Source organism: Paenibacillus sp. LT-B23 (assembly GCF_059417685.1).
This window is the reverse complement of record NZ_JBSQBM010000012.1, coordinates 1-55,008: the sequence shown is the minus strand read 5'-3', so window position 1 is coordinate 55,008 and position 55,008 is coordinate 1. Positions and strand designations below refer to the sequence as shown.

The window sequence follows — 55,008 nt, the reverse complement described above, 5'->3', positions numbered from 1 at the left end:
CGGGTTGATATAAGCTTCCCCCGGAGCTTGACGGTAAGGGGCACGCAGCACGTCGGCTTCCGCTTCCAATTGCATAATTTTTTCTTCCATCCGGTGGAAGCCCAGCGAAGCAGACCCGCTTTCAATGGTATGCAGACTGTTAATCTGCGACAATTGCTTTTTCGCTTTAGCCATTTGTGCACGGGATACCAGCTCATTGCGCTTGTTGCGCATTTTGTAGAACTCATCTTTCATGTCGTGAAGCTGCTGCACCAATTCTTTGGCTTGAAGCTCGGCTTGTATGTGCAGGTCGCGGTATTCATCTTGTTTTTGTGTAAAATAGATCTTTTCGCCCAGCAGCTTGCGGGCTACTTCCTCCTGGCCGTTCCGCAATGCGGATTCTGCTTGTTGTTCACGCTCATTAGAAACTCTTACTGCTTCCTCCAAGCGCTGCTTCATGCGACGTTCATTTGCCATTTGCTTGGCAACCGTTACTTCTGCCTCGTGAATTTCCGCCTCCATATCGCGCAGATATTGGTTCAGCATAATAACCGGATCTTCCACTTTATCCAGCACTTCATTCACCGATGCTCTTGTCATATCCTTCACTCTTTTAAAAATTCCCATTATTTACGATCTCCCTTCTCGAATTGTTCTAATTTTTTACGTAACTCTGCCAGTTCTTTTTTCATTGCTTTTTTCTCGATATCTTCCATCATGGAATCCAGATCACCGTTGGGACCTGTGTTAAATTTGGATGAATAGCGGGCATCTTGGCCAAAAGATTGGCTTGGATTACTGTATGCTCCGCCCTGATTGTAGCCAGTTCCCGGTCCATACTGCGAACCAGTACTGTTCCCGCCATAATAGCGTGAGTCCTGTTGATTGTAAGGCCCGCTGTTGGGACCAAACCCTCCATCATAAGGAGATCTCGGCTCCTTGGAGATAACCAGCGCCGCAATCACATACAACATAAATGTGGTTCCTGCTGTTATAAAGAAACTGATCACAACCAGAATACGAATCCAAGTTGAGTCCATCCCTGTTGCATCAGAAAGACCGCCACATACACCTGTTAATACTCTATCCCGGTTTGATCGGTAAATTCGGGTCATAATCAACTTACTCCTTCCCGCTGTTGTTCAGCTTACTCTTCAGTCTCGCCCACTCTTGTTCGAGCAACGATCCACCGCCTTGGGCATCCAGCTGACTGCCTTCTCCCCGCCGCAAATCACGTAGACTCAGCGTTTCTGCTTCCATATCCGCTACTCGATCTTCCAAGCGGTTGAACATTCGGGGAACATTCCGTCCACCGTATGTACCTGCTCGTTCGTTCATCTGCTGCTGGAGTCTCAATGTTTGTACACGTGCCGCATAATACTGGCGCTTGCTATTTACCGTTTGATATTCCGTTTTTAAGGTATCTAGCTGTTGCTCCAACTCGCGTAGTGATTCACGGCTCTGCTCCCACAATTCTCTGTATTGTTCCTCTTTTTCCGCATACAACATTTTCTCCTGGAGGGCCAGCTTCGCAACATGCTCTTCATCAGCCTTTAAAGCCAGTAGCGCCTGTTCCTCCCGTTTAATCTGCATGGACACTGCGTGATCCAACTGTTGCTTCATCTGTCTTGTGTGCACTGCGTATTGCTGATGAAGCTTTTCCGCTTCTGCAATATCCTTGCGGGTGTTATACAAGAACTGGTCAATCAGTTGTATCGGATCTTGACTTTGTTCCAAATGCTCATTAAAGGTCGCTATGGTAATATCACGCATTCTACGAAAAACACTCATTTGCGTCTGCTCCTTTCACATTTCGTATTTTCATACTTTCGTTTCTGTAATTCACATTCACCCGCAAGTCCATCAATCTTAATAACGTCTTCTGCGGTCACTCAGTAGTGAAACACCGAATATGATTAACCCGATTGCCAGCAGTGGCCCCAAAAGCCAGGACAGTTTGCCGAGTAAAACGAGTACGCCAATTACAAGTACGATCCATCCGAATACCACATTTCCTCTTTTCACACCGTAGTAACCTAACATGATCATCGCTATCGGGATTAAGTAACCGATCAAGTGTCCTACAAAGTGACCGAAAAACGGAGTAAACTTACCGAGCAGCATAATCGAACCCAATACAATCAGTACAATAGCCAACCCATTCCCTTTGTTAACTCTCATCATCTCTCACCGCCTTTCACTGTGTCTTGCTTATGTCCTTATTGTACGCTGATCTGGAGTTCTCCAAAACGGACCCCAGACGGTTTTTGAACCTAGACCTAAGTCGGGGGTGCATACAGACCTGCGGCTATCACCCTCTATGTTGTTCTGTCGCACGGGCTGTTGGGTGTTACTCACCCGCTTGCTTGGAGCGTAGTGAAAGGACCATACAAGCCAGTAACACTATAGTTGCAACCATATAAGGCAAGTTAATATGAACATCAAACAGCAATCCTGCAATCAGTGGTCGATCACATTACCCAAACTTGTATAAGATGAGTTCATTCCAGCCACAACCCCCTGCTCATCCCCGGCCTGCCGTGACAAGGATGTGCTTACAGCCGGACGAAGGATGTCCATCGCCAGAAAAATGATAAAAGTCGTCAACATAATCATGGCATACTGTTCGGCAAACAGTGTCAGAAAAATGAATAATCCCGCAACAGCCAGACAGATATGAATCCCTGTACAGCGGCAATATTTTTACAACAAAGAAGAGGCGATGGAAAACTTCGCTGCCCGCAGCGGTTTAGTGGATGCACGAAAACTGTTCAGCGAATCGGAACTCATTCTTGTTCATGATGAAATGGTCAAATTCCTTATTAATCCGAATGACAAGTCTATGGAGCAGTTCGAACAGGTGCAGATCCTGATTGACCGCTTGGAAGATTTACTACCTGCATTAAAAGACCGAGATATCCATCTGGATTATGACACCGAATTTGCCCATGATTTTGACGGCAATCCTGATGTATTAGACGCTGCCGAATTGTCTCGCTAATTCATACAGGCTATCTATTTTCAGAAGGAAGAAGGGAAAACGATGCCGCAACCGCAAATATCCATTTGGGGAACCATCTTGACTTGCGTCGAAATCGGGCTGCATATTTATGCCCTGCAAGCGGAACACAATCAGGGTCTGGTGCTGGATGCCGATTTTGCCAAAGAAAAGCTTAGTGGGGAAGCACTGAAGCTGGGGCAACAACATGGAGATCATCTCTATTTTGATGATGTCAAAAGTGTGGTGCCTGCCTATGAATTAGCACAGCAAGGAGCCATCACTCACCCCAATTTGAGTGAATTGACTGCCAATCCCAAAAAGCTGGCTCAGGAAGGACACTATTATGCACCTGAATATTTTGGAGAATTTGAATCTCCGCGAGACGCAGCAGGACAAGAGTTAAGCCCAAGTCAGCGCTGGGATAATGGCATTTACCTAATAGAGAGGCAAGGCGTCCAGCAGGTTGCAGTGCATCAAACTATCGGAGATCAAGTCTTATCGGATATGGCCCTCCACCACGCTTCCGGTCAAGATGAATACTACTTTTACTCGCTAAATGACTGCGCCATTCCAGTATACGAATTGTCTGCTTCTCATCCTGGTGTATTGACCCAAGTCATCAATGAAGACAGCTTACTGCATACCCTGTGCGATCATCACCCCGAATATGTTGGAATGCATAATCTTCACTCGGAGGAATGGGGGCATATCCATGACCGTTCGGCTCCCCCCTTACTCTTCTTACAAGCACAACTCGATCAGGCCGCTCAGCATGAGTCGTTTCAACCAGAGACAGATGTCCCATTTGCATCTGCACATGTTCAGTCGAGCCACTCTGCAGTCCTACAGGCTAGGGAATCACCGGAAGAATTTTTTGAACCCAGCGAGGGGATGGAGTGGTGACAGCCAAACCCAAGCTGTGGCTTTCGCTGCTGTTCTTTAGTTTCGGTGCTATGTTCAACCTTTTTTTCACTAGCGCCTTACACAGCCTTTTGTCTGGAGATACGAGGACGTTGGCGTTTCCCTCTTTACATTACAGCCTCACCAGTTTGCTCCACAACAAGCCACAGTTCCTTCTGTTTCTCTGCTTTCAAGGTATTGTGATGGTGCTGTCTGTCCTGTTTTTTCTGGTGAATAGTCAGCCCTACCAAAGCGAGCTGAAGCAGGTTGCCCCGGGCATTGAAACACCTGTGCCAGTGGGACAACATCAGCACGGTTCCGCACGCTGGATGCGGGAAGACGAAATGCTCCACTTGTTTGAAAGCCACATCGTCGATCCTGAACATCCCTTCATTCGCCATTTGATCGATACCGGTTATGACGACCTTTCCTTTTTAAGCCAGAATGTGGAGGAGGAACCTACAAGTGCAGATGACCCATCCGAAAGGGATTCCGAAGAAACAGCCGACTGAGTTGGAGAAAATCATCAACGCTCCTCCTGCTTTTTTTTCTGGCGGAATTGTGCTTGGCCTGCAGCAAGCACGTAGCCGGGAACGCCTATACTATATCGGTGATGATGTCCACTCGCTTTGTATTGGAGCGACGCGAAGCGGAAAGTCCCGTACCATCGTACTGCAATCCATTGGCCTGCTCGGACTAGCTGGAGAGTCGATGGTCATCAGTGATCTGAAGGCCGAGCTTTACCACTATAGCCATGTTCTGTTGCAAAAGCTGGGTTATACCGTACTCACGTTGGACTTCCGACACCCCGAAAAAAGCCACCACTATAATCTGTTGCAGCCCGTCATTGACGCTACGCTTGCTGGCGATCAGGAACAAGCAGAGATGCTGGCCTGGGATATGACACAGGTGTTGGTCGGCAAAGCGCAAGGGGAGAAGATATGGACGAACGGCGAAATGTCGGTCATTGCTGCTTCTATTCTTAGCGTGGTATGGGACAATGTGAAGCGGCCCGAATACCAGAACCTGACCAACGTCTACTGGTTTCTTGCAGAAATGAACAAGCAAATTGGCAACAAGACGCCAATGCAGGAGTATGTCAAACGCTTGCCGCAGCATCATCCCGCCCGTGCGTTGCTCAGTATTTCAGATATCGCCCCTTCCCGTACCAAAGGTAGCTTCTACACCTCGGCACTTACCACACTCCGGCTGTTTACGTCCAAATCCATTTACGCCATCACCCATAAGAGCGACTTTTCCCTGGCTGATCTCGGTCATGAGAAACAGGCGTTTTTTATTATTTTGCCAGATGAAAAAACGACCTTCTATCCCGTTGCATCCCTCATGGTATCGCAGCTTTATGAACTGCTGACTGCCCAGGCTGATGCACGCGGCGGCCGACTGGAGCGAAGAGTTAACTTTATTCTGGACGAATTCGGGAACTTCACGCCGATTGCCGACTTTACGAACAAACTCACCGTTGGCGGCGGGCGCGGAATGCGCTTCAATCTATTTTTACAAAGTTTCGAGCAGCTCAAGGAAAAATACGACGACCATGCCGCCAGCACGATCAAGAGCAATTGTCAGACCTGGATTTACCTGCAGGCTGACGATCTGGAGACGCTGCGGGAAATCAGCGAAAAGCTCGGAACGTATACGACCTCCAGCTATCAAATCTCCGCTTCCCACGGCAAATACGCCACACCAAGCACCTCCCATTCACTCAATCTGCTGGAGCGTAAGCTGCTAACCGTGGATGAAGTGCGCCGCGTTTCGCGTCCTTACCAAATCGTTCTTTCTCGTTCCCATCCAGCCATGATGTTTGCCCCCGATCTGAGTCAATGGGCATTCAATCGTATGATGGGCCTTGGCGACAAGGAGCATAACCGCAAGGTTCGGGAAGAACGGGAACAACGGCGCCCCATCCTGACGGATACAAGAGAGGAGGTGAAACTTTGGAACATCTGGATTTATTACCAGAAGGACATCACACGCCAACTGGCCGAACAACGTCAGCAGGCAGCAGCCGCTTCCGGGGGCTTTATGCCGCCATCCTCAGACGAATAACGACCATGCGATCTTTTACGCTTAGCGTGTTCATATGCCTGAGCCTGTTTTTTATCGCCACTCCCGCTTACGCCGATGTGAAGGACAGCAAGCTCGTTACGGGTACGGAGAAGCTGATTGGCGATGTTACCACCTGGCTCATGATTCTGGCACCTATCGTGGCTGGCCTGCTCATTATTTACTTCTGCATTCGTCGTTCTACCGCTGATGAAATGGATACTAAAAAATGGAATAATCGAATTATCTTTGCTATTGTCTCTTGCATTGGGGCTGTTCTTGGTTCGGCTACCCTGAACATTATTATCGGGTACTACAAATAAAACGGGCTTGCTCCAAAAAGTAGGCTCGTTTTCAATTCACTCACATTTGGAGGTTATGGACAATGAAAAAATGGATGAAAGCAGCAAAGGAAAAAAGCATGTACACGGTGGTCATGGCTAAATCAGCGCTTTGCAATCGCCGCGGAGAAGGCTTCGTCGATTCGGCGGTTAAAATTTTGATTGCTGTCGTCATTGGCGCACTGTTGCTGGCTGGTCTGTACCTGCTGTTTAATGCCACCATTTTGCCCACCCTGACTCAGCGCATCAAAGACATGTTCAATTACAGGGGCTAAACCTAGCCTATTACCTTCAGCGGGGAGCGGTCATTATGCCGCTCCTTGCAGAAAGGAGAGGAACCATTGGAGAAAATTCTGCTGCTCCTTGTTATTGCGCTGCTTAACGGCTCCCTAGTCTATATTGACTCGCTGCTGAAAGAGATTATCCCCATTTCCTTGTACGCGGAAAAATATATGACCTTGACCACAGGAGCAAATCTGCTTGAAGACTTATACGACATTATATTTTCCTTCGGCGTAGCCTTGATGGTACTCAAGTTTTTAAAGAAAGGCTTTGAGATTTATGTATTGTGGACAGATGGTGATCCGGACGAGGAGCCATTGTTCCTGCTTACAAACTTTTTTAGAGCAATGGCCGTTGCTGTCTGCTTCCCAACCATCTATACCTGGCTGGGAAGTATCGTGGAAGACCTGACGAATCGCTTGCTAGGTGTCATTGGGCAATCCACACAATATGACTGGCAGATGTGGGTGAACGCCCTTGAATCAGCCGGGCTGGTTACGGCTGTATTCGGCCTGATCTTCATCGTCTGCTTTTTTATCCTCTACTTTCAGTTTCTCATGCGAGGACTGGAGATGTTTATCTTGCGAGTTGGCATTCCGCTGGCTTGTGCGGGGCTTCTCGACAATGACAAAGGCGTATTCCGCGCCTATGCTCAGAAATTCACACAATCTATGCTGGCTGTCGTCATCCAGATCGCGTTAGCCAAACTTGGCGTAGGGCTGATGCTGCAAAATCATGTATTTTGGGGAATGGCTTGTATGATGCTGGCTATTCGTACACCCAAGTTCCTTTCTGACTTTCTCATTACAACAGGCGGCGGAGGCGGTGTGGTCAATAATGTCTATCACAGCGTCAAACTGGTTGGTGTGGCCCGCAAGCTAAGCAAGGCGGGCTAACCACATGGTTACCCTAGAGGAATTAGCCCAGGCTGTTGTTCTTCTCATTCGGGTAGGCTGTACCTTCCGCTTCATCTACACGATGGTTCGCTTGTCTGGTGCGGATGAAGAATCCGGCAAATATAAAAAGCGCGCCCGTAATGTCGTCATCTTTTATGTCCTTGCCGAGAGCATTTGGCAAGTGAAGGAACTAATCCTGCTCTACTATCGCTAGCCAGTCCGTTCACTTACCTTTCCCAATCCTCTTCTTCACCACTATACGCAATGTTCTCTTTCACATCGGTACTATGGTCATCCATCCACTCCTGCGGCGCACGAGCATAAACGATTTCCTGCAAACGCTCAATCCGTCCACGTAGAGCCTGACAAATCGCCTGACAGCGGGCTTTGTCTACAAACAACGAGCCACGAAAAATGTCCTGGATCTCATCTTCAATCCCGTTTAGCAGAGACAAGTTCAGCCAATCAAAAGAAGTCACTAGCTTTATCTGCTCATTGTGATCCGTCTTGAAAGGCTTACAAGTTAGTCTACTGTCCGCACTAATCAATCCAATCGGTTTGGAAAACCAGAGTGACGATCCACTATCATAAATGGGTGCTGGCCCGATCCAGTCCAGCGTCTCCGCATGGCGGATTACGCCAAAATTGTTCTGATGCCGGTCTTCATTCGCAATCAAAAAATCCACCACCATCATCTGGTCAAGTGCCTCCACAATGCCCGGAATGCCTAGCGCCTGACAACTATTCACGTAGTGCTGATACACCGATACATGATTTGGCTTTTGCTGACTGTGCATTACGTACCAAGCCGTAATGAGTTCCGTTTGCGGAGTAACGAAATTTTCACAGACACTATAAGGGTAATCCTCCTGCTCCATCAGCGTATAAGGAATATGGGGAATCCCAAGCCGTTCCATGATTTTGCTGGCAATGACCTCATTGTACGGTTCTTGCTGAGTGGCCCCGCTTCCGCCCTTCACCAAACAGCGTTTACCATCGATAATGGCCCATTTCTTTTTCAGCCAACCATCGGAGGTATTGTCAGGTGACATCAGACTCATGGCATCTGACGAGCCTTTTCCAAACAAGATATTCCCGACATCTTCGGAAAAGGAATTATCAAAAAAGTTAATGCTGCTCCACGTTAATTGCGAGTCAGACGGAGAAATCCAATATTGATCGGACAAGCTGAGTCCGTAGCTTTTATCCAACAGCTTTTGTGTTGCAGACAAATTCAATTCAAGTAATGCTTCCTTAATTCCATCCCGACTGGCCGGAATCGCACGGCCCCTCCACCATTCATTTAATGCTGCGCGGTCTATCTTTCCCTTTTTCACAGGTATTCCTATCGGTACGTGTTTATCACTATAGACCTGTCCAATTGCTGAAATGGAGGCGGTAGCTTCATCCAGTTCGATCTCAGCTACAGGTTCATTTTTATGCATGAGTTTGTAGGATTTGTTCCAGAATTGAGCCAATATCATTTCCTCCATTTCTTGATTTTCTTATTTTCCATATATTCATTACTTCTATTATAGCAAGCCTGTGAAGATTTCGTCATACAGGCTTCAAAAATTTCCAGTTACATTTGGAAGGAGCAATACTCGTATGGCTCAAGAGACACAAACCTTATATATCCCGATGGGCGTCAAGCCGGAAGCAGAATGGTTCCCCGGCTTTGGGAAGCATCAATTATGGCAAAGCGCTATCGGCTCCTCATTAGCTGTTGCATTTGCTGTCCTCATTTGGTTACTGAAAGGCAGCGTCCCTTTCGCTGTCGTCACCTTTTTGAGCGGTGTATCCGCATCCGTCATGATGACCACAAAGGATCGGCACAACTTGTCGGTGCTGGATCAACTGCGCTTTATGGTGAAGTTTAAAAAAAGCCAAAAGCATTATCCTTATCGTGCATTACCGGAATGGGATGAATTTCCCTTATGAGTCTCGTAAGCGTGGAAGCTCTTCTTTTCATTATCTTGCTGGTATGCACCAGTATCTGTGATTTACGTACAAGGCAGATCCCGAATAGCCTACCGCTGGCCATTAGTATCGTGGGCCTCTTTCACGGTTCTCCTCTTGGCGCTTTTTTGGGCCTGCTCGTAACGGGCTTTCCCTACTTGCTGGCAGCGATTTTATCCGATGGAAAAATCGGTGGCGGTGACATCAAGCTGATGGCTGCTTGCGGCGTGGTACTCGGCCCACTCAATGGTACGCTGCAAAGCATTATCGGGTTGATGTTGGTGCTGTTATTTTCAATGGGCATTAGCTTCAGATTCGGCATTCAGGCTTTGAAGCAAACCTCATTGCCATTAGCTCCATTTCTGGCTTTGGGCGGTATCGCAGCCTTTTTTCTTTCATATTAAAGCGATTTCCATTTCGTATCAAGGAGGGTTCACTTTTGAAATCATGGTTCCGAAATCGTACGGTCGTGGGTATCACTTGTATAGTTTTCTCTCTCATCCTGACGTTAGGCATTGCCCCTCTGTTGAACCGGACAAACAGCGAACAGATCACCATCGTTCGTCTCTCTAAAGACGTTCCGAAAGGCGCAATTATTTCTGCCGATCAGGTCGAGTCGGTTCTGGTGGGAGCCTATCATCTACCCCAAGAGGTCTTAACCTTGCCTGAATCTGTCATTGGTCAGTACGCAGCCATAGACTTGAAAAAGAATGATTATATCCTGCCCTCCAAACTATCCAGCACTCCACTGGATGCCTATCTGAGCCGTTTGGATGGCCATAAACAGGCGATTTCTGTCACCATTAAAAGTCTTGCCGCCGGACTATCCGGTAAGCTCCAGCCGGGCGATATTGTAACCTTGATTGCTTCCGACTACGGTGAATTGCGTACTACTGCCGTCCTACCCGAACTGCAATATGTAGAAGTGCTGGCCGTCACGACCGATAGCGGAGTAGATGCCCAAACCAACGGCTCTTCTGAAAAAGAACAGGACGAGCAGGCACTACCCTCTACACTAACGCTTCTGGTTCTTCCAGAGCAGGCCAAGCTATTAGCCGATCTGGAAAACAAGAGCAAGCTCCATGCAGCGCTGGTCTATCATGGAGATGCCAACACTGCAAAGGCATTTACGGATCAACAAGATGCCTACATTGCTTCTAAAACAGCCGCAAGGGACGGGGAGGGTACGCATGAACAATAAACCCTTGATCGCGATTTGGGGGAGTCCCAACAGTGGCAAAACGATGACAACCATCAAGCTGGCCCAAGCCTTCGCCGCTCAAAAGAAAAATGTACTTGTCCTCTGCTCCGATGCTCTTTGCCCATCCGTCTCTACGATTGCGCCGCAAGGAGCGAATAACCATCATTCACTTGGAGAATTGCTCAGTCTTCCTGCATTAACCCAGGAAGACTTACTGCGTTACGCACTGCCGCTGGATGTGTCGCCACGTATTGCCCTGCTGGGCTATAAAAAAGGCGATAATGCTTTTACGTATGCCAGCTATAACCGAGAGCGGGCAGTAGACCTGTTAACGCTGGCCCGGCATTTGGCAGATGTCGTATTGGTGGATTGCAGCAGCTTCCTCTCTGCTGATCCGCTTTCCACCGTGGCGCTGGAGCTTGCCGATCATGTGATTCGTCTGCATAGTTGCGATTTAAAAAGTCTGATGTTTTACGCTTCCTATCTGCCGCTTGTATCCGATAGCCGATTTCGCCGCTCCTCTGCACTTTCCGTCTTATCCAACGTAAAGCCTGAGCAGGACAGCCGGGAGTACAGTCAGGTGTTTGGCAATATTGAGGTGATGTTGCCTCATGTGCAGCAGTTAGAGCAACAGGCAGCGGCGGCACAGCTACTGGATGATTGCTCCGGCAAAGAAGCTGCCGCGTATTCCAAAGCCATCCAACGCCTCATGGCACATCTTTCCCCTGGGGAGCTATCTGTCACTTCATCCACCCCCAAGAAGAAGCCTTCCCGGTTCTTATCCCGAATGAAAAGCCTACTGCAACAGCTATGGCCCAAAAGCCGAGGTGACAAGCAATGAACAATGCCGCACTCTTTTTTTCCGCTACCGAATCGAAGGTATTTACCGATGTGCTGCATGAAGTGCAAAGCTACCTGTCTGGCAAATATGCCACGCTCATGAGCGGCAAACCGGAAGAACAGAAGCAGCAGTTAATTTCGTATATGAGCCAATATTTGACGGATAACCGACTCCATGCACCGGGGCTTTCCTTTGACGAATTGGTAAATCGGCTTTATGCCGAGATGGTAGAGTATTCCTTTCTGACCCGTTATTTGTTTTCCAGAGATGTTGAAGAAATCAACATTAACGGCTACAACGATGTGAAAATCAGCTATACCGATGGACGTATTGTTCCTGCTGATGAACAGTTCACTTCAGTCGATCATGCGGTGGATGTCATTCGCCGGCTACTGCATCAGTCGGGGATGATCCTGGATTACTCGCAGCCTATCGTGCGCGGTCATTTGGCGAACAATATTCGTATTACCGTATTTGGCCCACCTGTCACGGACAAGGAAAAAGGGATCGCGGCTTCCATTCGAATTATTAACCCGCAAAAGCTGGCACGGGAGGACTTTATCCGAAGTGGAACAGCAACAGCGGAGATGCTCGATTTTCTGAGCCTTGGCTTGCGCTACGGCTTATCCATGTGCGTAACCGGAGCAACAGGCAGCGGAAAAACTACCTTGATGAGTTGGCTGCTGTCCACCATCCCCTATGACAAACGGATATTCACCATTGAGCAGGGCGCACGCGAGTTTGATCTTGTTGTCACAAACGAAACGGGCCATGTCATGAACAATGTAGTGCATACGGTCACACGTTCCAGTGAAGACCCCCGCCAGCACATTGACCAGGAAAAGCTGTTGGAGTTTGCTTTGACCGCTAACCCTGATGTCATCTGCGTAGGGGAAATGAAATCCGCTGAAGCCTTTGCCGCCCAGGAAGCTGCCCGTACCGGACATACCGTCATTACGACTACCCACGCGAACTCCTGCCTCTCTACGTACTACCGCATGGTGACGCTTTGTACGCAAAAATATGAAATGAACGATGCCACGCTGTACAACCTCGTTACCGAAGCCTTTCCTTTGGTGCTGTTCGTCAAAAAACTGGAGGACAACTCGCGGCGCATCATGGAAGTGACGGAGTGCTGCATTTTACCGGACGGCAAGCGTGAAATTATCCCACTCTATCGGTATGCGGTTCACGCCACAAAAGAGATCGCGGGGAAAACAGTCATTGAAGGCGGATATGAGAAAGTAAATGACATTTCTCCAGGGCTACAGAAGCGATTGCTCGAAAACGGCCTTCCCTTATCTCGGCTGAGAACATTACTTGGGAGTGAAAAAAGATGATATTGTTGCTGTTTCTGGCTTTTTTGGGCCTTTGTGCGGGGTTTCTGTTCCTGTTGAACTTACCTCCACGCCGATTGTTCAAAGACCTTGCTCAACTGCTCACCCATGTTAAACCTCGAAAACAAACCATCGGCAAACGCATTCAGGGTGTTCAGCATCCGAAAAAGCTAAAAGGTTGGCGGGCAATGGTACAGGAATCCAAAGCGATTCTCCAGCAAACAGGACAATCGAATAAGCTCGGACTTCTCACCGTCAGTTCTCTTATGCTGGCTATTGCGGGAGCGGTTTTAGCTATACTGCTAGGCAATATGTGGCTGGTTCCGGTGCTAACAGCGGGTTTCTCGCTCATGCCGTTCTGGATGGTACTGTTCACCTCCACGTTCTATAAGAAGCGTCTTCATAGCGAATTAGAGACGGCCCTTTCCATTATGACAACCTCCTATTTGCGGAGCGAAAATATATTAGCGGCAGTAGAGGAAAACGTTCCGTATTTGAATCCCCCTGTAGCTGATGTGTTCCAAACGTTTCTGGCAGAGTCCAAGCTGATTCATGCCAATTTGCGTTTGGCCCTGGAACAATTAAAAGGAAGAATCAATGACGGCGTATTCCATGAATGGTGCGATGCGCTTATAGCCTGCCAAGAAGACCGCACGCTGAAAACAACGCTGATGCCGATTGTGGCCAAGCTATCCGATATGCGTGTCGTGTCAGCCGAATTGGACTACCTCTTATATGAGCCGCTGAAAGAATTTATTACAATGGCCCTGCTGATGCTGGGCAACATCCCGTTGCTCTACTTTTTAAATCGGGATTGGTTTATCACCTTGACCACCAGCACACCAGGGCAAATCGTTTTAGCATTATGTGGCGTAACGCTGTTTGTCTCCTTTGCAGCCGTCATTCGTTTAACCCGCCCCTTGGAATATAAACGGTAAGGGAGTGATACCATGTCTGCACCCGAAACAGCTTACTTATTGGGAAAATTGATAGAGGCTTCCCCTCAAGAACAGGAACAAATCACCAAACTGCTGGTACAGCACGGAACCCTTTTATTTTGGGCAAAGTTAGAGGACTGGAATTTGCCCGCTGTATTATTGGAGCAATTGCAATCTGTGAAGCAGGTGTTACAAACTATTCAAAAAGGTAGGGATACCTGATGGATACACCACTTGATGAGATGATGATTGCCGATTACGTCAAATCCCTCCACAAGCTGACTGGCATTCCACTCCGAAAATTACAGCTCTATGGCATTCGGAATAATCTGCTCAATGCGGTTGAGCATCCTCATGCTTTGGAATTAACAACGAAGCAGCTTCGCAAGGTGGAGCAGCTCAATGCCTTCCTCCGATCTCATCGTGTTCTGCAATGGGAAGAGGAAAATGCCAAGCAGAAAATCTTGAATCCCGAATCCGCACACCGCTATTTTTTCGCTTATTTAAGTGGTGTAAAGGATCGGGAACAATTTATGGCTGCTTTCCTCGATATTAAAAATCAAGTCATTGAAACACGTATCATCTCAGAGGGAGGCGTTTCGGAAGCACTCGTGCATCCACGTAGCATATTAAAGTCCGCATTAAACTGCGATTGCTCCTCCATCATCTTGGCTCATAATCATCCGAGTGGTGTGCCAACCCCTTCCCTCGAAGACATGATGCTGACAGAGCGAATGATTGCCATCTTTGACCCGCTCCACATTAACGTGTTGGATCATATCATCATTGGCGGCACAACCTTTGCTTCACTGGCTAAAATGGGACAAATGCCTCGTGTAGCGGAAAATGCACCTTCTTATGAAATCATTACAGCAACCGCGCGTGAATCCCCTGCTACGTATGCAGTAGATGAGTTAGGACTGGAAATTGGAGATGAGCTTTCAGATGAAGAATGGGAGCGTTAAAGGAGATGTGAACATACATGACAGGATGGTTGGTTGGCTTCGACTTGTTTATAACAGTCGGGGCTTATTTGATTGTAGCTGCCTGGTTGAAGTTACCCACACTTGCATCTACCCGTGCCATCCTCAAGGTGGCCAAGATCGGCAAGCAGAAAGATTCCCCTGTTCAAGCACTTCTCTTTCGTCTATCCGCTTGGCTTGCAGGGGAATTAAAGCTTAGCGACTACTATAGACGAAAGACAGCCGCGACTTTGCGCTCAGCGGGTATTCAAATGACCTCTGAATCCTTTGTAGCTGGGGCCATTGTGAAGGCCGCACTTGTTTTCGGGAGTGGATTGCTGCTGCTGCCCCTTTTACCCCTTCTGTTTCCGATGTTTGTCTTTCTTGCTATTGCGATCTTTTTCAAAGAATCTCGAAGTGCCAACGAGATTGTACGAAAAAAGCGAGCGCAAATCGAACAGGAACTGCCCCGCTTTGTCGCGACCATTGCCCAAGAGTTAAAAGCGACACGAGATGTCCTCCGTATATTGGAGATTTATGCGAAACATGCGGGGGGTAGCCTGCAAAGCGAACTCTGGATTACGATAGCCGATATGAAAAGCGGCAATCAGGAAACAGCACTCTTACGGCTGGAAGCTCGCATTGGCAGCACCATGCTTTCGGATGTGGTGCGGGGACTACTGGCCGTCATGCGCGGCGATCAGGGTGTTGTCTACTTTGAGATGCTGGCCCACGATTTTAAACTCATGGAAATTCAGCGGCTGAAGCTCATCGCTATGAAGCGTCCGGGCAAAATCCGCAAGTATTCCTTCTACATGCTCGTCTGCTTTATGTTGATGTACATGGTCATTTTAGGCATGGAGATTATGAAAGCGATGGGTAAGCTGTTTTGAATACTGTTCATCCCATGAGAAAGGAGGCTTCTATGCCTATTCCATGCCTAGCTAACAAACGAGGCGAAGGATATATTGACGTTGTTGTACTTGTATTGGCCGTTGCACTCTGCATCGCGCTCGTTGTAAAAGTTGTCCCCGTATTTATCATCAAACACCAGTTGGATACCTATGCTGCAGAGTTAGTGCGGGAAGCAGAAATGTCAGGCAGAGTTGGAGTGGAAACCACAGGGCGGAATGCGGAACTACAGACTCAGACGGGACTCCATCCCACGCTCACCTGGAGTAGAACGGGGCAAATTCAGATCAATGAGGAAGTAATGGTCACGCTGCAAACAACCGTTAATATTGGATTATTCGGAGGCTTTGCATCATTTCCTATTGAGCTTACTGCCAAAGCCAGCGGAAGGAGCGAAGTATTTTGGAAATAAAACATATATGGAAAAATCGTTCTGGAAGTGGCTTTCCTATCATAATTGCGATTGTACTGGTCGTGTTACTGATTTCCTGTGCGGTATACGAGTACCTGCGGCTCAGTATTATTGCGGCTGGCGTGCGCGATGCAGTGCAGAGTGCCATTATTTCAGTGGCGACAGAAAACTACAGCAATGTATACCCTGGCCTTCGCCAAAGCTATTCTGGTGGCTTCAGCCGATCCTCAAGCGGGTGGTCAGCACAGATTTCTACAGGCGATATCTACTCGCAGCTTACAGAAACGCTCGGTCTAATCTCGGAAGGCAATCAATATAGCAAGCGAACAGACAACCAGCTTGAATTTGCGTTATCCGGGCTGACTATAACGATTGTGAATGCCCCTTTTGCCCCTGGTGATCCGAATACCATCCAGCAATTTACGTCCAAGGCAGTCGTTCACCTGAAAGTTCCCTTGTCCTTTGGTTGGAGCCATTTACCTCCGATGGAAGCAGACCTCCCCATTCAAGCTGTATACAGGCCTCGATTCAGGAAATAGATCGACGACTTTTTTATTTTTCAACATGTACGTTTCTATTGGTTTTTACAGAATTATACAGTATGATGGAAATAGAAGTGCTAGATCCCAAACATGAATGTTTCATATAAAGGAGTTGCACAAATATGAAGAAAAAATTCTGGCTTGTCAGTGGACTTGTAATTGCAATCGCCTTTGGAGGATGGTTGATATGGAAAGGAGCTTCTCCGCAAAGCGATCATGAAATCAAACCAGCTCCTGTTGTTGCGCCTGTAACTTCTACTGTTCCGAATGTGAAAGCGCCCGAAACCTCCTTCAGTGCAACACCAGCTATACCTTCTGAACAGTCTAGTCCTTCACCTGCCCCGGTTGTGGCTTCCGAAATCAAGCCTCAACCTGTGATTACCGAAAAGCCTGTGCTTCAGCCCGAAAAAGAGAAGAAGCAAGTAGAATTACCGATAACCAAACCAGAAAAAGCAGCAAAGCCCACCGAACCAGCGAAGCCTAAAGTGAAGGAAAAGGAAAAAACGCAAAAACCTTCTGCCCCTCCAACCTATGAGGAAAAAGAGGTCAAACCAAACAAGGAAACTGCCGCGAAACCAAAAGCTGGTGAGAAAAACAGCAAGGGACAGGTCTATGTCCCAGGCTTTGGGTGGATTGAAGACAGCGGGCCTAATCAAGAAGTTACTGTCGGCAAAGAAGGTGACGAATTAACTGGCAATAAAGTCGGAAGTATGGACTAAATTCTACTAAAACTAAGTCGAACGAGCGTGAGCTAATAGAGCTGAACGCTCGTTTTTTTATTGAAAGGAGACAAAAATGAAGCGATTAAACCTAAAAATAATCTTATGCTTCATAGTGATTTTAGTAATGCTGGTTCCTCTCATTAGCTATGCAGATGGTGGTGGTGAGGGGAACATTGATAATGGCGGCGGAGGAATGGGAAGCGGAACTGGGCAAAACTACTGGAACACGAACGACGAAGGTGTTCGCGTAACCATTATTCGAAATAGCGATCAGACTCCCATCACCACTCCTATAGACCTCACCAACAAATCCCCTTCAAATAACATTATTCATTTTGGAAAACATAGCAAGATTCATTATAGAAATGGTCATTCTTTATCTCCAGTAAATGGCGGGTATGTCTCCGTACACCCCCAAAAGAAGCTCCCACTCATTATTAAATCTGATAAGGGACAGGCTTCATTAGAGGAAATAAAATTTTACTTCACTGATGAACTGATTATTCAATACATTGCTGAATCCACAGGCATTGACTACGAAACATTAATAAACGGCAATTACAAACTCCTCTTAGAGCCTATTGCCTACATTACCTTTCAAGGCACTAAAATGGCTATGACTGCTCACGAAGCAGCCTTGTACGATCAAATCCTAAGTGGTGGTCTTCGCTCTAAAATGGTCAGCCTGACACACCAAAACTTACCACTGGCTATGTTCCTTGAAATACCTGATCTTGGCTTTCCAGCCTGGGATGGTTCAACCAGTAGCCGCGTCAGCAATGCTCAAATCATCAGCTCTCTTGGCTTGGGTGTTGTGCGATTCCATGATGCTCCGACTACATCGCCTCCTAACCAAACGACTGTTGAATACCGAACCAATACAAACGTTATCACTTCTGTACAGCTCTCCACTTCGGCACAAATAACACCCAAAGCACCTGCCCGTGTGACCTTTAGCATCATGGGCAGCAGTTACACTGTAACCAACATTGTCATTCCAGAAGGCGATAGCCAATTGGTATGGGTAAAGTGGCGCACACCAAGCAGGCCCCAAAACATTACCATTCATATCACAGCCTCTGATGGATGGTTAAGTGAGCAATTGATTACGGCTTCAATTGTAGACCTTGACCAAAATCCCCCGCCTGATCCCAAAGCAACAGATCGTAATTCCAGCTATAAGCAACCCCCTGTTCCTTCCTACTCTAGTCGAACATCCGCCTCTTGGGGGATATGGTCAGCTCGCTGGCATGAATATTGGGTTTGGAAATCAAACTGGAAGTGGTACTCCACCGGAAAAGACAGCGGATATTGGCAGGACAATGGCTCTTGGAAGGATGAGGGCTGGTGGGACTACGATTGGACAGGCTATACCGCCACACTCTCTGCATCCCAATTGATCACGCCTGATGCAAAATCCCCCTCTCGTTCCAGTCAAATGAAATCCGGGTATGGGATTGAAATAAACAGCTCGACTGCCCTTTACTCCAACGCTCCAAGCAGTCATATTACAGGCGCACAACACGCCCTTTCCTATTTTCCTGAATTTGCATATCAAAAATACTGGCGGCTACATGAGATAAAGTCCCCTGGCTATAACACAAACTTCTGGCTAAAGGCCAATGAATATTCCACCTATGAAAGCCGCGTTCACTTCACCCCAATCTGGTTTCCTGACGGTACGTATACTCCTATCACCATCATTCTGGATGCTTGGACGCCAGATGGGATGCTGACGCTCCAGCTTCAAAGCACCCTCACCATTTACGGCAATCTGTTTTCCGACTGGCACATTGCACCGCAGAAAACCAAATAGAAAGAAGGTGCTGCTTTTATGCTACTGCCGATTCTCATGCTGCTCCTCTGCCTTGTCGGCGGGGGAGCTGTTTTATTTTACTTGAAAACGAGCAAAACCAAATCAAAAGAACCATTAAATCAGAATACTCAAACAGCTCAACAATTCGTTAACGTGCAAGATATTCACGGTAATTTTCTCTACACGCAAGATGGTTGGCTACTTTGCTATTTACGTATTTTCCCTATCAGCCTTGATCTATTAAGCAGTTCAGAAAAGAAAATACTCATTCAAAAACTGACCGCCGAGTTATCCTCTATTCGCTTTCCGTTCAAATTTTTAGCCGTCAGCCGCCCCGTAGATATTTCTCCACTCATTTCCGAACTAGCTTCTGCGCTTCCTGTTGCTGATCCAAAACAAAAAGAACTACTACGGCAAGAGATTGCTGAAATGAACAACCTGGCTCTATCAGGCGAAGTCGTCGAACGGCAATTTTACTTGATTCTATGGCAACGTCAGGAGAGTGGTGAGCGTGACCTGCTCGAAAAAGCGAAGCGACTTGTGCAGCACTTTGAAGACGGACAAGTCCAGGCTCATGTTCTGAAACAGCATGAAATTGTCCAATTATGCAATCTGGTCAACAATCCTGCTTATACCCATCTGGAAGATACGAACTCCCATGCCACCATTCCCTTTTTGAGGGAGGTGTGAATCATGGAACCTGCTACTGCAAAATTACTGGCCAGACTGGCTGTCAAACTAGCAACAGATGAACAAGCTCGTAAAAGAATATGGATGCTGATTCTAATTCCTATCCTCATTTTTTTGCTCCTCGTTTCCTTCATCATGCAACTGCTTACTTCTCCGATTGAAACCCTCAAGCTCATGCTAGGTGCCAGTGAAGCACCTGTTGTAAACGAACTGCGGATGGATTACGGATACACACAAATGCTCCAGGAAACCGATTCGGGATATGAGGAGAGCCAGGGGCAGCAGTACGAAGGAGTGACTTTAAAAGATGGCAGCCGTGAAGTGGTGTATTTTAACCAACTGGATCAACGTTGGGCCAAAAAGCCTTACGGCCCCCGTGACACCATTGGCGTGTCTGGTTGTGGCCCTACTTCACTGGCTATGGTGGTTTCTACGCTGACTGATACAACCGTTGACCCCGTCAGCATGTCCAAATGGGCCTATGACAACGGGTATTTGGCCGAAGGCACTGGTAGTTACCACACTCTGATTCCGGATGGAGCCAAACATTTTGGATTACATGTGGAAGGAGCATCCGTCAAAGAACCGCAAAAAGTATTGGATGCCCTCTCTAGCGGAAAGCTGGTCATTGCCATTATGAGCAAAGGTCATTTCACCTCATCCGGTCATTTTCTGGTGCTGAGAGGTGTGACTGTGGACGGGGAAATTTTGGTTGCCGATTCAGCAAGCCGCAAGCGCAGCGGACAGTCTTGGGACTTCTCTGTTATTTTAAGCGAAGCTCGCAAGAACGCCGCGGCTGGCGGTCCCTTTTGGATCATCCATTAAAGGAGGCCCCATATGACAAAAAACGATAAAAATGACATGCACATGAATGCTTCCTTATTAAATGTCATTACCCCAATGGGATTGGAATTTTCCCGCAATGGTCTTATCATCGGTGAGCAGGCTGCAAAGCTATATGGCGTCATTCAGTATCCTCCCAAAGCAAATGTAGGTTGGCTCTCCACGCTTACTAATCTTCCTTCCAGCATGGTATCCATAGGATTTCAACCCATAGACAACAGCGTGCTCATATCCTCCATATCCAAATCCATTACGCAAAATCGCAGCACTGCGGACAGTGCTAAAGACCCACTAACCCGCCAACGTGCAGAGAAAGCCGCCGCAGATGGCGAGAATATCATGCTGCAAATCGACCAAAACGCAGAAACTGTGGGCCTAATGAATGTTGTTGTGATGCCCTTTGCTCATGATGAAAAGCTGTTCGCCCGCACTTGTCGGCGTATAGAGAATACCTTCAGCTTGATGCGCTGTAAAATCCGCATGTTAGCTCATTTACAAAAGGATGGGCTAATGCACCTATCCCCGATGTATCCCGCTCAAGAGACAATAGACCAGGTCTTGAACAGAATTATACCGATGAGTACCTTTGTTGGAGGTTTTCCTTTTGCCAGTAGCGGCTTTAATGATGGTACCGGATACTACTTGGCAAAAGACGCAAGTGGTGGACTGATTATCCTTGATCTTTGGAAACGCGGAGGAGATCGCACCAATTCTAACATTGTCGTAATGGGCGTTGCTGGCGTTGGTAAATCCACTGCCGTGAAGCATGTTGCGCTCAGTGAGTATATGAAAGGTACAAAAGTGATCTTTATCGACCCCGAATCTGAGTATAAGGAACTTTGCCAGCAACTAGGCGGTGACTGGATTAATGCTGGGGGCGGCTCAAACGGTAAGATTAATCCTTTGCAAATCCGTCCGGCTCCCCGTGATGATGAGGGCGAAGAGCATCCGCTCTATAAGGATGAAGGACATGGCGTGTCCGATATGGCCCTGCATCTCAAAAATCTGGAGATTTTCTTCAACCTGTACATCCCCGATTTGAACATGATGCAAAAGGCAGTTCTCAAGCAATGTCTCATCGAACTCTATAATCAGTTTCATATCCACTGGACAACAGACATCACTAAGCTGCAAAATATCGACTTCCCCACATTTACAGATTTATGTACCTTGATTCAGCAGAAGGAGCAGGCCCTGAATAATGAGGTATACAAAGAGTTAGCTCTGCTCCTCTACGACATTGCAAACGGCGGAGACTCTTTCTTATGGAACGGTCACAGTACGATCCAAACTCGTAGTCGCTGCATCTGCCTGGACACCCACTCTCTACAAAATACAAGTGATAATATCAAGCGCACCCAATACTTCAACCTGCTCTCCTGGTGCTGGGAGCAGATGTCACAAGATCGTACAGAACGGGTTTTGCTCATTTGCGACGAAACCTATCTTATGATTGACCCGCAAGTGCCGCAGAGCCTGGTTTTTCTACGCAACGTTGAGAAACGTGCCCGGAAATATGAAGCTGCTTTAGCAATCATCTCGCATAGTGTCGTGGACTTTCTAGCTCCAGAAATCAAAATGTATGGACAAGCCTTACTGGATATTCCGTGTGTGAAAATATTAATGGGAACCGACGGAAAAAATCTACAAGAGACACGAGAATTATACAATCTTACAGAAGCCGAAGAAGAACTCTTGGCCAGCAAACAACGGGAACATGCCTTGCTGATGATCGGCTCCAAACGGCTCCATGCTCATTTTGAAATACCAGATTACAAATTCACCTACATGGGTTCTGCTGGGGGACGATAATCATGGATAAACAGAAGCAACTTATTGAGTTGTTTACCTATATTGGCTTGGTTATAGCCGGAATTATTCTCTTGTTCATGAAAGAAGGTTAACCCATGATTTTATACTTGACCCGTGATGTTCGCAGTAACCTGCTTGATTTTCTGGAGAAAGAACAAGAACTGCCCATAAAAAAACTAACGGGCAGTTTTTCTCTGTTATCCTTTGTCATTCGGGATATGCGATATTTTGCCCATGTTCGCTATGTTGTACTGGATAGAGAAGCGATCATTGAATCCGATGAAGAATTGATTCAAGCCTTGCAGTCTTATCAGGCTATCTATGATATGCGTATTGTATTCATTGCGGAGGGATTACCAGCCAGCAGCTCTTTCACTGCTCAACTGATTCAAGGTGGTATATTGAATATGGTTACAGCGACAGAAATTAAGGAGATCCAGGAAGAAATAAGGGAGTGCTTTTCCGAGGATGGAATGCAGCGATTTAAACCGGACACGATTTCCTTGCTTGAGGAAAAGGAAGTGAACACTCTTTCTGATGAGGAAAAGTTGCAGTATCACTTCACCTGTACCAATTTAAGGATTGCTATTGCCGGTTGTGACCGCCGCGTAGGGGCAACAACAACTGCTATGAATTTGGTTTGCTGGATTAATGCACATGGCGGAAGTGCTTGTTACGTGGAGGCCAATTCAAATAATCACCTGGCCCACATTATTCATTTATTCGAGCCGGAGAAAGTAGGAAATGCTTATGTATTAGAAGACAATGACCTTTATATAACAAAGGAATTGAATCGAGATTACAATGTCATTGTCCTGGATTGCGGTGTTCTGCACGAGCGCCACATTCAGGAAGATTTTGCTTCAGCAGACATACGCTTGCTCTGTGGGTCTGCTATGCCGTATGAGTTGGCTGGATTTTATAAGGCTATAGAACGGTGTAAAAGTTTCCCTGTTCACCCTCTCGGACTATCTGTACCAGATGACATGAAACCATATTTAGTGCATAGCTTGAGTCAAGATATTCTTTTTAGCGAAATGTCCCATAACCTCTTTGACACAAAAACGAATACTCAGTTGTATCAACTATTACTCAAAGAGTATTTGTAGTGAGATATAACTTTTTTTGCAAGAGGATACGAAGGTTGCAATAAGATTTTGCCAGATCCCCTACAAAGTTCAGATCGGAATCAATCGTTAGCAGAGATCTGTGCGTCAGTCGAATTTGGGCAAATGCCCCCCTCGGATCAAACATACCGATATCCGGCTTCCCTACGGCTATTACTAGCTCCTATTCCGTTGTTTCATTTTTCGGGAATCACTCACTTTCTCTTGTACAGAGGAAGTTGCACACCCTGCCAGTACTACGAACACAGGTAGTAGCAACTTCCTCCATAGCTTGAAACTCTTCTTTCTTTGTTTTATAAGTGTTTATTTCAACCCTCTGCCAAATTGCTATTGCCAGCAGGAGGCCTACAATTCCCAGCATTATAGCTCCTTTATTGGACCATATTTCTTTAGCATCTGCCCTGCCCATGGTTGAAAAGATTGGTTTTTAATCATTCATACTTTTTGATTCCTATTATTGCTCATTGAACTCCACGATAAATTCTACGGATGTCACCTTCATGATGAAAATGTTCGGTGAAAATAAAGTATTAGACTGGAGTCATTAATTCAACGCGGTTTTTGAATTAAAGAATCTTTAGCTTTTGAAAAATAAGTTATAGACTGATCCATAAATAAAAGCAGCAGCGAATCCATACTTGATAAATAAAGTCTTAGACTGCTGCTGTTGTCGTTGAACTAACGTTTCCCGTTAGCTTACTCGCCCTTACTTTTAAAACTTCGATCGTAATCTGCACTACATCAACATCCGCTGTGATTAGGATTTATATTTAGCATTATTCCGCAACAGGATACTACTATTAATAACGACCACCAAACGCATTTGGACTAACAGCATCAATACGAGCAAAATCATCAGACGTAAGATGAATATCAAGTGCCTTGATATTATCCTCCAAATATTTACGGCGTTTCGTACCAGGAATCGGCAATGTGCCTCTTTCTACTGTCCATGCTATTGCTAGTTGAGGTACCGTACAGTTCTTTTCTTTGGCGATTGCCGCTAGTTTATCAACGATGTTAATATTCTTTTGAAAGTTCTCACCTTTGTAACGTGTAAAAAGATTGCGCATATCATCAGCTTGGAAGTTCTCATTCATATGACGTTCCCCCGTAATAAAGCCTCTGCTTAGAGGACTGTAAGCTACAAGTGTGATTCCTAATTCTTTTACGGTAGGTAGAGCTTCTTCTTCAATTTCCCGACTCCAAATGGAGTATTCCGATTGGACTGCGGAAATAGGGTGTACTTCATGCGCTTTACGAAGTGTAGATGCACTAATAACTGATCCATTTAGGCCATTAGAAAGACCAAGATAACGTACTTTACCTGCTTTAACTAAGTCAGCCATAGCACCAACTGTCTCCTCAATTGGAACATTAGGATCTACCGCATGTTGATAATACAGGTCGATATAATCGAGACCAAGACGTCGAAGGCTTTCATCAATAGCTTTCTTTACATAGTCCGGGTGTCCTCCGATGAATTCCCAATTTGGACCATACGAAAACTTGGTAGCGACAATTGCCTGTTCTCTTCGTCCCTTCAACGCTTTTCCTAATAGCTCCTCATTATGGCCGTTGCCATATGTATCAGCAGTATCAAGCAAAGTTACCCCGAGATCAAGCGCCCGATGAATGGTTTTAATGGACTCCACATCATCAATGGCGCCATATATGCCGGGGGACATTCCCATCATACCCAATCCGATAGAAGAAACGACGATATCGCTATGACCGAGTTTTTGCGTTTTCATTTTAGTTCCTCGCTTTTTATATGTTTTAGCTTCGAGTTACATCTTAGCATAAATACATTTACACAGTAAACACTTTTAATCATTTATGTATAATATGCAAAATATATTTGTGCCGAAAGCGAAATTCCGGTTATAATAAAAGTAAGGGGGGCTTTATGTGAATAGCCAGATATCAGATAAAAAAAACGAAACACGAGCTAAGCTTATGAATAAGTTGCTTCCTTATTTACGAAAAAATGGCCTTCAGTCCGTTCGGATGGACGAAATTTCTAGAGTAATGGAAATAAGCCGAGCGACTTTATATAAGTATTTCTCAACCAAGGAAGAAATTGTCGAGTTCATCGTAGATGGTTTTATTGAATACATGAAGGAACTGACTCACAACCCTTTGGATTCGGTTCAAAGTTTCGGTACTCGTTTTTTGCAAATATTTGAACAAACCATATCTCTAGTCGTTTATTTCTCGGATATTATCCTTCAGGACCTCGAAACCAGTTACCCGGATTTATTTGATCGCTTTAATGAAGCTATGAAGGAGCGAGAAGAGAAGATACTGGCTTTCTTTGAGGAAGGTAAACAAAAAGGGATTTTCAATAAACTTAACGGCAGGCTATTAATAAAGCAGGATGAAATTCTAAGAGGGATGTTCGATGTTAAATTTCTGATGACCAATCAATTCACGGTTCAACAAGTTTTATATGATTATTTTCAATTAAAGAGGATTCAGTTGTTTAAGCCCGAAAAGCTGACAGCAATTGATGATGAAGTGTTGATGCCGAAAATAGAACATTTAACTCAAAAAGTGACCAAAAACCTTTTTTAACATTTACTAACGCGATACCACAATGATAAGAGGCCCACCAAATTAAATTAATGGGGGTTCTTCACTAACCTGCCCGTTAGCTTAATGAGGTCGCCCGATTGGTCTGCGGCGGCCTCATGATGTGTTTTCTGCGCTAACGTTTCCCGTTAGTTGAGCGTTATATAATGATCTTCTCTGCTGAAGCATTAGTTAAATTCTCGATAGTAACTTTCATACAGCTTTCCACTGTATCTGTTAATGAATTTGTAGAGTAGAGAACTCCCCAAAAGCCCTTCTCCCCTATTATCTCGCTTATTTCTTCATCATGTTCAATCCATTTGAAGTTCTTCATGCAATCGTTCCAGTTCCGCCTCGGCTGCTGCTTGGAATGCCGGGATTGAGACCTTGTCGATGCCTCCGCTGCCTCCGTTTGCTCTCACCGATTCCCATGCCATTCCCAAGTTTGTTCGGTGATACACCTTGTCAATTAACGAATGAACTTTTCTTCCTGTGCCTTCTGCTTTCATGCGTCTCGTGTCCTCCGCTGCAAGTTCTGGGTCTTTCACATAGGGAACTTTCCGTTCCTTGCCGCCTACTCGCGAAACTCATTCCAGTTCCGGTCTCCATAAAGCGAGCCGCCTTCCCCCTTCTGCGTCACCTTTTGAGTGAGCAAAGGCCAACCGCACCATGGCGGCTGATCCGGACGTTTCTGTTGTTCGTCCGTCCTGAAGTAATACGCAGCTCTCCGACTTCTCGCCATGCGTTCGGTATGCACTTCGGGGTTTCCTTATAGCATCCGTTACTGAAACTGCCGCGCATTCTTTTGAAGCGGCGGGCGCGGCGCGACCGCTTCGACTTTGTTTAACCACTCGTCCTGCAAGTGCATTCGTTTCAGACACGACGAGATCTCCGTGGGTCACATCGTCATCTTCCGTACCATGCCGTCCGCACACACCTTGGTGCGATGGGTGGACTAGAACGCCTTCGTCTCCATAGTGCAGACTCGACCTTGCCCCATCTTTGGCCGACCGGTTCGCAATTCGGGTAGCCCCGTTTCACTACGGCCTGGTACTTCTCCTCAAGCCCTTCAGACTCTGCCTCGCGGCAGACGCCCTGCCCTCCGGCAAAAAAAAACTTGCCGGCCCACGAGACATTACTCCCGAGTTTGGATATGAGTCCCCTAGTCCGAGACTCAGCGGGACTTTAACCCACCTGATGATCGTGCTGCCACGCACGCAGTATGGCCCTCTCCGACTCCCTTCCCGCGGCTCGCCATTTCGCATTTTAGGCTGCTTATAGGGTTGCCGTTTACGGCGACTGGCCGCCGTGCGGGGGAGGGTCTCGCTAGTTCCAGACACAACTTTCACCACATGCCGATCCCTCTACACCGGAGAGTTCTTTCACGCTGCATTCCAAGTTCTTCGCGTGTTCCATGGTCTTCGCCTGCACCCCACGAGGCTCGACACTCCCTTGTCCCTTTCGGGTTTCAATTGACGATGCGGCAGGATTCACGGTTGTTACGGCCTGCGGTTTTGCGACTACGCTTTGCGCAGTTTTCACAAGGCTTCAGCCACCAGATTTCTCTGACGTCTGCCTGCTAGCTACGAGGCGGCTTGGTCCCTACCTCGGCTGAACTTTCATCACCTAGTTGTGCCTAGCTTGGCTAGGCGCGCTGGGGGCTATTTGACGCTTACTTTTCTGCGAAATGTAGGAGATCAGCTCAATCGCTTCAACGATTTTTTTGGATTGACTTTCGAGCGTTTTCGCGGCATCTGCCGAATCATTGACAGTCTCGTCCAGCCTTTTGATGGTTTCAATTGTTTCCGTGACAACCGTTTCACTGGCCTGCGCGAGTTCGGAGGCTTGCTTAGAGGATTCAGCGGCCTGCTCGTTGCGACTCGATGTGTGAATCAGCGTTTCTTTGATCTCCCAGATGGCATTGGAGGCCAACTGAATCTGGCTGAGCTGAGCGGCGGCTCGAATTATTGATTAGTCAATAACAAAAATCTAGGACAAAGATATTGATTGATCAATTACTTTTTAATAAAATAAATAAACCTTGGAAGATTATTTATTTTCGTTAAACGCAAAAAGCTCCGGCAGATCCAAAAAGCAAGAAATGTTGCACATCATGCCCATCGCGATAAAAACAGTTGCATTTCTCTCTGCATCGGATATGCCTGCTGCTTTAAACCATTCCAGGGCATACGTTCTGATGCGGGATAACCCCGCTTTGGCGGCAGCCCGGATCGCTTCTTCGATGATGCCAATGCCGATCACCTGTAAAGCAATCTCATTGGGATATAGGACCGATAATTCTTCATAGGCTTTGACCAAGTCGCTGCCCAGTTGCTCCGGACTCGATTCGACATTTATAAACGTTTGGAGGATTCGATCAAACGCCCGATTCAAAACGGCAATGAAAAGCTCCTCCTTCGTCGGAAAGAAACGAAATACATAAGGTTGAGAGATTCCGGCCTTTTCTGCGATAAGGGCAGTCGTCGTGTTATAATATCCGCGCTGGGCGAATACCTCCAAACCTGCCTCAAGGATGTCCTCCTTTCGATCCTGTCCTTTCGACCTGACCATAGCAAGACCCATTTCATTAGTAATTGATCAATCGCATTAGCTCCATCTTTCATTCCCAACGCAAGGGGTCCTCGTCCCCGGTGCCCCGTCACCGGGGACTGCGGCACCGACAAGACCTTTTACCTCGGCGATGCTAACCGGCAACTGCATCAGAATTTTATCGTTCTTTATCTTGTTCTTGGCATGCTGGCAAACCCATTTTGCACGTTATAGGCTAGATTCGAAATGTCTGCCCCCAAAGGCAGCCTGATCGTAAAAATTGAACCTCGATAAAGCTCGCTTTCTACCTCAATCGATCCTTCGCACAATTCGACGATGCGCTTCACCAGCGTTAATCCGAGTCCGTTGCCCGCCGTTGCGCGCGAAGCATCGCCTTGATAAAACTTGTCAAACATCCGCCGCATCGTCTCTTTGCTCATCCCGCTTCCTTGGTCCTCAAGCCGAAACACCGCCTCCCCTCCGAACTGCCGTAAGCCAATCTTTAGCGTCCCTCCGCTGTGCGAATGCTTGATCGCATTATCCAACAAATTAATCCACACCTGCTGAATCAAATCTTTATTGCTGCACATCTCGATCTCTTCGTCCAAATCAAGCTCCAAATTGAGGTTTCGGGCACTCCACTTCGGCTCCAGCATCAGAATTGCCAGCCTGACTTGCTCGTCCAAGCGGTAGGCGGACTTTTCGCTTACGATTTCAATATTTTCTACCTTCGACAAGTTGAGAATGCTGGTCGATAAGCCGACCAAACGATCGGATTCCTGGATAATGCTGTCCAGGTATTCCTGTTTGTCTTCCTCGCTGAGGCCACCCTTTTTCAGCAATTTGGCGAAGCCGCTGATAGAGGCAATGGGGGTCTTGAATTCATGGGAGAAGTTCCGCACGAAATCGCCGCGCAATGTCTCAATCCCTTTCAGTTCCTGCACCATTGTGTTAAAGCTAGCCGCCAGTGCATCCAGCTCAAACACAATGCTTCCCCTCGCCCTCACCTCGGCGGAAAAATCCCCTTTTGCCACCTTCCCGGTGGCTTCCATCATTTCCCGGATCGGCCTGACCGAGCGCCTGCTCAACAGCGCGGCAATCCCCACCCCCAGAAAGAGGCTGATATATAACAACACATACACCCCGCGAATGGGTTCCGGCTGATTCATGTCAAGCAGACCTGCCCGATAAAGCAAAAAAGCAAGCAAACCTGCAGAACCCATAGATAACACCATGACCACAAACACCAACGCAACCAAGGAAAACGCCAGACTGATTTTTTGTGAAAGAAACCTTTTCCTGCTCGGCATCCTGCTCATCCCTTTCACGCGCGCTTCACCATCTTGTATCCCAACCCGCGCACCGTCACGATTTCAAAATCAGAGTTGTCCCTGAATTTGTCGCGCAAACGATTGATATGGACATTCAGGGTGTGGCTATCGATCTCGGTTTCCAGTCCCCAAATTTCCTCCAATAAATGCAGACGGGTAAAAATTTTGTCGGTAGAGCTCATCAGCTTAAACAGCAGATGAAACTCCTTTTGGGGCAGACATGTTTGCTCCGATCCTCTTGTAACCGTTAAAGCGTTGTAATCCAAAATAGTATCTCCCAACACGAGTTTGTGCTCGCTGGCAATCTGCGCCCTTCGCAGCAGCGCCTTGATGCGGAACAGCAACTCCTGTCCGTCGAATGGCTTGGTCATGTAATCGTCCGTACCGGCAAGGAAGCCCTGGTGCTTGTCCGTCATTTCATACATAGCCGTGACCATCAGGATCGGAATATTGTCCCTGACGCTGCGCAATTCCTCGCATAATTGATAACCGTCCATCTCCGGCATCATCAGGTCCAGCACAATCAGGTCAAATCGCCGCTCCTCCATCCTGCTCAGCGCTTCAAGCCCGTTTTTAACCGGATGGGCATTAAAGCCTCCATGCTTGAGCACAGCACATAGCAGCTTTTGCGTATTGGCATCATCTTCGACCACAAGAATATCGAACACTGCGTATTCCTCCCTCCACCGCAACATGATTATACTCTTCCAAAGTAAACCGAACATCAACCCCGATTTGCCACATCGCTTGAGGTTCAGTTGATATTCAGCGATTAAAGTTCTGCTTATCCCATTATAAAGAGAGGTTATGAAATGACAACAAGCAAAACCGAAAAAATGGTCAGTGCCAACGCCATCCATCTTGAAAATGTCAGCAAAAACTTCGGCAATTACCCGGCCGTGCGCAATCTTTCATTGGAGGTGAACCGGGGAGAAGTTGTCGGATTCCTTGGCCTGAACGGCGCCGGCAAGACCACGACCATCAAAATGCTCCTGTCCCTGCTGAGACCATCTTCCGGCAGCATTTACATGTTGGGGAGCAAGGTTGACGCTGGCAATTATAAGCTATGGGAAAAGGTAGGCTATTTAGAGGAGGCAACTTTTTATCCGGAACTTACGGTTACGGAAAATCTGGACATTGCCCGCAGGATGCACCTGATCTCCGACCGCAATTTCATTGCTCGCGTCATCGAGCAGCTTGATCTGGGCGCTCATCAGGACAAGAAGGCCAGAACGCTTTCCCTCGGAAACAAACAACGGTTAGGATTGGCAAAGGCTATGATCCACAACCCGGAGGTATTGATACTGGACGAGCCGATCAACGGACTTGACCCGGCCAGTGTTGTCGAAATCCGGGAGCTGCTGCTCGACTTGTCGCGCAATCGCGGCGTCACCATCCTCATCTCCAGCCACCTGTTAGAGGAATTATCCAAGCTGGTGGACCGTATAAGCATCATGCACAAAGGGCAGCTCATCCAGGATATGAAGGTAAGCCAAATGGAGCAAGCCCTGAAAAAAAGCGTCATCTTGGACGGACGCAATCGCGTTGCCCTGATGCGTATTCTTACAGAGCATGGGTACAGCTATGAAGAAGCCGCGGACGGGCGCTTGGCCTTGGCAGAAGGCCGCGCGATCACACAGCCGGAGAAAATCGCAGAAATTTTAGTGCGAATGGGCCAGCCGCCGACTCATCTGAGCGTCGTGACGGAAGATCTGGAAGGTTATTTCTTGCGCATGATCCGTACAGAGGGGAGGAAGCAGGCATGAAGCTCCTTTCTCTCCTTCACAACGAAGCTCGTAAAATAGGGCGTTCTGTCGTCTTTTGGGTTATGCTCGGGGCCTTTACGGCATTGCCCCTGATGATTGCTATGTTCAACAGCTCCGCAGCGCACTGGGAAGACTACTTCGCAGAGCTGCTCGGCTCCATAGGTGCCTTGCTCGTCGTAGGATTTTCATTCACCTCCGCCTGGGTATTTGGAGTGGAGTACACTAACAATACCATCAAGGACATCCTTGTGAAGCCGGTCCCCAAGACCTATACGGTATTGGCCAAATTTATCGCCATCGCGATCTGGAATACAGGAATGGCTATTTTCACCTTTACGGTCATCGCAGGCGCGGGTTCCCTGATTGGCGTCGGCGGAGGATCCGTATCAGCCATCTTGCATGTTTTCTGGCCATTCATGGCCGCCTGCCTGCTGATCATGCTCGTCAGCACGACGAGCGCTTTCATCGCCAATCTCACCCGAGGCTACCTCGCACCGATCGGAGTCACCTTTGTCATCGTCATCGTCTCCAATGTAGTCGTGCAGTTGGGCTTCGGACCTTATTTCCCATGGACGATTCCAGTCCTGCTGCTAACCGGAGCCGAGCTCCACTGGAGCAGCATGGCGATACTGGCTGCCACAGGACTAGCAGGATTCGCCGGAACAGTGGCTTGGTGGCGATTTGCCGAGCATAAGTAACAGCCCTGCTTTGGAAAAGTATAGCCTCTCGGTATCCGCCGAGGCAGATGGGACAAGGGGGGTTCCTTGAACCATCGTGCACCCTCCTACATTGTAGGAGGATTTTTACATTCCTTACCTATTGCACGCTGGGAAACTGTAGATACTTTTCTTCAAAAAAAAGCTTGACGTTTTTCACTTCCGCCTAAATCACGAGAAAGGTTGTCGTTTTTCCCATTCTCTCGATTGGAGCGTGTTGTCGTGAATACTAACATTATTAGAGTTTCTTATTCAATCTCCCGTAATCGACGTATTCATATACAATTTTATAATGGCATCGTATCCTTCTACCTCATATTGCCTAGGGATGAGGATCACATCATAATTAATTTCTCACATCCTAGTATAGCCATGTGACTCTTTTGTCCGAATATATGATCATCTATATGGAAAATTTGCGTTGATAACAGTCACTACCTAAACAGTTAAAAACAACTACCCAGCACACTACTATGTAGTATGATAAAAATAAATCCGGTCGAAATAAGCCCTGGAAGAACATCGGCAGACTGCGGTAGGCATTGCTGTGGGCATTGCCCATGAATTTATAACCTATCACTCCAATGCGTAGCTGGTTCATTCGTAATCCTCCTTTACTTAATCCACTGCTGCGTGTACACGCATACATTTTCTCATCCCAGTTGTGCCCCGTCTAATCACTTCTTGCCGGACGACCAACTCTGCCTTGGTCAGACTACCGGCTCGACCATGCTGAGACCGCAGCAGACCGCCTTACATAGCCTCCCCAAAAAGAACGTCCCTTGCTGCCGGTTGGCAGAAGGGACGTTCTTCGTCTCATTACACAAGAATGGAATTAATGCCCCATCATCGCATCATTTAGCTGTCCATTTTATAGAGCTTAGCGAGCCCGCCCTCTGAAGTTTCGCGGTAACTACTGTTCATATCCAGGCCTGTCTCATACATGGTCTGTACAACCAAATCAAAGGATATCTTACGGGTACCAGACAAGAATTTGGCCAGACTCAGCGCATTGATCGCCCGCATCGCACCGACAGCATTCCGCTCAATGCAAGGAATCTGAACCAGTCCGTTAATCGGATCACAGGTTAATCCCAAGTGGTGCTCCATGGCAACCTCCGCCGCATACTCAATCTGATCGATCTCCATACCAGACAGTTCAGCCAGTGCAGCTGATGCCATCGAGCAAGCCGTGCCAACCTCTGCCTGGCAGCCGCACTGAGCGCCGCTGATGGAGGCGTTCTGCTTGACCAGATTGCCCATGAGCCCTCCGACGGCCAGAGCCCTGAGAATCTGTTCGTCCGGGACCCGCATCTTCTCCTGCATATAACGGAGCGAGGCAGGGACAACACCGCTGGCTCCGCAGGTCGGAGCCGTTACGACTGTGCCGGCGGCGGCATTCTGTTCGTTGACGGCGAAAGCGTATGCGCTGACGATCCGGTTCTCCCGTGTCTCCGGGCTCTCATCCACATGCCCCTGATGATAGAGATATTTCGCCTTGCGTTCGACATTAAGACCGCCTTCCAGAATACCTGTGACGGACAGCCCTTCGTCGATCGAATACTTCATCGCTTCCCAGATTCCTTGGAGGAATTCCCAGATCTGTTTGCCTTCACGCTGCTCGACGTAATCGCTTAGCCGGATATGATTCGCTTTACAAAAGGTACTGATCTCTGCAAAGCTGTTCTCCTGGTAAACATCAGGCCTATGCGTCTCCTCCCGCCCCTCAATCACGATATCCCCGCCGCCGATACTGATAGCACGCATGGATGCGGTTTGCCGCCCGCCTTTGTAAGCGAACAAGTCCATGGTATTGGGATGGGGCAGAACAAAATCTGCCTGCGGAACAAATTGAACCTCCGCCCTAACGGGTGACAGTGCTCTAATAATAGCTTTGTCCGTCATATGGCCTTTACCTGTTTTGGCAAGGGAACCATAAATCAACGCCTTAAATTGGTCTGCATCTTCATTTTCTGATTTGAAGATTCTGGCCGCTTTCTCCGGCCCCATGGTATGGGAGCTGGACGGTCCACTGCCAATCTTATAGAGTTCAGTCAACGATCTCATAGCACCCATACATCCTTTCCGACTATTGCCCACTCCTCTGAAAACGTTCCTTGATCTTCATCAGCCGCTCATGAATTCCCTCTTCATCAATGGCCATGTCATACAATTGGTGAGTAAGCTGGAGACCTTGATCCTCTGCAAGAGCTTGTTTCCACAGGTGCGACACAATCGAATGAGTAAGATGTCTCACCGAGCGGGGGGCCTGAATAATGCTTTCTGCCAGCTCCCATGCCCGTGGAAGAAGCTGTTCACGAGGCAGCACCTCACTGACCAGACCGAGCTCTAATGCATCTTGGGCAGTAATGTTCATTCCCGTGTATGCGTAGTATGCCGCTTTCTTGCTTCCCAGTATCTTTTGAAGTGCCAGAACCATTCCATCTCCAGGAGGAATACCGCCCAGGTAATGGGCATCGAAGAACGCTGTGTCTTCCGCGCAAATGGTAATATCACAAAGCGTCCCCAGCTGCCAATGTGAGCCTGTGCCATTGATCGCCCCAATCGTAGGGATGTCAAGGCAATGAATCATATTTTCAATCATTCTTAGTGACTCATGGTACATTTCCAGCTTCTGGCGATTCGGCCAATCCATGAATTTGGTGGTCCAGACTTCAGGATTGCCTATCTGCCACAACTCTCCTGTCCCTGTTAGGATCATGACCTCATTCTCAGGATCACGGCCAATATCTGACCATACATGACCATATGCTGCTTGGACCGGCCAATCGAATTGTAACGGTCCCCCGTTAGTATGCATACGCACTTCGAGAATACCGCCGCGGCGGGTCATGAGGAATAAGTCCTTGTACTTCTCCGAGTATTCTTCGAACCGTGTAGGTCCCGTCATCTTTCTATTGAACATCTTTGCCCATTAGGCGTCCCTGCATTTTCTTCAGCCGCTCCAGCGCCCCTTCTTCATCAATAGCCATGTCGTACATTTGGTGGGCAAGCTGGAAACCTTGATCACTGACCAGGGCCTGCTTCCATGGACGGGAGATAATGGAGTGAGACAGATGTCTCGTTGAACGCGGTGCCTGCATGATCATCTCCGCGAGCTCCCAAGCGCGTGGAAGAAGCTGCTCACGGGGCAAGACTTCACTGACGATACCCAGATCCAAGGCGGTTTGACCATTGATATTCTTGCCGGTGTATGCGTAGTAGGCTGCTTTTTTGAAACCGATCATGCTCTGCAGTGTAAGCAGCATTCCATCTCCTGGAGGCGTGCCTCCCAGATAATGCGGATCGAAAAAGTCAGCGTCTTCCGTACAAATGGTAATATCGCAGAGTGTTGCAAGTTCACAGTGCGTTCCCGGACCGTTGACCGCCCCGATGGTCGGGATGTCAATGCAGAAGATCAAATTCTCAAGCAGTCTCAATGATTCATGGTACTGTTCGAGCTTCTTTTGCTTCGGCCAATCCATAAATTTCGTATTCCAGACCTCCGGGTCCCCGATCACCCATTTATCCCCTGTACCTGATATAATCATAACTTCGTTCTCCGGGTCGCGGCCAATATCTGACCAGGCATGGGACCATGCGGTATGGGCTTCCCAGGAATGCTTGTACGGCCCTCCATCCGTGTGAAGCCGCACTTCGATGATTCCGTCACGGCGGGTCATTAACAGGAATTCCTTGTATTTCTCCGAGTACTCTTCAAATTTGGTAGGTCCAATCATACGTCTCTCTGTCATTTTAATTCCTCCTAAGTTTGGTTTAGAACTTATCTATTACTTTCAAGCCAATCTCTGGAAAAAGCAGCGTAAGCCGCAGCCCCTCTATGAAGCACCTCATCCGAGAACATCGTCTTTGGATGGTGTACAGGGTATCTGTAACCTTCTTCGGCATTGCCTGCGTTAAGGAACACTGTGGTACTTGGCACCGCCTGTGATACAAATGCGAAGTCTTCTGATCCCATTAATTTACCACCGGATACCAGTTGGGTTATACCGATGAAGGAATTCGCGCCAAAAGTGTTGGCAATCGTCGTTCTCATTTGCCGGTTCAGCCCGCTGTCCGTTTTCACCTCAGGACATCCCCTCGTATAGATCACTTCCACCTTGGCCTGGAAAGTTTCTCCGATCCCTGCGGAAATTTCACGGATACGGGTCTCCATTTTATCCCGCAATGCGGCGTTAAAGGTACGTACACTGCCTTTCATTCTGGCCATATCGGGAATCACGTTGTTTGTACTTCCGCCTTCCATCACGCCAATGGTAAGCACTGCATTATCAATCGGCGATATTTCCCGGCTAAGGATACCCTGCAGCGCCAGATGAAGATGAGCCGCTACATTTAAGGGGTCCACTGCGGCCTCGGGCATTGCGCCATGTGAGCCCCTTCCGCGGATGATGATTTCGAACCAATCTGAAGAAGCAGATATCGCTCCACCTTCCTCAGGCACTACAAATTGTCCGGTAGGAAGCGGCATTCCAGTCAATACGTGAAGCATCATGGCTGCATCCACCTTGGGATTGTCGAGAATCCCGCTCTCAAGCATCATTTTCGCCCCGTGCAGCGTCTCTTCACCCGGCTGAAACATAAGCTTAACCGTCCCGCGAATCTGCGCTTCATTGGCCTTTAGGATCTCCGCAGCTCCCAGCAGCATGGAAGTATGCATGTCATGACCGCAAGCATGCATGTTTCCATTCAACGATGCGTAAGACAGCTCCGTTTCTTCTTGAATGGGCAGCCCGTCCATATCCGCACGGATAAGAACCACCTTCCCGTCATGCTGTCCGCCAATGGTAACCATTAAACCTGATTCTCCTACTGAAGCGGGCTTAAGGCCCATCGACTCCAAGGCCTCTTTTACATATGCAGTTGTCTTGGGCAAACTTAGATCAAGTTCCGGAACCGCATGAAGGTGATGCCTGTACATGACCAATTTGTCCTGCAGTTGATGAGCCATACTCCAAAATTCTTCAGCTTCTTCACTCACAATGAACATCTCCCAAAGCACAAATTAAATGAACGTTAGAACAGAGTTACCATTCCCCCTTTTTATTTTAAGACTTTTTAAGAACATTTTTATCGTACTGGCATTTTTATTCACTGTCAAGAGATATTAAGACATTTTAAGAACATTGTTTTGGAGACTGCCGGAACATTGTAATATCACATTTATTGTGATATAACTCTTTTGATTGGACTGTTAATGAAAGGAATTTATTATGAAAATCAAGCTGGGTATTATCACGCCTGAGACCCATATGGACTATTTCCGCGCCATTGAAGAAGAAATGCGGACCTTATGCCAGTTCCGGTTTCTTACCATCAGCAATTTACGGGAAACAACAGACATCTATCTCAAAAACCTGGATTCGGTGGATGGATTTGTGATCAGCGGCAGGATGCTTTACGAGTCCATCGATAAGGAAAGCCTGGATGACAAGGTGCCTGTTCACATTTTGCAGGATGATGAGAACCTGCTGTACAGGGAGCTTTTCCGGCTGCTGGTTACAGAACATGGGCTGGATATCTCTCGGATCTATGTGGATTATGCGTATATCATCGAGTCTTTCAGCGAATTCCAGCAATACCTGACTCATGAGGGCAAACCCATTGACAGCGGAGATTTGCTCAAACGGGTGGAGACCATGCTGGAGAACCATATCACGCTGTGGGAAGATGAGAAAATAGACCTGTCCATCACGGCGTTCGGCCATTTTGTCCCGGAACTGCAAAAGCACGGAGTCAGATATATCTTAATCCGCCCCACCTTGGAGAACGTCAAAGAGACCATAAGCGAGATCATCAACGAAATTACCATCCTCAAGCTTAAGAACCAGAGGGCAGTTGTTGCATGCTTATCGGCCATAGCAGAGCAGCCACCCTCTGAAGAGCAGCTTCATGAGCTAAAAGTCCTTGTCGGCAGGTTTCTGCACAGCATGAATCTGGCAGACACGGCCCAAATTTCAGAAGGCTTTGTCAGACTGTACACTACCTACGGAAATTTCATGAGGATCACCTCTAACGCGCATAACTGCACCCTGCTGGAATATCTGGAAGAGCGCATAAGCGACAAGGTGAAGATTGGGTGGGGCTCGGGGCATGAATATTTTCAAGCGAACGTCAACGCTACCAAAGCTCACAGACAGGCGGAGGCCTTTACGGGCAGTTGCAGCTTTTTTATAGACGAGAACCAGAAGGTTGTCGGCCCCATGCGGAGCATGAATGTCATCCAGTTCTCCGAACAGGGGGACCCGGAAATCATTGCGTTAGCCAAAAGGATCGGAATCAACAACATCAATTTGCAAAAAATCATGTCCTATGCAGAAATCATGAGAACCAATAAATTATCCTCTGAGGATGTTGCCGAATGCCTGTCCATGACCGTCAGAGGTGCAAACCGTATCCTTAACAAAATTGAAGAAAGTAAGTACGTACAAACGGTATTTGAAAAACGGGACAACAGTAAAGGGCGGCCAAAAAAATACTACGAGCTGTTGTTTCTTGACAACGAAGGACGAAAATTAAGCAAATGATGACCATTGGCAAAAAGGCATGTTTTCAGTTTCGAAAACATGCCTTTTGTGTGCATATTTACTGGGTCAAATCACTCCCTGGCCGGACGACCAGCTCTGCACATGCTGCAGAAACCGCCGCGTTGCTGGTGAAGCATATTTCATCGAGTTGACCCGCGAGGCCAAGGGAACGGAAGCTGCGCTCTTTCAGCCCAAGCATGGCTACATGCTCATGCTGGAACCGGGTGACCAGCTCCGGGAGGATGCTGCTGCCCAGGCCTTTTTCCACCATGGCAATAATGGCGTAACCGTCCCCGGCCGAGAACTGATGCCCGCCTTTTTCAGCACCCGTCGCACATCCTAGTCCGAATCGGCCTTGGGAATGATGAAGTCCTCGTAAGTCGAATTTAATCAGTGGACTCAATTCCAAAAATATTGCATCTTCCTATATCCGACATCCCATATTTTTTCGTTCCCCTCGATAGTTATCGTGAGTTGACCACCTACTTCAATAGGAATTTTAAACATTGCCGGGAACAGCTCGGGATTAAGACGTTGATCTTCTCCAGAACTATTTAATACTTCTTGTCCATCAACGGAAACCCTAACGCTTCCCGAATAATCCGCTGGTTCATGCGTTCCATAATACAAAGAGAATATCATCTGCTCTTTATACTTATACGTAAACGTCTCTATATTCCTATTCCTACCTTCAACGCCATACATATTAAAGCGGGGTTTTATGTCTTGACCGCTTATTCTAAAGCTATTTACATTGTTACCAGTTGATATATTTCCGGAACTGTCTATCAATTCATTTATCGCCACAAAGGGACCTTCTTCTTTGGTTAACGCTTTATCCAAAATCCCAGATAATCCCCATCCCCCTAGAAACAAAACCATACAGGAAATGGAGGTTATTACAATATTGCGCCGAATATTGCTTGAACGAAAACCAAGCTTGTACGCCCCAAAACCGACTGCTGCGCCTAATGAATTCAGAAGTGCGTCGTTAATGTCGAAGCTGCCCAGAAACGATAGTGCCTGTATGGTTTCCATCACAATAATCGCCAGAAAGAACAATGTAATGAAGCGAATAAAGGAGATCCGATATAACAATGGGATGAATATACCAAAAGGGATAAAGGCTATAAGGTTTCCGAATCCCACCAAATCCATGAGGGTAGGATGCAGAAGGTCAGATATTGTTGGCAAATTAAAGGGATTGTCCGGCAAAAAAATAAAGGTGTAGCCCGTTGTGCGCTTACAGACAGGTGCAGGATTTGATAATGTGGATATCCCTGCCTGCACACAACGTAACATTTGGGTGGCCAATGCTGCAGGCGTGAATGCACAGGCAGTAGCTGAGCACGTTATGGCGCTGATCTTGTCTTATTTTAAAAACATACCGTTTCTGGATGCATTCATGAAAAACAGGATGGATGAACATCATTTGGACTATACCGGATATGAATTAGAAGGGAAAACCATTGGGATTATCGGTTTGGGCGCTATTGGAAAAAAAGTAGCTGAGCTTTGCCGAGTGTTTGATATGAGGGTGCTGGCTTATAAGAGAAATTCCGTTGCACAATCGGACGGTTTTGTGAAAATGACGGATTTTGATACTCTTGTAAGCACATCGGACATCGTCAGTGTACACTTGCCCTTGAATTCGCAAACCAAGCAGTTGATCAACAAAACGATATTTCAAAAAATGAAGAAAACCGCTTTGTTTATCAATACGGCCCGCGGCGGGATTGTCAACGAACGAGACTTGATTGATGCTCTAAAAAACGGGGATATTGCCGGCTCATGCTTAGATGTGTTTGAAACTGAGCCGCTTCCTTTGGACAGTGAGCTCCGGAATCTGGGGAATGTGATCCTTACGCCCCATACAGCAGGAATGCCTGATGGCCGGAAATTTCATAAGAAAAGATATGACTTTTTTGTCAATAATATAAAACGTGTAGAAAATGGTGAAGAGCCTGAAAGTAAGCTCAATGAGTTTTTACAATTTTGATGCAATAAAAAAAATGAGCTATCGGACGCAGACCCTTGCAACTGCGTGCTTTCCGATAATTCGGGCAGGGACGGATAATGCTGCCGTCAGGCTAATAGATACACATTCCCGCACCTGGTTTCCCATAGATAATGAAAAGGGTAAACCTATGTTGTAGCCCTCCGTTTATGTCATAATTCACCTATCATTCACTTCTAGACGATAAAAAGAGGATGAACATGAATAGCATTTTAACTCTGCTCCATTTAGCACAAAAGGTGACAAAGAAGCTGAAGCCAAGTTGATTACCCATTATGAGCCAGTTATCAATAAATACGCAAAATGAAATCATTCATGAAGATTGCAAACAACAGTTGACAATTACTTTTATACTGGCAGTTAGTTGCATTGATTTTTATCTTTACAACTAATTATTTGCAAAGCCATATGGAGTACACTTCATATGGCTTTGCATTTTCAAAAATATTTAATTTTAGCCAAATATTATCATTTTATTATATATATAGTTGCCTTTCTCATTCCATATTCCCATTTATAAGAAGCCATAACTTTGACTGCTTCTTGATCCTTTATACTTTCATATTATTCACTTCAAGTGTGCTCCTTTCTCTATGGTGAGAACGAGCGAATGAGTGCTGACAGCTCTCTCAAGATGCCTCAGACACACAGTATGCGTACATTTGAGGATACATTTAGTGTCTTTTACCTAAATAAATTCAGAATACTTGTACAACTTCTTTAATCTCTTCAATCTCTTCAAGAATTGCACGTTCAATTGCAGCCTTTAACGTAATTGTCGCACTTGGGCAACCGTTGCAAGCTCCCAAAAATCTTAATTTGGCTATACCGTTCTCAACCTCTACCAGTTCAGCGTCTCCACCGTCACGCAGTAAAAATGGACGTAGTTTGAGAAGCACTTCCGATACTTCATCGAATAAAATTTCATTTTCCTCCATTATGCCAGATCCTCTCATTGTTTTATCAACATTCAATTTATGCCCTTTCATTCTGGATCATCTAATTGATCCTTTGCTTTTTGTATAAGAGAGGCCTCTTGAGCTGAAAGTTCCATTAAAATCGTATAAATGGGATCTGTAGGTATCATCACACCACAACTTGCGCTTAATCCTAACATCATATTAAGGTAGAATTGAACTTTCTTTTTTTCGCGAGTAATTTGATCTAATTCTGAGATGTCTGAGTTTTTTTTCTTCATGAAAATACACCCCGTGCCTCTTAAAAAGTAAAATGCTTGATTGATTAAATTAATGAATCAACCAATGCTTCCTTCCATTTCAAATTGAATCAGCCTATTCATTTCAACGGCATATTCCATCGGCAATTCTTTGGTAAACGGCTCAATAAAGCCCATTACAATCATTTGTGTGGCGTCCTGTTCTGTAAGTCCGCGGCTCATTAAGTAAAATAATTGTTCCTCGGATACCTTAGATACTGTTGCCTCGTGCTCCAAAGTAATCTGATCGTTTTTAATTTCATTGTACGGAATCGTATCTGATGTTGACAGGTTGTCCAAAATCAACGTATCACACTTAATATTGGACTTAGATCCTGCGGAATCGCGGCTGAAGCTTGACAATCCCCGGTAGTTTACTTTGCCACCCTGCTTGCTGATGGATTTGGATATAATCGTAGATGTTGTCTCGGGAGCAAGGTGAATGACCTTTGCGCCGGCATCTTGATGCTGATCTTTACCGGCTACGGCAATAGACAGGATGGAACCCTTGGCTCCCCTTCCTTTCAATATTACAGCCGGATACTTCATGGTTACCTTGGAGCCGATGTTGCCATCCACCCATTCCATTGTGGCATTTTCCTCTGCCACAGCCCTTTGAGTTACCAAGTTGTAGATATTAGGCGCCCAATTCTGGATTGTCGTGTAACGGACACGGGAATCTTTCCGGCAAATAATTTCAATAACTCCGCTATGCAGAGAACTGGTACTATAAATAGGCGCTGTGCATCCTTCAACATAATGGATAAAACTACCCTCTTCGGCAATAATTAATGTCCGCTCGAATTGTCCCATATTTTCAGAATTAATACGAAAATACCCTTGTATAGGAACCTCACACTGAACACCCCTCGGGATGTATACAAAGCTGCCGCCTGACCAAACCGCACTGTTAAGCGCCGCAAATTTATTGTCGGCGGGAGGGATGATCGTTCCAAAATGTTGCTTGAACACTTCAGGATATTGCTTTAAAGCAGTATCCGTATCAAGGAAAACAACGCCCTGATCCTCCAGTTCCTTCCGCATACTGTGATAGACTACTTCCGACTCGTATTGAGCAGATACGCCTGCTAGAAACTTTTGCTCCGCTTCAGGAATCCCCAACTTGTCAAAAGTTGCTTTGATCTCGGAGGGAACCTCCTCCCAGGTCTTTCCTTGTTTTTCAGACGGGCGAACGTAATATTGGATGTTATCAAGATTTAGTTCAGACAAATCCGCTCCCCATTGAGGCATCGGCATTTTGTAGAATTGTTTCAAAGCTTTCAACCGAAAATCGAGCATCCACTCCGGCTCTTCCTTGATTCTGGATATTTCCCGGACGATCTCTTCAGTCAGACCTTTTCCAGATTGAAAAATAGACTGGTGCTTGTCGCGAAACCCATATTTATATTCACCCATATCCGGCGCTTTTTTAGCCATTGTTATCGCTCCTTTTAACTTTCATAAGACTCACTTTGATTGGCTCTGATTCCCTATGATCTGCCAAGCTTTTTCTCCACTACATCCTGCAGGCGGCTACGCACTCCCTCCAGCGGGATCTCCGAAATAACAGGAGCAAGGAATCCGAAAATAACAAGATATTCGGCTTCACTCCGTGAGATCCCGCGCGACATCAGATAATAGATTTGTTCCGCATTTACTTGCCCCACGGATGCAGCATGACCGGCGGTTACATCATCCTCATCTATCAGCAGGATTGGATTGGCATCACCGCGCGCATTTGGACTTAACATCAGTACACGTTCTGTTTGCTGACCATCACAATGGGTTGCACCTTTTTCAATTTTTGTAATCCCGTTGATAATAGCCGTAGCTTCTTCACGTATTACTGCTCGTGTGATCATTTGACTCGCCGAGCTTCTGCCAAAATGCTGGGCTTGCGTAGTATAACTCAATTTCTGGTCCCCAGAGCCTATCGCAATTACCTTGGCGTCAGAGATGGACCCGTTACCCTGGAGCAATGTTTTGGTATCACTGGCGGTATAGCCATTATTCATCTCGCCGATAATCCACTCTACACCACCATCCGCAAGCGCAACCGCACGCCGCTGGGTGAAATCCGTTGTTGCTGCAGCAAGCTGATGAACAGAAGCAACTTGCACCTTGGAGCCTGCCCCTGCAAACACCTCTACCACACCATTATGCAAAACCTTGATATCATCTCTGCTCGATATATAATGATCCACATAGCTGATCTTGCTGTTGTTACCAGCCACAATCAAGATGTGAGGAGCAAAAAGCGCTCCGCTCGTATCGCTATAAAAGATCGCTTGAATGGGAACTTCAACCTCTATACCATCTGGGACATATAGAAAAACGCCACCACTCCATAAAGCACTATGCACAGCAGACAATCTGTGCTCTTCCGGTTTTACAGCCCCGTCGAGATAACATTGAACCAATTCCTCATGTTCTCTCACCGCAGTATGCAGATCAGTTAAAATTACACCCTGTGCGGCTAAATCAGCCGACAATTCTGTGTACACTACATCCGAATTGATCTGAACGATGAGTCCGCCTTCCACCGAAGAGGCAACTAAACCTCGAACAATCTCCGGCGCATCTTCCAACCCTAACCATGCATTCTCAGCTTTGTAATCACCAATTTCGTAGATATCCCATTTTTCAAGTTTAATTTTTTCCACTTTAGGCAGCTCCAGCGTCCCTGTCAGCTCAAGTGCCCGAATCCGGCGTTCAAGCAACCAACGAGGTTCATCCTTAGCACTTGACCAAGCGCATAAAGCGTTCGCATTCATTGAAATTTTTGCTTGTATACCCACCTGCTTTTCCCCCTCTTCAGCTTTCAAACTTCCTCGCCTACCGTCTCATCCGTAATTCCAAGCTCCTCTTTTACCCAATCGTACCCTTCTGCCTCTAAACGATGGGCAAGCTCCGGGCCACCAGATTTGACAATCCGACCTTGCATCATGACATGCACAAAATCCGGGGTAATATAGTTCAGCAGGCGCTGATAATGGGTAATGATGATAAAACCTCTGTCTGGACTGCGCAACTCATTTACACCATTGGCTACAATACGCAGTGCATCAATATCAAGCCCGGAATCTACTTCATCCAAAATTACAAATTTGGGTTCAAGCAGCATCATTTGCAAAATCTCATTCCGTTTTTTTTCGCCACCGGAAAATCCCTCATTTAAATACCGATGGGCGAATTCTGGATTCATCTCCAGCCCCTTCATCTTGCTCTCCATTTCACGAACAAAACGGATTAAGGATATCTCCTCGCCTTCTTCACGCCGTGCATTAATGGCACTTCTGAGAAAGTCCGAGTTCGTTACGCCGGCAATTTCACTTGGGTATTGCATAGCAAGGAACAAGCCTGCCCGAGCACGCTCATCCACCTCCATCTCCAGAAGGTCTTCATTGTCCAATATCACCTTGCCGTCAGTAACCTCATATTTGGGATGCCCCATTAAAGCCGAAGCCAACGTACTTTTCCCCGTCCCATTAGGCCCCATAATCGCATGAATCTCTCCGCCATGAATTTCCAGCGTGAGCCCTTTTAAAATTTCTTTTCCTTCAATCTTTGCTCGTAATTCCTCAATCTTTAATGTCGTCATTTATCTTAAACTTCCCTTCGGAGTATTCTTCGGCACGCGCCACCAGATCACTCATGAATTTTCCAATAGTCTGCAGTTCAGCCTCTGTATAGGATTCAATGAATTGGTAAAACCTTTCTTCTTTTTCTTTGTGCATCTCTTTATGCAAATGATAAACATGTCTTCCCTTATCCGTTAAACTAAAGTAAATCTCCTTACGATTGTTGTTCAGTTGACTTCTCATGATAAAGCCCATTTCCAGCAACTTTGAACTAATATTTGTAATGCTCGCTTTGGATAAATCCATTTTTCTTACAATTCCAGTATGATTTATTGGTTCATGATCACCAATGCAATCAATAACGTGTACACTAGTAATATTATTGGAGAGCATGTCGATCTGATGCTTTCTGGCTTGCTCCCGAAACAAGTGAATTTCATGTTCAGTATACAATTCATTCAAATGCAGCATTCTAATATATTGCTCGTAAAGACGACCTTTAAAATGATTTTGAAATTCCAATTACACAATCTCTCCTCTCTTGTAGTAGTTACAGATCAACTTCATTTGCCAAACTAGTACCTTGACCGTGTCAAATCTTTGGATTTATTTCATGCATGCCGTGCACCAGGTCCGCTTGAAGTTTTTCCCAATCCCTAGATTTACTTTGGTCAAGGTACTAGATTATTATATTTTTGTTCAGTTCTGAACAAAAATATAATAACATGAATGATATTGATTATCAATATCATTATCAAATAGGGAGTGAGGATTAGGCTCGAGAAGATTTCCAATAGACGCCTACAAAGGTGGGGTGCGTAACTAATGCTGAAAACTACCTATAGACCTCCACCTTTGATTTTTTTTAGAGGTTGCCTTTTTTCGACTCTGATCCCCATTTAATTACAGAGAGGAGTTGGAAACTTATGACATTAAGGGTTGAGGCTAATGACTTCTTAGAAAGAGCATTCAGCAGTTATGTTAAAGCCTGTCTACAGCATGCTCAAAAAGATTATTTTGAAAAGCTGCGACGCGATTCAACTTATATTGTTCCTTTCGATGCTGTCACTTTTGAGATTAGTATCAATTTTCTAGTTGATCAGAGCAACTTGTCACAACATCAACATGTTCTTGTTTTTTCTCAAATTCCTGAACTATCACATCTCACATTAAAAGAACAAAAAATTGTGTATCATAAGTATTACGAAGATAAAACTGACAAAGAAATTGCTCGAATTTTAGGAATCAGCAAACAAGCAGTGTCTAAAATGAAATCAAACTTATTGGTGAAGCTTAAAAGAATTATGGAAAGGTAAAGGCTCGTTTGCTTGTCGCAGTCCTCCCGCTTTATCATACAGCGCTGATATTTTGCAATTGAATGATAAAAGGAGGACAAACATGAATAGTACTTCTACTCTACTCCATTTAGCGCAGAATGGTGACAAAGAGGCAGAAGCCACGTTGATCACTCGTTATGAGCCAGTTATAAATAAATACGCTAAACGAAATGGAAGTATGGACGAGGACTGCAAACAACAGTTGACGATTGCCTTTATCCTGGCAGTTCGGCGCTTTGATCTTAGTCGTTATAAATAAAAATGGACAGGTCATGTGGAGTAGGCTTCGCATGGCCTGTCCATTTTTATTTACATATTATCTACTTTTCCAATTGTATTTTCTGAAAAAGTAATGATAATAATTATCAATTTCATCTTTCCAAGTTAAAGTTAATCTGATATAATACTACCGAAATACCAAACATCCTACGTTTAATGAAGGAATGATGCTATTGTTAGCCCAGACTCAACGTTTAACCTTGGTGGAACAGGTGGCCTACCAGATCCAGGGGAAGATCGAAAATAGCGAATGGCAAGTAGGGATGCGTATTCCTCCAGAGCCCGAATTAATGGAACAGCTTCAAGTCAGCCGTAATACCTTGAGGGAAGCTATTCGGGCTTTAACGTATGCGGGTCTGCTGAAGACCAGACAAGGGGATGGGACCTATGTCTGCTCCTCAAGTGTTTTGGGGTCAGTGATTAAAAAAGTGATTCAGCATACCGATAAGCTTGAGAGCCTGGAGGTCCGATATGCATTGGAAAGAGAGGCTGCTGTCCTGGCTACGCTCAGGAGAGGCGAAGAAGATTTGGAGGCGATTCGGACATGCTTGGACCAATGCAGAAAAGCAGCCAGCCAGCATGATCTCAAAGCTTATGCTCACTGGGATGTCGAGTTTCACAAAATGGTGATTGCTGCTTCACATAACCAATTGATGGCGAATTTGTACAATCATATTTCCGAGGCACTGCAAAACATGCTTTTGGAAACGAAGGACTTCAAAAATGCGGCTTTTTATCTCGACTCTCATGATTTGCTTTATCAAGCCATTGCCAATCAGGATTGTCACCAAGCTGAGGTGGCTGTTCGTTTATACATTGAAAAGGCCCATACTAAACTGTGCTAAATGAAGCATTCAAATGTACGGACACGACTAGTCCCATGAATAAGAGGTTTGGAGCTTATCAACATACTGTGACGTTATTTTCTCCTATTACCGGCCATACAAAAAGCTGTTTTATTGGACTTCACCTGTGCGGTGATAGCAGACCTGCCCAAATTAGGTTTTCCTATTGCAGTAAACCAATTCGTATACAAGCTTCTATCCGAAAAAAAATGGTCCCTCGTTATAGGGGCTTCTATGGTGTTTCTGGCCATTTATGTATTGAATACCACTGTTTAAGTACATTGTGAATAATGGCTGACATATGTTGGGTGTTAATATAGAGACCGATGTACGAAAAAAGATGTTTGACTACCTGCAAAAGCTGTCCTTTTGCTTCTATGATATCCATAAAAACAGACACCTTATGATTCGAATTTCCAATGGCTTGAATGAAATAGGCGAGGTGGCACACTATGGTCCCGAGGACTGCAAGGCAAAATTGCATTTGAGGAAATCTCATTTGGGTACGAGGGCTTCGCTCTGGTTCACAACAATATTAACCTGATGATCCGTGTGCTGCCACACTTTTAAGAAGTTACACAAGGCAACATACGAATTGATGAAATGAACATCACCGATATTACCCTCTCCTGCCTTTACAGCAATATCGGGATTGTCCAACAGGATGTCTATTTATTTTCAAAAAGCATCCGTCAGAATATCGCTTATGACAATATCCAGGAATTCGCTCACTGGGCTTAACTAGAGGTTTTTATCCTTGTACAATCTGAAGGGAAGTATTAAGTGATCGGAGAACGTGGGGTAGATTGTCCGGGGGGCAAAAACAGCGACTGGCTATTTAGCGATGTTCCTTAAGAATTCTCCAGCCCTGATCCTGGACGAGACCACCTCTGCACTGGATACCGAAATTCAGCATTCTCTTGCAGAGCTTTCAGCGAGAAGAACAACTTTGATGTTTGCTCACCGTCTGGCAACCATAAAGAGAGCAGATCAAATTGTAGTCGTACCGTATATAGCGTTGAATAACAAGGAAAACAGGAACATTGCTTGCCGCAGTTGGACATTACAGTCATTTTATGACCCACAGTTTGGTGATGTACAATACATTCCCTCTTAAGGGTACTTCCTCCACATGGATGAAATTGACGATTATTAACTTAAAACGTAGGAGGATCCCTTATGAATTCACCAGAACAATTGTTAAAAAATCAGGATGGCATATCCAGTACCGGCATTCGCAAGCAAGCCACACTCTGGTTCATGATCGTAGGAATTATTTTTATCGCAGCGAATTTGCGTGCTCCTCTCACATCGGTGGGACCATTAGTCAGTCTTATTCGAGAGAACGTGCATATTTCAAATACCTTTGCAGGCTTGATTACCACAGTTCCACTAATTGCATTTGCATTGTTATCACCTTTTGTACCAAAATTAGGGCGTAAATATGGTGTAGAACGTATTATCCTGATTTCCCTTATTTTTTTGTGTATCGGTATTGCTGTTCGCTCGTTATCCGGAGCAGTGACCTTGTATGTTGGAACTGCAGTTCTGGGGTTTGCTATTACCATATGTAATGTATTACTACCTAGCCTGATTAAACGGGAATTTCCGCAGCAAATGGGTACTATGACAGGAGTTTATTCTGTTTCCATGAATTTATGCGGGGCGATTGCTTCCGGTATTAGTGTTCCCTTAGCTGTGGGGGCAGGCTTGAACTGGCAAGGAGCCTTGGGAATATGGGGGATACTTAGCGTCATCTCCGTTCTCTTTTGGGTACCGCAACTCAAGGCTCCAGCGAAACCAGCCGCTGTTGCCAACAACGCAGGTAACAACCATCAGGTCAATATATGGCGCTCTGCATTGGCTTGGCAGGTGACTCTTTTTATGGGAATACAGTCGGCCATTTTTTATGTGCTGGTGGCATGGCTGCCTGAAATACTAAAAGATCAGGGCATCAGTTCAAGTCAATCCGGCTGGTTTCTCTCGATTCTGATTATGGCTTCGCTCCCCTTTGCATTTATCGTTCCAGTTATGGCTGGTCGCATGTCTAGCCAACGATTGTTAGTGGTTATTACAACAATTCTACTTTTGATCGGAACACTTGGACTTCTTTATAGTAGTATCCATCTGCTTCTGTTTTGGGTTATTATTCTTGGAATTGGAGCGGGCTTTGCCTTTGGCTTGTCCATGATGTTTTTTGGCTTGCGTACCCAAAGTGCCCATCAGGCGGCTGAATTATCGGGCATGGCCCAATCCATCGGATATCTGCTAGCAGCAATTGGCCCAGCGCTGATTGGATACTTGCATGATGCCAGTCATAGTTGGAGCGTTCCGCTCCTAATATTGGTTGGTGCTTCTGCCCTACTCGGTATCGTTGGCCTAGGTGCGGCTAGAAATCAATTTGTTGGTTCTGGGAAGTAATTCCATGATATAAAAACCTTAAACACAAGATTCACAATCATTCTAACATGAAAGACAAGTATACAGGCAGGTACCTTGTTGTGCTTGTGCTGCGCCAGCTTCAAGCCAAGTAAGAAGGCTTCGCATCACTTGCAGAAAGGGAGCTCAGACAAATTAGAGAGCGTTGCTAGCCAGTATACGAATTTTCAGCCCAATTTAAAGCCCATTATAATGCAGGTTATTAGCATTTAATTACTCGTTATGAGCCAGTTATTATTAAGTACGCAAAACAAATGGAACCGACTTGCGACAGCAGATGACGATTGCCTAGATCATGGTAGTTCGTCGCTTAGATCTTAGAACCTACGAATAAAAAAGGGATTGGCTCTGTGTATCTTACTACACAGGGCCAGTTCTTGTTTTCACACAGTCTATTTTAATCTATTTCGAGAAAATTTTCAGGAAACAGTTGCCCTTTCCTCTCCTAATCCCCATTTATATAACAGGAAGCGATCATCGTATATTTACTTCCTTGATTACAATTTGATCATTGAAAACTTCATACTGCTTGTTTCAAGTACATTCCTTTCTCCTCTGCGAAAACAGAAGCGACGAAGCGGATACGCCATAAAAGCTCTTTCATTTGAGCTGAGCGACCATCTATTCGGCTGAAATCATCCTGTGGTGGGATGAATCGCCATAACCGGCGAAAGGGATTATGATACTTCTGCCCGGCCAGCGTCACTGCATTGGGGGCAGCTCGCTCGGATGAGGGGGAGCTTTGGGATGGCCAAAGCTATGATGCCGGTTAACCAGCGGCAGCTTGAAGCATCTAACTTTATCCTTTGGAGATGATCACATGTGGACTTTTTTCTACTATGCACATGGCCCGCCTTATGCTTCTACATACATCATGAAAGGAGAGCTTTTCTATGTCAGATGATGCTACTTTTGAAGCTAAGGAAACTAACTTGCTACTCACCATGTTCAAAGATTATCCAGATGTTGTTAGTATCCCGCAATTATGCGAAATGCTTGGTGGAATTAGTTCTAAAAGTGCGTACAAACTTTTACAAGCCAATCGAATCCTTCACTTTAAAATTGGACGAGCCTACAAGATACCAAAAGTCCATGTTATAGCCTACCTTCAATCATTGATACATGCTCAACAAATAAATTCAGAATATAACTTCACTGCTTTAAAGCATTGAACTATTAATTGTACTGTGTTATAGTTGAAGTGTCAATGGTAGGTTTATGGGCTGCTAACCAAAGGAGGATCAGGTATGATAGCAGGCCACCTACAAGAAAAGAAAGGGCTTTTCTATATCGTTCTCAATTGCAAGGATGAGAACGGCAAACGAAAGCCAAAATGGATTTCGACTGGCCTCCCCGTAAAGGGAAATAAAAAAAGAGCTGAAATCTTACTTCAAGAAGCCAGAAAGAATCATCACCTGCAGGAACAAGTACAAGCAGAGGAAGCACAAAAGCAGGCTATTACAGTAGCAGCTACCGCGCCCGCGGCTAACAGTAAAAGGCTGTTTGCAGACTTCATGCTGCAATGGCTGGAAATGATGAAGAACAGCATTGAGCTTATCACCTATATCTCCTATTCAAATGCTGTAAAAGGCCGTGTAGATCCTTATTTCCGTAAAAAGGGGATTATGCTTGAGGATTTGACTACAGAGGATATTCAGACCTTCTACACGCATGAAATGAATGTTCGAGGTGTAACTGCCAATACCGTAATTCATTACCATGCGAACATCCGTAAAGCCCTTCAGTATGCAGTAAAAATAAAGCTCATTGTAGCAAATCCTGCTGTTCTCGTGGAACGTCCTAAAAAGAACAACTACGTAGCAAGTTTTTACAATGTCGAGGAAATAAATCAACTTCTATCCGTTATTAGCGGCGAAAAAATAGAACTCGCTGTTATTCTCGGTTCTTTTTATGGTTTAAGACGAAGTGAAGTGGTGGGATTAAAATGGTCAGCTATAGACTTGGTCAATCGTACCATTACAATTAAGCATACGGTTACCTCAGGGACATTAGATGGAAAGTTTATTGAAATTGAAAGTGATCGTACGAAGAACAAGGCGAGTCGTCGCACATTACCACTGGTGGATACGTTCTATGATCTGCTAATCCGTATGAAGGAACAACAAGTGGCTAACCGCTCATCTTATGGTGACACCTACTGCTATGACTATTTGGAATATATTTATGTCGATGCGCTGGGGAGGAGAATTAAGCCTGGCTACATTACACAAAATTTCTCTATCCAGTTGGATAGACATCGTTTTAGGCATATCCGGTATCACGACCTCCGTCATAGCTGCGCAAGCCTGTTACTCGCCAGCGGAATAGGAATGAAGGAAGTTCAGGAGTGGCTTGGCCACAGTGACTACTCAACCACAGCAAATATTTATTCACACCTGGAATATAGCTCAAAAATCTCATCTGCCAAGGCAATGAGTGAACGAATTAAAATCTAAAGAAATGTATATGAAAAAAGGATTATAAAACTGCTTCAAAAAGCAATCTTATAACCCTTTTGATATACCGATGGCCGGACTCGAACCGGCAAGCCTCTCGGCACCGCATTTTGAGTGCGGCGTGTCTGCCAATTCCACCACATCGGCGCACTATATATCTCCTCTGCATCAATGTTCTCCCTTTGAGAAAAGGGAGAGAACTACAAGAGAGAACTCTTGAAACACTTTCTAAACAAATCAGTCATACCAAGGCTTTAGCGGTTATTTCTTCGACTTACGCTCACGATTTTGAGTCGAGCGCGTCTGCCATTCCGCCACGCCGGCATATATAATTATGGAGGCGCCACCCAGACTCGAACTGGGGATAAAGCTTTTGCAGAGCTTTGCCTTACCACTTGGCTATGGCGCCAAAGTATAACGAAGCGGACGACGGGAATCGAACCCGCGACCCTCGCCTTGGCAAGGCGATGCTCTACCGCTGAGCCACGTCCGCATTAAGATGGCTGGGGATATAGGATTTGAACCTATGCATGACGGAGTCAAAGTCCGTTGCCTTACCGCTTGGCTAATCCCCATTAAAGGTAAAGGGCGACCGATGGGGCTTGAACCCACGAATGCCGGAGTCACAGTCCGGTGCGTTAACCACTTCGCCACGATCGCCACAAAGACAAAAAAATTTGGCAGGGGCAGCAGGAATTGAACCCACACCAACGGTTTTGGAGACCGTTGTTCTACCTTTAAACTATGCCCCTATAAAACTGGTGGAGGATGATGGATTCGAACCACCGAACCCGTAAGGGAGCAGATTTACAGTCTGATGCGTTTGGCCACTTCGCTAATCCTCCAAAAATGGTGCCGGCGAGAGGACTTGAACCCCCAACCTACTGATTACAAGTCAGTTGCTCTACCAGTTGAGCTACACCGGCACATAAATTATTCAATTAAAAGTGGCTCGGGACGGAATCGAACCGCCGACACGAGGATTTTCAGTCCTCTGCTCTACCGACTGAGCTACCGAGCCTTATTCTAAGGCTCTTCGACAAATATTATATTACTAAAATGGCGGAACTGACGGGATTCGAACCCGCGATCTCCTGCGTGACAGGCAGGCATGTTAGGCCTCTACACCACAGTTCCAAGGGTATTTCCTAAGGGGAATTAATTGCGGGGACAGGATTTGAACCTGTGACCTTCGGGTTATGAGCCCGACGAGCTACCGAACTGCTCCACCCCGCGACAATAATAAGTATTCAATTTTCCAAGTGGTGGAGGCTGAGGGGCTCGAACCCCCGACCCTCTGCTTGTAAGGCAGATGCTCTCCCAGCTGAGCTAAGCCTCCACAACGCAACACTTCACATATTATACCATTACAAGCTTTTTATTTCAAGCTCTTTTATAGAGTAGTTAATGACCCGTAGGGGAATCGAACCCCTGTTACCTCCGTGAAAGGGAGGTGTCTTAACCGCTTGACCAACGGGCCTTACAATAAATAATATCTGGCGGAGAGAGAGGGATTCGAACCCTCGAGACGCTTTTGGCGCCTACACGATTTCCAATCGTGCTCCTTCGGCCAACTCGGACACCTCTCCATATGGCTCCCCGAACAGGACTCGAACCTGTGACAACTCGATTAACAGTCGAGTGCTCTACCAACTGAGCTATCAGGGAATAACAAACATTTGTTTCAAGGTTACACCCTGAAAACTGGATCCGAAACTCCATTGCGTCCTATCCTTAGGATAAGCCCTCGACCGATTAGTATTGGTCAGCTCCATG

Annotated in this window: 63 protein-coding genes, 15 tRNA genes and 2 pseudogenes (1 of these 80 only partly in view); 39 read left to right on the top strand and 41 right to left on the bottom strand. The window is 46.2% G+C overall.

All coding sequences use genetic code 11. The features are described 5' to 3' along the window. The 5 genes and pseudogenes from ACWXW9_RS16150 to ACWXW9_RS16130 form a co-directional block, all read right to left on the bottom strand. Nucleotides 1-606: the 5' portion of a PspA/IM30 family protein gene (locus ACWXW9_RS16150; RefSeq protein WP_494930227.1), read on the bottom strand. The gene continues 99 nt to the left of window position 1, outside the view; only the first 606 of its 705 coding nucleotides appear in the window; its start codon is at nt 604-606; its stop codon lies off the left edge, out of view. Next, nucleotides 606-1,094, bottom strand: coding sequence for a PspC domain-containing protein (locus ACWXW9_RS16145; protein WP_494930226.1), 489 nt, complete (start codon nt 1,092-1,094; stop codon nt 606-608). Before ACWXW9_RS16145 ends, ACWXW9_RS16150 begins: the two co-directional genes overlap by 1 nt. A 7-nt stretch (nt 1,095-1,101) precedes the next feature. Further along, a complete protein-coding gene (locus ACWXW9_RS16140; protein WP_494930225.1) occupies nt 1,102-1,770 on the bottom strand; it encodes a PspA/IM30 family protein in 669 nt (222 codons plus the stop codon). A 78-nt stretch (nt 1,771-1,848) separates the two neighbouring features. Next, nucleotides 1,849-2,160, bottom strand: a complete 312-nt coding sequence (locus tag ACWXW9_RS16135) for a LiaF transmembrane domain-containing protein (RefSeq protein ID WP_025686559.1) — start codon at nt 2,158-2,160, stop codon at nt 1,849-1,851. A gap of 169 nt (nt 2,161-2,329) precedes the next feature. Next, a pseudogene (locus tag ACWXW9_RS16130) lies at nt 2,330-2,661 on the bottom strand (MFS transporter); the annotation flags it as partial. Between the two features lie 40 nt (nt 2,662-2,701). On the opposite strand from ACWXW9_RS16130, the gene ACWXW9_RS16125 reads away from it, so the two are divergent. The 8 genes from ACWXW9_RS16125 to ACWXW9_RS16090 all read left to right on the top strand — a co-directional run bounded on the left by ACWXW9_RS16125 (nt 2,702) and on the right by ACWXW9_RS16090 (nt 7,677). Continuing rightward, nucleotides 2,702-2,980, top strand: a complete 279-nt coding sequence (locus tag ACWXW9_RS16125; protein WP_494930224.1) for a hypothetical protein — start codon at nt 2,702-2,704, stop codon at nt 2,978-2,980. 42 nt (nt 2,981-3,022) lie between these two features. After that, entirely contained in the window at nt 3,023-3,883 is an 861-nt protein-coding gene (locus ACWXW9_RS16120; RefSeq protein WP_494930223.1) for a hypothetical protein, read from the top strand. Continuing rightward, on the top strand, nt 3,880-4,392 hold the full coding sequence (locus ACWXW9_RS16115; protein ID WP_494930222.1) for a hypothetical protein: 513 nt from the start codon (nt 3,880-3,882) through the stop codon (nt 4,390-4,392). The genes ACWXW9_RS16120 and ACWXW9_RS16115 overlap by 4 nt, the downstream gene beginning before the upstream one ends. Next, nucleotides 4,352-5,947, top strand: a complete 1,596-nt coding sequence (locus tag ACWXW9_RS16110; protein WP_494930334.1) for a VirD4-like conjugal transfer protein, CD1115 family — start codon at nt 4,352-4,354, stop codon at nt 5,945-5,947. Before ACWXW9_RS16115 ends, ACWXW9_RS16110 begins: the two co-directional genes overlap by 41 nt. 5 nt (nt 5,948-5,952) lie before the next feature. Then, on the top strand, nt 5,953-6,267 hold the full coding sequence (locus tag ACWXW9_RS16105) for an Mbov_0395 family pilin-like conjugal transfer protein (RefSeq protein WP_494930221.1): 315 nt from the start codon (nt 5,953-5,955) through the stop codon (nt 6,265-6,267). 62 nt (nt 6,268-6,329) lie between these two features. Then, entirely contained in the window at nt 6,330-6,560 is a 231-nt protein-coding gene (locus ACWXW9_RS16100; protein ID WP_494930220.1) for a DUF6133 family protein, read from the top strand. 66 nt (nt 6,561-6,626) lie between these two features. Further along, complete coding sequence (locus tag ACWXW9_RS16095) at nt 6,627-7,463, top strand: conjugal transfer protein TrbL family protein (protein WP_494930219.1); 837 nt, start codon at nt 6,627-6,629, stop codon at nt 7,461-7,463. A 4-nt stretch (nt 7,464-7,467) separates the two neighbouring features. Further along, the gene (locus ACWXW9_RS16090; protein WP_494930218.1) at nt 7,468-7,677 is read left to right on the top strand and encodes a mercury transporter; all 210 of its coding nucleotides are present in this window, start codon (nt 7,468-7,470) and stop codon (nt 7,675-7,677) included. A gap of 13 nt (nt 7,678-7,690) precedes the next feature. On the opposite strand, the gene ACWXW9_RS16085 is transcribed toward ACWXW9_RS16090, so the two are convergent. After that, on the bottom strand, nt 7,691-8,941 hold the full coding sequence (locus ACWXW9_RS16085) for a HipA domain-containing protein (RefSeq protein ID WP_494930333.1): 1,251 nt from the start codon (nt 8,939-8,941) through the stop codon (nt 7,691-7,693). 130 nt (nt 8,942-9,071) lie between these two features. Between ACWXW9_RS16085 and ACWXW9_RS16080 the strand changes: the two genes are divergently transcribed. The 17 genes from ACWXW9_RS16080 (at nt 9,072) to ACWXW9_RS16000 (ending at nt 23,559) form a co-directional block, all read left to right on the top strand. Continuing rightward, nucleotides 9,072-9,404, top strand: coding sequence for a hypothetical protein (locus ACWXW9_RS16080; protein ID WP_494930217.1), 333 nt, complete (start codon nt 9,072-9,074; stop codon nt 9,402-9,404). Then, complete coding sequence (locus ACWXW9_RS16075; protein ID WP_494930216.1) at nt 9,401-9,826, top strand: prepilin peptidase; 426 nt, start codon at nt 9,401-9,403, stop codon at nt 9,824-9,826. The genes ACWXW9_RS16080 and ACWXW9_RS16075 overlap by 4 nt, the downstream gene beginning before the upstream one ends. 35 nt (nt 9,827-9,861) lie before the next feature. Further along, on the top strand, nt 9,862-10,623 hold the full coding sequence (cpaB, locus tag ACWXW9_RS16070; protein WP_494930215.1) for a Flp pilus assembly protein CpaB: 762 nt from the start codon (nt 9,862-9,864) through the stop codon (nt 10,621-10,623). Further along, nucleotides 10,613-11,464 carry a ParA family protein gene (locus ACWXW9_RS16065; RefSeq protein ID WP_494930214.1) on the top strand — a complete coding sequence of 284 codons (852 nt, stop codon included), beginning with the start codon at nt 10,613-10,615 and terminating at the stop codon, nt 11,462-11,464. The genes cpaB and ACWXW9_RS16065 overlap by 11 nt, the downstream gene beginning before the upstream one ends. Next, the gene (locus ACWXW9_RS16060) at nt 11,461-12,804 is read left to right on the top strand and encodes an ATPase, T2SS/T4P/T4SS family (protein ID WP_494930213.1); all 1,344 of its coding nucleotides are present in this window, start codon (nt 11,461-11,463) and stop codon (nt 12,802-12,804) included. Before ACWXW9_RS16065 ends, ACWXW9_RS16060 begins: the two co-directional genes overlap by 4 nt. Continuing rightward, complete coding sequence (locus ACWXW9_RS16055; RefSeq protein ID WP_494930212.1) at nt 12,801-13,739, top strand: hypothetical protein; 939 nt, start codon at nt 12,801-12,803, stop codon at nt 13,737-13,739. The genes ACWXW9_RS16060 and ACWXW9_RS16055 overlap by 4 nt, the downstream gene beginning before the upstream one ends. A 12-nt stretch (nt 13,740-13,751) precedes the next feature. Continuing rightward, nucleotides 13,752-13,961 carry a hypothetical protein gene (locus ACWXW9_RS16050; protein WP_494930211.1) on the top strand — a complete coding sequence of 70 codons (210 nt, stop codon included), beginning with the start codon at nt 13,752-13,754 and terminating at the stop codon, nt 13,959-13,961. Further along, a complete protein-coding gene (locus tag ACWXW9_RS16045) occupies nt 13,961-14,704 on the top strand; it encodes a JAB domain-containing protein (RefSeq protein ID WP_494930210.1) in 744 nt (247 codons plus the stop codon). Before ACWXW9_RS16050 ends, ACWXW9_RS16045 begins: the two co-directional genes overlap by 1 nt. A 17-nt stretch (nt 14,705-14,721) precedes the next feature. After that, nucleotides 14,722-15,594 (top strand): type II secretion system F family protein, encoded by an 873-nt coding sequence (locus tag ACWXW9_RS16040; protein ID WP_494930209.1) that lies wholly within the window; start codon nt 14,722-14,724, stop codon nt 15,592-15,594. 32 nt (nt 15,595-15,626) lie between these two features. Continuing rightward, nucleotides 15,627-16,025 (top strand): DUF4320 family protein, encoded by a 399-nt coding sequence (locus ACWXW9_RS16035; protein WP_494930208.1) that lies wholly within the window; start codon nt 15,627-15,629, stop codon nt 16,023-16,025. Then, nucleotides 16,016-16,564: a hypothetical protein gene (locus ACWXW9_RS16030; RefSeq protein ID WP_494930207.1), complete on the top strand. Its 549-nt coding sequence runs from the start codon at nt 16,016-16,018 to the stop codon at nt 16,562-16,564. Before ACWXW9_RS16035 ends, ACWXW9_RS16030 begins: the two co-directional genes overlap by 10 nt. Nucleotides 16,565-16,689: 125 nt before the next feature. Then, nucleotides 16,690-17,286: a DUF6550 family protein gene (locus tag ACWXW9_RS16025; RefSeq protein ID WP_494930206.1), complete on the top strand. Its 597-nt coding sequence runs from the start codon at nt 16,690-16,692 to the stop codon at nt 17,284-17,286. Between the two features lie 115 nt (nt 17,287-17,401). Then, nucleotides 17,402-19,105 carry a DUF8193 domain-containing protein gene (locus ACWXW9_RS16020; RefSeq protein WP_494930205.1) on the top strand — a complete coding sequence of 568 codons (1,704 nt, stop codon included), beginning with the start codon at nt 17,402-17,404 and terminating at the stop codon, nt 19,103-19,105. Nucleotides 19,106-19,123: 18 nt separating this feature from the next. After that, nucleotides 19,124-19,795 (top strand): TraC-like domain-containing protein, encoded by a 672-nt coding sequence (locus ACWXW9_RS16015; protein WP_494930204.1) that lies wholly within the window; start codon nt 19,124-19,126, stop codon nt 19,793-19,795. Nucleotides 19,796-19,798: 3 nt separating this feature from the next. Beyond that, on the top strand, nt 19,799-20,620 hold the full coding sequence (locus tag ACWXW9_RS16010; RefSeq protein WP_494930203.1) for a C39 family peptidase: 822 nt from the start codon (nt 19,799-19,801) through the stop codon (nt 20,618-20,620). Between the two features lie 12 nt (nt 20,621-20,632). After that, on the top strand, nt 20,633-22,450 hold the full coding sequence (locus ACWXW9_RS16005; protein ID WP_494930202.1) for a VirB4 family type IV secretion system protein: 1,818 nt from the start codon (nt 20,633-20,635) through the stop codon (nt 22,448-22,450). Between the two features lie 95 nt (nt 22,451-22,545). After that, nucleotides 22,546-23,559 carry a hypothetical protein gene (locus ACWXW9_RS16000; RefSeq protein ID WP_494930201.1) on the top strand — a complete coding sequence of 338 codons (1,014 nt, stop codon included), beginning with the start codon at nt 22,546-22,548 and terminating at the stop codon, nt 23,557-23,559. Between the two features lie 208 nt (nt 23,560-23,767). Here ACWXW9_RS16000 and ACWXW9_RS15995 read toward each other — a convergent pair whose 3' ends face one another. Both ACWXW9_RS15995 and ACWXW9_RS15990 read right to left on the bottom strand, forming a co-directional pair. Then, nucleotides 23,768-23,986: a hypothetical protein gene (locus tag ACWXW9_RS15995; protein ID WP_494930200.1), complete on the bottom strand. Its 219-nt coding sequence runs from the start codon at nt 23,984-23,986 to the stop codon at nt 23,768-23,770. Nucleotides 23,987-24,377: 391 nt separating this feature from the next. Further along, complete coding sequence (locus ACWXW9_RS15990) at nt 24,378-25,331, bottom strand: aldo/keto reductase (protein ID WP_494930199.1); 954 nt, start codon at nt 25,329-25,331, stop codon at nt 24,378-24,380. A 157-nt stretch (nt 25,332-25,488) separates the two neighbouring features. On the opposite strand from ACWXW9_RS15990, the gene ACWXW9_RS15985 reads away from it, so the two are divergent. Continuing rightward, nucleotides 25,489-26,154: a TetR/AcrR family transcriptional regulator gene (locus ACWXW9_RS15985; RefSeq protein WP_494930198.1), complete on the top strand. Its 666-nt coding sequence runs from the start codon at nt 25,489-25,491 to the stop codon at nt 26,152-26,154. A gap of 157 nt (nt 26,155-26,311) precedes the next feature. On the opposite strand, the gene ACWXW9_RS15980 is transcribed toward ACWXW9_RS15985, so the two are convergent. Genes ACWXW9_RS15980 through ACWXW9_RS15970 form a run of 3 tightly spaced genes read right to left on the bottom strand, consistent with a single transcriptional unit; the run spans nt 26,312 to nt 27,032 of the window. Beyond that, nucleotides 26,312-26,485, bottom strand: a complete 174-nt coding sequence (locus ACWXW9_RS15980) for a hypothetical protein (RefSeq protein ID WP_494930197.1) — start codon at nt 26,483-26,485, stop codon at nt 26,312-26,314. Further along, nucleotides 26,463-26,699, bottom strand: coding sequence for a hypothetical protein (locus ACWXW9_RS15975; protein ID WP_494930196.1), 237 nt, complete (start codon nt 26,697-26,699; stop codon nt 26,463-26,465). Before ACWXW9_RS15975 ends, ACWXW9_RS15980 begins: the two co-directional genes overlap by 23 nt. A gap of 39 nt (nt 26,700-26,738) precedes the next feature. Further along, on the bottom strand, nt 26,739-27,032 hold the full coding sequence (locus tag ACWXW9_RS15970) for a hypothetical protein (protein ID WP_494930195.1): 294 nt from the start codon (nt 27,030-27,032) through the stop codon (nt 26,739-26,741). Nucleotides 27,033-27,792: 760 nt separating this feature from the next. Between ACWXW9_RS15970 and ACWXW9_RS15965 the strand changes: the two genes are divergently transcribed. Next, nucleotides 27,793-28,122, top strand: coding sequence for a hypothetical protein (locus tag ACWXW9_RS15965; RefSeq protein ID WP_494930194.1), 330 nt, complete (start codon nt 27,793-27,795; stop codon nt 28,120-28,122). Nucleotides 28,123-28,200: 78 nt separating this feature from the next. On the opposite strand, the gene ACWXW9_RS15960 is transcribed toward ACWXW9_RS15965, so the two are convergent. The 3 genes from ACWXW9_RS15960 to ACWXW9_RS15950 form a co-directional block, all read right to left on the bottom strand. Then, a complete protein-coding gene (locus ACWXW9_RS15960; protein ID WP_014278036.1) occupies nt 28,201-28,722 on the bottom strand; it encodes a TetR/AcrR family transcriptional regulator in 522 nt (173 codons plus the stop codon). Between the two features lie 167 nt (nt 28,723-28,889). After that, on the bottom strand, nt 28,890-30,011 hold the full coding sequence (locus ACWXW9_RS15955) for a HAMP domain-containing sensor histidine kinase (protein ID WP_494930193.1): 1,122 nt from the start codon (nt 30,009-30,011) through the stop codon (nt 28,890-28,892). 14 nt (nt 30,012-30,025) lie between these two features. Continuing rightward, nucleotides 30,026-30,700, bottom strand: a complete 675-nt coding sequence (locus ACWXW9_RS15950) for a response regulator transcription factor (RefSeq protein WP_494930332.1) — start codon at nt 30,698-30,700, stop codon at nt 30,026-30,028. 144 nt (nt 30,701-30,844) lie between these two features. Here ACWXW9_RS15950 and ACWXW9_RS15945 point away from each other — a divergent pair, with 144 nt between their 5' ends. After that, on the top strand, nt 30,845-31,798 hold the full coding sequence (locus ACWXW9_RS15945) for an ABC transporter ATP-binding protein (protein ID WP_494930192.1): 954 nt from the start codon (nt 30,845-30,847) through the stop codon (nt 31,796-31,798). Further along, nucleotides 31,795-32,496, top strand: a complete 702-nt coding sequence (locus ACWXW9_RS15940; protein ID WP_494930191.1) for an ABC transporter permease — start codon at nt 31,795-31,797, stop codon at nt 32,494-32,496. The genes ACWXW9_RS15945 and ACWXW9_RS15940 overlap by 4 nt, the downstream gene beginning before the upstream one ends. 876 nt (nt 32,497-33,372) lie before the next feature. On the opposite strand, the gene ACWXW9_RS15935 is transcribed toward ACWXW9_RS15940, so the two are convergent. Genes ACWXW9_RS15935 through ACWXW9_RS15920 form a run of 4 tightly spaced genes read right to left on the bottom strand, consistent with a single transcriptional unit; the run spans nt 33,373 to nt 37,525 of the window. Further along, a complete protein-coding gene (locus ACWXW9_RS15935; protein ID WP_494930190.1) occupies nt 33,373-34,590 on the bottom strand; it encodes an L-serine ammonia-lyase, iron-sulfur-dependent, subunit alpha in 1,218 nt (405 codons plus the stop codon). 13 nt (nt 34,591-34,603) lie between these two features. After that, nucleotides 34,604-35,440, bottom strand: coding sequence for an enoyl-CoA hydratase/isomerase family protein (locus ACWXW9_RS15930; RefSeq protein ID WP_494930189.1), 837 nt, complete (start codon nt 35,438-35,440; stop codon nt 34,604-34,606). Next, nucleotides 35,430-36,269, bottom strand: a complete 840-nt coding sequence (locus tag ACWXW9_RS15925; RefSeq protein WP_014278044.1) for an enoyl-CoA hydratase/isomerase family protein — start codon at nt 36,267-36,269, stop codon at nt 35,430-35,432. The genes ACWXW9_RS15930 and ACWXW9_RS15925 overlap by 11 nt, the downstream gene beginning before the upstream one ends. Nucleotides 36,270-36,298: 29 nt before the next feature. Further along, entirely contained in the window at nt 36,299-37,525 is a 1,227-nt protein-coding gene (locus ACWXW9_RS15920) for a M20 metallopeptidase family protein (protein ID WP_494930331.1), read from the bottom strand. A gap of 223 nt (nt 37,526-37,748) precedes the next feature. On the opposite strand from ACWXW9_RS15920, the gene ACWXW9_RS15915 reads away from it, so the two are divergent. Then, nucleotides 37,749-39,062 (top strand): transcriptional regulator, encoded by a 1,314-nt coding sequence (locus tag ACWXW9_RS15915; protein ID WP_494930188.1) that lies wholly within the window; start codon nt 37,749-37,751, stop codon nt 39,060-39,062. Nucleotides 39,063-39,120: 58 nt separating this feature from the next. Here the strand turns inward: ACWXW9_RS15915 and ACWXW9_RS15910 are convergent, their stop codons facing one another. Further along, nucleotides 39,121-39,471, bottom strand: a complete 351-nt coding sequence (locus tag ACWXW9_RS15910) for a hypothetical protein (RefSeq protein ID WP_494930187.1) — start codon at nt 39,469-39,471, stop codon at nt 39,121-39,123. Next, a complete protein-coding gene (locus tag ACWXW9_RS15905) occupies nt 39,462-40,352 on the bottom strand; it encodes a VanZ family protein (RefSeq protein ID WP_494930186.1) in 891 nt (296 codons plus the stop codon). Before ACWXW9_RS15905 ends, ACWXW9_RS15910 begins: the two co-directional genes overlap by 10 nt. Here ACWXW9_RS15905 and ACWXW9_RS15900 point away from each other — a divergent pair. After that, a complete protein-coding gene (locus ACWXW9_RS15900; protein WP_494930185.1) occupies nt 40,333-41,061 on the top strand; it encodes an NAD(P)-dependent oxidoreductase in 729 nt (242 codons plus the stop codon). The two genes, ACWXW9_RS15905 and ACWXW9_RS15900, sit on opposite strands and share 20 nt — an antisense overlap. A 280-nt stretch (nt 41,062-41,341) precedes the next feature. Then, entirely contained in the window at nt 41,342-41,386 is a 45-nt protein-coding gene (locus tag ACWXW9_RS15895; RefSeq protein ID WP_494930330.1) for a hypothetical protein, read from the top strand. A 391-nt stretch (nt 41,387-41,777) separates the two neighbouring features. Here the strand turns inward: ACWXW9_RS15895 and ACWXW9_RS15890 are convergent, their stop codons facing one another. The 6 genes from ACWXW9_RS15890 to ACWXW9_RS15865 are packed head-to-tail and all read right to left on the bottom strand — an operon-like array spanning nt 41,778 to nt 46,398. Next, on the bottom strand, nt 41,778-42,017 hold the full coding sequence (locus ACWXW9_RS15890; RefSeq protein WP_494930329.1) for a NifU family protein: 240 nt from the start codon (nt 42,015-42,017) through the stop codon (nt 41,778-41,780). A gap of 47 nt (nt 42,018-42,064) precedes the next feature. After that, nucleotides 42,065-42,277: a hypothetical protein gene (locus tag ACWXW9_RS15885; protein ID WP_494930184.1), complete on the bottom strand. Its 213-nt coding sequence runs from the start codon at nt 42,275-42,277 to the stop codon at nt 42,065-42,067. Between the two features lie 57 nt (nt 42,278-42,334). Next, complete coding sequence (gene sufB / locus ACWXW9_RS15880) at nt 42,335-43,732, bottom strand: Fe-S cluster assembly protein SufB (RefSeq protein WP_494930183.1); 1,398 nt, start codon at nt 43,730-43,732, stop codon at nt 42,335-42,337. A 53-nt stretch (nt 43,733-43,785) separates the two neighbouring features. Then, nucleotides 43,786-45,093 carry a Fe-S cluster assembly protein SufD gene (gene sufD / locus ACWXW9_RS15875; protein ID WP_494930182.1) on the bottom strand — a complete coding sequence of 436 codons (1,308 nt, stop codon included), beginning with the start codon at nt 45,091-45,093 and terminating at the stop codon, nt 43,786-43,788. 23 nt (nt 45,094-45,116) lie between these two features. Beyond that, nucleotides 45,117-45,896, bottom strand: a complete 780-nt coding sequence (gene sufC, locus ACWXW9_RS15870; RefSeq protein ID WP_494930181.1) for a Fe-S cluster assembly ATPase SufC — start codon at nt 45,894-45,896, stop codon at nt 45,117-45,119. Further along, nucleotides 45,877-46,398, bottom strand: a complete 522-nt coding sequence (locus ACWXW9_RS15865) for a MarR family transcriptional regulator (RefSeq protein ID WP_494930180.1) — start codon at nt 46,396-46,398, stop codon at nt 45,877-45,879. The genes sufC and ACWXW9_RS15865 overlap by 20 nt, the downstream gene beginning before the upstream one ends. A gap of 404 nt (nt 46,399-46,802) precedes the next feature. On the opposite strand from ACWXW9_RS15865, the gene ACWXW9_RS15860 reads away from it, so the two are divergent. The 7 genes and pseudogenes from ACWXW9_RS15860 (at nt 46,803) to ACWXW9_RS15830 (ending at nt 53,232) form a co-directional block, all read left to right on the top strand. Continuing rightward, nucleotides 46,803-47,192 carry a sigma-70 family RNA polymerase sigma factor gene (locus ACWXW9_RS15860; protein ID WP_494930178.1) on the top strand — a complete coding sequence of 130 codons (390 nt, stop codon included), beginning with the start codon at nt 46,803-46,805 and terminating at the stop codon, nt 47,190-47,192. Nucleotides 47,193-47,274: 82 nt separating this feature from the next. Further along, a complete protein-coding gene (locus ACWXW9_RS15855; protein WP_494930177.1) occupies nt 47,275-47,472 on the top strand; it encodes a helix-turn-helix domain-containing protein in 198 nt (65 codons plus the stop codon). A 193-nt stretch (nt 47,473-47,665) separates the two neighbouring features. Next, on the top strand, nt 47,666-48,337 hold the full coding sequence (locus ACWXW9_RS15850; RefSeq protein ID WP_494930328.1) for a FadR/GntR family transcriptional regulator: 672 nt from the start codon (nt 47,666-47,668) through the stop codon (nt 48,335-48,337). Between the two features lie 570 nt (nt 48,338-48,907). Next, nucleotides 48,908-49,343 (top strand): annotated as a pseudogene (locus tag ACWXW9_RS15845) (ATP-binding cassette domain-containing protein); the annotation flags it as partial. Between the two features lie 173 nt (nt 49,344-49,516). Then, entirely contained in the window at nt 49,517-50,758 is a 1,242-nt protein-coding gene (locus ACWXW9_RS15840) for a CynX/NimT family MFS transporter (RefSeq protein WP_494930176.1), read from the top strand. A gap of 911 nt (nt 50,759-51,669) precedes the next feature. Next, nucleotides 51,670-51,948 (top strand): helix-turn-helix domain-containing protein, encoded by a 279-nt coding sequence (locus tag ACWXW9_RS15835; RefSeq protein WP_494930175.1) that lies wholly within the window; start codon nt 51,670-51,672, stop codon nt 51,946-51,948. A 75-nt stretch (nt 51,949-52,023) separates the two neighbouring features. Continuing rightward, the gene (locus tag ACWXW9_RS15830) at nt 52,024-53,232 is read left to right on the top strand and encodes a tyrosine-type recombinase/integrase (RefSeq protein ID WP_494930174.1); all 1,209 of its coding nucleotides are present in this window, start codon (nt 52,024-52,026) and stop codon (nt 53,230-53,232) included. Nucleotides 53,233-53,297: 65 nt separating this feature from the next. Here the strand turns inward: ACWXW9_RS15830 and ACWXW9_RS15825 are convergent. The 15 genes from ACWXW9_RS15825 to ACWXW9_RS15755 form a co-directional block, all read right to left on the bottom strand. Beyond that, a tRNA-Leu gene (locus ACWXW9_RS15825) sits at nt 53,298-53,379 on the bottom strand. 188 nt (nt 53,380-53,567) lie between these two features. Continuing rightward, nucleotides 53,568-53,641 (bottom strand) — tRNA-Cys (locus tag ACWXW9_RS15820). Between the two features lie 12 nt (nt 53,642-53,653). Then, nucleotides 53,654-53,725: transfer RNA gene (locus ACWXW9_RS15815), tRNA-Gly, on the bottom strand. A 7-nt stretch (nt 53,726-53,732) separates the two neighbouring features. Beyond that, a tRNA-Gln gene (locus ACWXW9_RS15810) sits at nt 53,733-53,807 on the bottom strand. Nucleotides 53,808-53,819: 12 nt separating this feature from the next. Then, nucleotides 53,820-53,892 (bottom strand) — tRNA-His (locus ACWXW9_RS15805). A gap of 18 nt (nt 53,893-53,910) precedes the next feature. Then, a tRNA-Trp gene (locus ACWXW9_RS15800) sits at nt 53,911-53,984 on the bottom strand. Nucleotides 53,985-53,991: 7 nt separating this feature from the next. Next, a tRNA-Tyr gene (locus tag ACWXW9_RS15795) sits at nt 53,992-54,077 on the bottom strand. A 5-nt stretch (nt 54,078-54,082) separates the two neighbouring features. Continuing rightward, a tRNA-Thr gene (locus ACWXW9_RS15790) sits at nt 54,083-54,158 on the bottom strand. A gap of 22 nt (nt 54,159-54,180) precedes the next feature. Continuing rightward, nucleotides 54,181-54,253, bottom strand: a tRNA-Phe gene (locus tag ACWXW9_RS15785). Nucleotides 54,254-54,292: 39 nt separating this feature from the next. Then, a tRNA-Asp gene (locus ACWXW9_RS15780) sits at nt 54,293-54,369 on the bottom strand. A 25-nt stretch (nt 54,370-54,394) separates the two neighbouring features. Next, nucleotides 54,395-54,468 (bottom strand) — tRNA-Met (locus ACWXW9_RS15775). A gap of 27 nt (nt 54,469-54,495) precedes the next feature. Continuing rightward, nucleotides 54,496-54,571 (bottom strand) — tRNA-Val (locus tag ACWXW9_RS15770). A gap of 69 nt (nt 54,572-54,640) precedes the next feature. Next, nucleotides 54,641-54,712 (bottom strand) — tRNA-Glu (locus ACWXW9_RS15765). Between the two features lie 17 nt (nt 54,713-54,729). Next, nucleotides 54,730-54,821 (bottom strand) — tRNA-Ser (locus tag ACWXW9_RS15760). Nucleotides 54,822-54,824: 3 nt separating this feature from the next. After that, nucleotides 54,825-54,900 (bottom strand) — tRNA-Asn (locus ACWXW9_RS15755). Nucleotides 54,901-55,008 lie beyond the last annotated feature (108 nt).

What these genes read in the sequence shown, in the direction of transcription:
- ACWXW9_RS16145 (WP_494930226.1), bottom strand. Translation starts at nt 1,094, where the DNA reads ATGACCCGAATTTACCGATCAAACCGGGATAGAGTATTAACAGGTGTA.
- ACWXW9_RS16140 (WP_494930225.1), bottom strand. Translation starts at nt 1,770, where the DNA reads ATGAGTGTTTTTCGTAGAATGCGTGATATTACCATAGCGACCTTTAAT.
- ACWXW9_RS16135 (WP_025686559.1), bottom strand. Translation starts at nt 2,160, where the DNA reads ATGAGAGTTAACAAAGGGAATGGGTTGGCTATTGTACTGATTGTATTG.
- ACWXW9_RS16125 (WP_494930224.1), top strand. Translation starts at nt 2,702, where the DNA reads ATGGAAAACTTCGCTGCCCGCAGCGGTTTAGTGGATGCACGAAAACTG.
- ACWXW9_RS16120 (WP_494930223.1), top strand. Translation starts at nt 3,023, where the DNA reads ATGCCGCAACCGCAAATATCCATTTGGGGAACCATCTTGACTTGCGTC.
- ACWXW9_RS16110 (WP_494930334.1), top strand. Translation starts at nt 4,352, where the DNA reads ATGACCCATCCGAAAGGGATTCCGAAGAAACAGCCGACTGAGTTGGAG.
- ACWXW9_RS16105 (WP_494930221.1), top strand. Translation starts at nt 5,953, where the DNA reads ATGCGATCTTTTACGCTTAGCGTGTTCATATGCCTGAGCCTGTTTTTT.
- ACWXW9_RS16100 (WP_494930220.1), top strand. Translation starts at nt 6,330, where the DNA reads ATGAAAAAATGGATGAAAGCAGCAAAGGAAAAAAGCATGTACACGGTG.
- ACWXW9_RS16090 (WP_494930218.1), top strand. Translation starts at nt 7,468, where the DNA reads ATGGTTACCCTAGAGGAATTAGCCCAGGCTGTTGTTCTTCTCATTCGG.
- ACWXW9_RS16080 (WP_494930217.1), top strand. Translation starts at nt 9,072, where the DNA reads ATGGCTCAAGAGACACAAACCTTATATATCCCGATGGGCGTCAAGCCG.
- ACWXW9_RS16075 (WP_494930216.1), top strand. Translation starts at nt 9,401, where the DNA reads ATGAGTCTCGTAAGCGTGGAAGCTCTTCTTTTCATTATCTTGCTGGTA.
- ACWXW9_RS16065 (WP_494930214.1), top strand. Translation starts at nt 10,613, where the DNA reads ATGAACAATAAACCCTTGATCGCGATTTGGGGGAGTCCCAACAGTGGC.
- ACWXW9_RS16060 (WP_494930213.1), top strand. Translation starts at nt 11,461, where the DNA reads ATGAACAATGCCGCACTCTTTTTTTCCGCTACCGAATCGAAGGTATTT.
- ACWXW9_RS16055 (WP_494930212.1), top strand. Translation starts at nt 12,801, where the DNA reads ATGATATTGTTGCTGTTTCTGGCTTTTTTGGGCCTTTGTGCGGGGTTT.
- ACWXW9_RS16050 (WP_494930211.1), top strand. Translation starts at nt 13,752, where the DNA reads ATGTCTGCACCCGAAACAGCTTACTTATTGGGAAAATTGATAGAGGCT.
- ACWXW9_RS16045 (WP_494930210.1), top strand. Translation starts at nt 13,961, where the DNA reads ATGGATACACCACTTGATGAGATGATGATTGCCGATTACGTCAAATCC.
- ACWXW9_RS16040 (WP_494930209.1), top strand. Translation starts at nt 14,722, where the DNA reads ATGACAGGATGGTTGGTTGGCTTCGACTTGTTTATAACAGTCGGGGCT.
- ACWXW9_RS16035 (WP_494930208.1), top strand. Translation starts at nt 15,627, where the DNA reads ATGCCTATTCCATGCCTAGCTAACAAACGAGGCGAAGGATATATTGAC.
- ACWXW9_RS16025 (WP_494930206.1), top strand. Translation starts at nt 16,690, where the DNA reads ATGAAGAAAAAATTCTGGCTTGTCAGTGGACTTGTAATTGCAATCGCC.
- ACWXW9_RS16015 (WP_494930204.1), top strand. Translation starts at nt 19,124, where the DNA reads ATGCTACTGCCGATTCTCATGCTGCTCCTCTGCCTTGTCGGCGGGGGA.
- ACWXW9_RS16010 (WP_494930203.1), top strand. Translation starts at nt 19,799, where the DNA reads ATGGAACCTGCTACTGCAAAATTACTGGCCAGACTGGCTGTCAAACTA.
- ACWXW9_RS16005 (WP_494930202.1), top strand. Translation starts at nt 20,633, where the DNA reads ATGACAAAAAACGATAAAAATGACATGCACATGAATGCTTCCTTATTA.
- ACWXW9_RS16000 (WP_494930201.1), top strand. Translation starts at nt 22,546, where the DNA reads ATGATTTTATACTTGACCCGTGATGTTCGCAGTAACCTGCTTGATTTT.
- ACWXW9_RS15995 (WP_494930200.1), bottom strand. Translation starts at nt 23,986, where the DNA reads ATGGGCAGGGCAGATGCTAAAGAAATATGGTCCAATAAAGGAGCTATA.
- ACWXW9_RS15990 (WP_494930199.1), bottom strand. Translation starts at nt 25,331, where the DNA reads ATGAAAACGCAAAAACTCGGTCATAGCGATATCGTCGTTTCTTCTATC.
- ACWXW9_RS15980 (WP_494930197.1), bottom strand. Translation starts at nt 26,485, where the DNA reads ATGAAGAACTTCAAATGGATTGAACATGATGAAGAAATAAGCGAGATA.
- ACWXW9_RS15960 (WP_014278036.1), bottom strand. Translation starts at nt 28,722, where the DNA reads ATGGTCAGGTCGAAAGGACAGGATCGAAAGGAGGACATCCTTGAGGCA.
- ACWXW9_RS15955 (WP_494930193.1), bottom strand. Translation starts at nt 30,011, where the DNA reads ATGCCGAGCAGGAAAAGGTTTCTTTCACAAAAAATCAGTCTGGCGTTT.
- ACWXW9_RS15945 (WP_494930192.1), top strand. Translation starts at nt 30,845, where the DNA reads ATGACAACAAGCAAAACCGAAAAAATGGTCAGTGCCAACGCCATCCAT.
- ACWXW9_RS15940 (WP_494930191.1), top strand. Translation starts at nt 31,795, where the DNA reads ATGAAGCTCCTTTCTCTCCTTCACAACGAAGCTCGTAAAATAGGGCGT.
- ACWXW9_RS15935 (WP_494930190.1), bottom strand. Translation starts at nt 34,590, where the DNA reads ATGGGTGCTATGAGATCGTTGACTGAACTCTATAAGATTGGCAGTGGA.
- ACWXW9_RS15930 (WP_494930189.1), bottom strand. Translation starts at nt 35,440, where the DNA reads ATGTTCAATAGAAAGATGACGGGACCTACACGGTTCGAAGAATACTCG.
- ACWXW9_RS15925 (WP_014278044.1), bottom strand. Translation starts at nt 36,269, where the DNA reads ATGACAGAGAGACGTATGATTGGACCTACCAAATTTGAAGAGTACTCG.
- ACWXW9_RS15920 (WP_494930331.1), bottom strand. Translation starts at nt 37,525, where the DNA reads ATGTTCATTGTGAGTGAAGAAGCTGAAGAATTTTGGAGTATGGCTCAT.
- ACWXW9_RS15915 (WP_494930188.1), top strand. Translation starts at nt 37,749, where the DNA reads ATGAAAATCAAGCTGGGTATTATCACGCCTGAGACCCATATGGACTAT.
- ACWXW9_RS15890 (WP_494930329.1), bottom strand. Translation starts at nt 42,017, where the DNA reads ATGGAGGAAAATGAAATTTTATTCGATGAAGTATCGGAAGTGCTTCTC.
- ACWXW9_RS15885 (WP_494930184.1), bottom strand. Translation starts at nt 42,277, where the DNA reads ATGAAGAAAAAAAACTCAGACATCTCAGAATTAGATCAAATTACTCGC.
- sufB (WP_494930183.1), bottom strand. Translation starts at nt 43,732, where the DNA reads ATGGCTAAAAAAGCGCCGGATATGGGTGAATATAAATATGGGTTTCGC.
- sufC (WP_494930181.1), bottom strand. Translation starts at nt 45,896, where the DNA reads ATGACGACATTAAAGATTGAGGAATTACGAGCAAAGATTGAAGGAAAA.
- ACWXW9_RS15860 (WP_494930178.1), top strand. Translation starts at nt 46,803, where the DNA reads ATGACATTAAGGGTTGAGGCTAATGACTTCTTAGAAAGAGCATTCAGC.
- ACWXW9_RS15855 (WP_494930177.1), top strand. Translation starts at nt 47,275, where the DNA reads ATGAATAGTACTTCTACTCTACTCCATTTAGCGCAGAATGGTGACAAA.
- ACWXW9_RS15840 (WP_494930176.1), top strand. Translation starts at nt 49,517, where the DNA reads ATGAATTCACCAGAACAATTGTTAAAAAATCAGGATGGCATATCCAGT.
- ACWXW9_RS15835 (WP_494930175.1), top strand. Translation starts at nt 51,670, where the DNA reads ATGTCAGATGATGCTACTTTTGAAGCTAAGGAAACTAACTTGCTACTC.
- ACWXW9_RS15830 (WP_494930174.1), top strand. Translation starts at nt 52,024, where the DNA reads ATGATAGCAGGCCACCTACAAGAAAAGAAAGGGCTTTTCTATATCGTT.